At 63.3% G+C, this 57,225-nt stretch carries 50 protein-coding genes (2 of these 50 running past the window's edge); 22 read left to right on the forward strand and 28 right to left on the reverse strand.

Annotated elements, in window-relative coordinates; all coding sequences use genetic code 11:
- Positions 1-112, forward strand: partial view of a cell cycle two-component system response regulator CtrA gene (ctrA, locus tag ATY78_RS24105; protein ID WP_007533606.1) — the end only. The gene continues 590 nt to the left of window position 1, outside the view; the window shows 112 of its 702 coding nt (coding positions 591-702); its start codon lies beyond the left edge, outside the window; the stop codon is at positions 110-112.
- A 217-nt stretch (positions 113-329) separates the two neighbouring features.
- Here the strand turns inward: ctrA and ATY78_RS24110 are convergent, their stop codons facing one another.
- Both ATY78_RS24110 and ATY78_RS24115 read right to left on the reverse strand, forming a co-directional pair.
- The gene (locus ATY78_RS24110; RefSeq protein ID WP_088684811.1) at positions 330-692 is read right to left on the reverse strand and encodes a response regulator; all 363 of its coding nucleotides are present in this window, start codon (positions 690-692) and stop codon (positions 330-332) included.
- A gap of 120 nt (positions 693-812) precedes the next feature.
- On the reverse strand, positions 813-1,460 hold the full coding sequence (locus ATY78_RS24115; RefSeq protein WP_088684812.1) for a histidine phosphotransferase family protein: 648 nt from the start codon (positions 1,458-1,460) through the stop codon (positions 813-815).
- A gap of 194 nt (positions 1,461-1,654) precedes the next feature.
- On the opposite strand from ATY78_RS24115, the gene ATY78_RS24120 reads away from it, so the two are divergent.
- Both ATY78_RS24120 and ATY78_RS24125 read left to right on the forward strand, forming a co-directional pair.
- Positions 1,655-2,242, forward strand: a complete 588-nt coding sequence (locus ATY78_RS24120; protein ID WP_088684813.1) for an EipA family protein — start codon at positions 1,655-1,657, stop codon at positions 2,240-2,242.
- Positions 2,243-2,355: 113 nt separating this feature from the next.
- The gene (locus ATY78_RS24125; RefSeq protein ID WP_088684814.1) at positions 2,356-3,516 is read left to right on the forward strand and encodes a hypothetical protein; all 1,161 of its coding nucleotides are present in this window, start codon (positions 2,356-2,358) and stop codon (positions 3,514-3,516) included.
- Here the strand turns inward: ATY78_RS24125 and ATY78_RS24130 are convergent.
- Positions 3,513-4,337 (reverse strand): RNA methyltransferase, encoded by an 825-nt coding sequence (locus tag ATY78_RS24130; protein ID WP_088684815.1) that lies wholly within the window; start codon positions 4,335-4,337, stop codon positions 3,513-3,515. The two genes, ATY78_RS24125 and ATY78_RS24130, sit on opposite strands and share 4 nt — an antisense overlap.
- A 7-nt stretch (positions 4,338-4,344) precedes the next feature.
- Entirely contained in the window at positions 4,345-4,725 is a 381-nt protein-coding gene (locus ATY78_RS24135; RefSeq protein WP_088684816.1) for a hypothetical protein, read from the reverse strand.
- 41 nt (positions 4,726-4,766) lie between these two features.
- Here ATY78_RS24135 and ATY78_RS24140 point away from each other — a divergent pair, with 41 nt between their 5' ends.
- Both ATY78_RS24140 and rpoH read left to right on the forward strand, forming a co-directional pair.
- A complete protein-coding gene (locus ATY78_RS24140) occupies positions 4,767-5,792 on the forward strand; it encodes an RluA family pseudouridine synthase (RefSeq protein WP_088684817.1) in 1,026 nt (341 codons plus the stop codon).
- A gap of 189 nt (positions 5,793-5,981) precedes the next feature.
- Entirely contained in the window at positions 5,982-6,890 is a 909-nt protein-coding gene (rpoH, locus tag ATY78_RS24145; protein ID WP_088684818.1) for an RNA polymerase sigma factor RpoH, read from the forward strand.
- A gap of 256 nt (positions 6,891-7,146) precedes the next feature.
- Here rpoH and ATY78_RS24150 read toward each other — a convergent pair whose 3' ends face one another.
- A complete protein-coding gene (locus ATY78_RS24150; RefSeq protein ID WP_088684819.1) occupies positions 7,147-9,651 on the reverse strand; it encodes a hypothetical protein in 2,505 nt (834 codons plus the stop codon).
- Positions 9,652-9,711: 60 nt separating this feature from the next.
- Positions 9,712-11,010 carry an adenylosuccinate synthase gene (locus tag ATY78_RS24155; RefSeq protein ID WP_088684820.1) on the reverse strand — a complete coding sequence of 433 codons (1,299 nt, stop codon included), beginning with the start codon at positions 11,008-11,010 and terminating at the stop codon, positions 9,712-9,714.
- A gap of 192 nt (positions 11,011-11,202) precedes the next feature.
- Here ATY78_RS24155 and ATY78_RS24160 point away from each other — a divergent pair, with 192 nt between their 5' ends.
- A complete protein-coding gene (locus ATY78_RS24160) occupies positions 11,203-12,120 on the forward strand; it encodes a DMT family transporter (protein WP_088684821.1) in 918 nt (305 codons plus the stop codon).
- Here the strand turns inward: ATY78_RS24160 and ATY78_RS24165 are convergent.
- The 7 genes from ATY78_RS24165 to ATY78_RS24195 form a co-directional block, all read right to left on the reverse strand.
- Positions 12,117-12,968, reverse strand: coding sequence for a GNAT family N-acetyltransferase (locus ATY78_RS24165; RefSeq protein ID WP_088684822.1), 852 nt, complete (start codon positions 12,966-12,968; stop codon positions 12,117-12,119). The two genes, ATY78_RS24160 and ATY78_RS24165, sit on opposite strands and share 4 nt — an antisense overlap.
- Before the next feature lie 298 nt (positions 12,969-13,266).
- Positions 13,267-15,084 carry a GGDEF domain-containing phosphodiesterase gene (locus ATY78_RS24170; RefSeq protein WP_088684823.1) on the reverse strand — a complete coding sequence of 606 codons (1,818 nt, stop codon included), beginning with the start codon at positions 15,082-15,084 and terminating at the stop codon, positions 13,267-13,269.
- Positions 15,085-15,224: 140 nt separating this feature from the next.
- The gene (locus ATY78_RS24175; RefSeq protein WP_088684824.1) at positions 15,225-17,009 is read right to left on the reverse strand and encodes an IlvD/Edd family dehydratase; all 1,785 of its coding nucleotides are present in this window, start codon (positions 17,007-17,009) and stop codon (positions 15,225-15,227) included.
- On the reverse strand, positions 17,006-17,917 hold the full coding sequence (locus ATY78_RS24180) for an NAD(P)-dependent oxidoreductase (RefSeq protein WP_088684825.1): 912 nt from the start codon (positions 17,915-17,917) through the stop codon (positions 17,006-17,008). The genes ATY78_RS24175 and ATY78_RS24180 overlap by 4 nt, the downstream gene beginning before the upstream one ends.
- Before the next feature lie 167 nt (positions 17,918-18,084).
- Positions 18,085-21,285 carry a multidrug efflux RND transporter permease subunit gene (locus ATY78_RS24185; protein WP_088684826.1) on the reverse strand — a complete coding sequence of 1,067 codons (3,201 nt, stop codon included), beginning with the start codon at positions 21,283-21,285 and terminating at the stop codon, positions 18,085-18,087.
- A 117-nt stretch (positions 21,286-21,402) separates the two neighbouring features.
- On the reverse strand, positions 21,403-22,593 hold the full coding sequence (locus ATY78_RS24190; protein ID WP_088684827.1) for an efflux RND transporter periplasmic adaptor subunit: 1,191 nt from the start codon (positions 22,591-22,593) through the stop codon (positions 21,403-21,405).
- Positions 22,594-22,639: 46 nt separating this feature from the next.
- Positions 22,640-23,455: an alpha/beta hydrolase fold domain-containing protein gene (locus ATY78_RS24195; RefSeq protein WP_088684828.1), complete on the reverse strand. Its 816-nt coding sequence runs from the start codon at positions 23,453-23,455 to the stop codon at positions 22,640-22,642.
- A 168-nt stretch (positions 23,456-23,623) separates the two neighbouring features.
- Here ATY78_RS24195 and ATY78_RS24200 point away from each other — a divergent pair, with 168 nt between their 5' ends.
- Positions 23,624-24,535 (forward strand): LysR family transcriptional regulator, encoded by a 912-nt coding sequence (locus tag ATY78_RS24200; protein WP_088684829.1) that lies wholly within the window; start codon positions 23,624-23,626, stop codon positions 24,533-24,535.
- A 213-nt stretch (positions 24,536-24,748) separates the two neighbouring features.
- Here ATY78_RS24200 and ATY78_RS24205 read toward each other — a convergent pair whose 3' ends face one another.
- Positions 24,749-25,492, reverse strand: coding sequence for an SDR family oxidoreductase (locus ATY78_RS24205; protein ID WP_088684830.1), 744 nt, complete (start codon positions 25,490-25,492; stop codon positions 24,749-24,751).
- 108 nt (positions 25,493-25,600) lie between these two features.
- Between ATY78_RS24205 and ATY78_RS24210 the strand changes: the two genes are divergently transcribed.
- The 3 genes from ATY78_RS24210 to ATY78_RS24220 are packed head-to-tail and all read left to right on the forward strand — an operon-like array spanning position 25,601 to position 27,514.
- On the forward strand, positions 25,601-26,509 hold the full coding sequence (locus ATY78_RS24210; protein ID WP_088684831.1) for a LysR family transcriptional regulator: 909 nt from the start codon (positions 25,601-25,603) through the stop codon (positions 26,507-26,509).
- Positions 26,510-26,532: 23 nt separating this feature from the next.
- Positions 26,533-26,847 carry a hypothetical protein gene (locus tag ATY78_RS24215; RefSeq protein ID WP_088684832.1) on the forward strand — a complete coding sequence of 105 codons (315 nt, stop codon included), beginning with the start codon at positions 26,533-26,535 and terminating at the stop codon, positions 26,845-26,847.
- A 49-nt stretch (positions 26,848-26,896) separates the two neighbouring features.
- Positions 26,897-27,514 carry a DNA-3-methyladenine glycosylase gene (locus tag ATY78_RS24220; protein WP_088684833.1) on the forward strand — a complete coding sequence of 206 codons (618 nt, stop codon included), beginning with the start codon at positions 26,897-26,899 and terminating at the stop codon, positions 27,512-27,514.
- Here the strand turns inward: ATY78_RS24220 and ATY78_RS24225 are convergent, their stop codons facing one another.
- From ATY78_RS24225 to ATY78_RS24235, 3 genes are read right to left on the reverse strand one after another with little or no spacing between them, the layout of a single operon-like run.
- Positions 27,515-29,056: a DHA2 family efflux MFS transporter permease subunit gene (locus ATY78_RS24225; protein WP_088684834.1), complete on the reverse strand. Its 1,542-nt coding sequence runs from the start codon at positions 29,054-29,056 to the stop codon at positions 27,515-27,517.
- A complete protein-coding gene (locus ATY78_RS24230; RefSeq protein WP_088684835.1) occupies positions 29,049-30,272 on the reverse strand; it encodes an HlyD family secretion protein in 1,224 nt (407 codons plus the stop codon). Before ATY78_RS24230 ends, ATY78_RS24225 begins: the two co-directional genes overlap by 8 nt.
- Positions 30,265-30,729: a MarR family transcriptional regulator gene (locus ATY78_RS24235; RefSeq protein ID WP_088684836.1), complete on the reverse strand. Its 465-nt coding sequence runs from the start codon at positions 30,727-30,729 to the stop codon at positions 30,265-30,267. The genes ATY78_RS24230 and ATY78_RS24235 overlap by 8 nt, the downstream gene beginning before the upstream one ends.
- Positions 30,730-30,974: 245 nt before the next feature.
- Here ATY78_RS24235 and ATY78_RS24240 point away from each other — a divergent pair, with 245 nt between their 5' ends.
- The 3 genes from ATY78_RS24240 (at position 30,975) to ATY78_RS24250 (ending at position 37,139) form a co-directional block, all read left to right on the forward strand.
- A complete protein-coding gene (locus tag ATY78_RS24240) occupies positions 30,975-32,519 on the forward strand; it encodes a cation:proton antiporter (RefSeq protein WP_088684896.1) in 1,545 nt (514 codons plus the stop codon).
- 259 nt (positions 32,520-32,778) lie between these two features.
- Complete coding sequence (locus ATY78_RS24245; protein ID WP_088684837.1) at positions 32,779-33,957, forward strand: efflux RND transporter periplasmic adaptor subunit; 1,179 nt, start codon at positions 32,779-32,781, stop codon at positions 33,955-33,957.
- A complete protein-coding gene (locus ATY78_RS24250; RefSeq protein WP_088684838.1) occupies positions 33,954-37,139 on the forward strand; it encodes a multidrug efflux RND transporter permease subunit in 3,186 nt (1,061 codons plus the stop codon). The genes ATY78_RS24245 and ATY78_RS24250 overlap by 4 nt, the downstream gene beginning before the upstream one ends.
- Positions 37,140-37,148: 9 nt before the next feature.
- Here ATY78_RS24250 and ATY78_RS24255 read toward each other — a convergent pair whose 3' ends face one another.
- On the reverse strand, positions 37,149-37,925 hold the full coding sequence (locus tag ATY78_RS24255) for a metallophosphoesterase family protein (RefSeq protein WP_190237515.1): 777 nt from the start codon (positions 37,923-37,925) through the stop codon (positions 37,149-37,151).
- 163 nt (positions 37,926-38,088) lie between these two features.
- Between ATY78_RS24255 and ATY78_RS24260 the strand changes: the two genes are divergently transcribed.
- Complete coding sequence (locus tag ATY78_RS24260) at positions 38,089-39,213, forward strand: acyl-CoA dehydrogenase family protein (RefSeq protein ID WP_088684839.1); 1,125 nt, start codon at positions 38,089-38,091, stop codon at positions 39,211-39,213.
- 44 nt (positions 39,214-39,257) lie between these two features.
- Here ATY78_RS24260 and ATY78_RS24265 read toward each other — a convergent pair whose 3' ends face one another.
- Together ATY78_RS24265 and ATY78_RS24270 are read right to left on the reverse strand one after the other, a co-directional pair.
- The gene (locus ATY78_RS24265; RefSeq protein WP_088684840.1) at positions 39,258-39,722 is read right to left on the reverse strand and encodes an Rrf2 family transcriptional regulator; all 465 of its coding nucleotides are present in this window, start codon (positions 39,720-39,722) and stop codon (positions 39,258-39,260) included.
- A 165-nt stretch (positions 39,723-39,887) separates the two neighbouring features.
- Positions 39,888-40,676 carry an SDR family oxidoreductase gene (locus ATY78_RS24270; protein ID WP_088684841.1) on the reverse strand — a complete coding sequence of 263 codons (789 nt, stop codon included), beginning with the start codon at positions 40,674-40,676 and terminating at the stop codon, positions 39,888-39,890.
- Positions 40,677-40,816: 140 nt separating this feature from the next.
- On the opposite strand from ATY78_RS24270, the gene ATY78_RS24275 reads away from it, so the two are divergent.
- Positions 40,817-41,587, forward strand: coding sequence for a TIM barrel protein (locus ATY78_RS24275; RefSeq protein WP_088684842.1), 771 nt, complete (start codon positions 40,817-40,819; stop codon positions 41,585-41,587).
- On the opposite strand, the gene ATY78_RS24280 is transcribed toward ATY78_RS24275, so the two are convergent.
- Positions 41,584-42,117 carry a hypothetical protein gene (locus ATY78_RS24280; protein ID WP_088684898.1) on the reverse strand — a complete coding sequence of 178 codons (534 nt, stop codon included), beginning with the start codon at positions 42,115-42,117 and terminating at the stop codon, positions 41,584-41,586. The genes ATY78_RS24275 and ATY78_RS24280 overlap by 4 nt on opposite strands.
- Before the next feature lie 89 nt (positions 42,118-42,206).
- Between ATY78_RS24280 and ATY78_RS24285 the strand changes: the two genes are divergently transcribed.
- On the forward strand, positions 42,207-42,680 hold the full coding sequence (locus ATY78_RS24285) for a cupin domain-containing protein (RefSeq protein ID WP_088684843.1): 474 nt from the start codon (positions 42,207-42,209) through the stop codon (positions 42,678-42,680).
- Positions 42,681-42,686: 6 nt separating this feature from the next.
- Here the strand turns inward: ATY78_RS24285 and ATY78_RS24290 are convergent, their stop codons facing one another.
- From ATY78_RS24290 to ATY78_RS24310, 5 genes are all read right to left on the reverse strand, one after another.
- Positions 42,687-43,796 carry a sn-glycerol-3-phosphate import ATP-binding protein UgpC gene (locus tag ATY78_RS24290; protein WP_088684844.1) on the reverse strand — a complete coding sequence of 370 codons (1,110 nt, stop codon included), beginning with the start codon at positions 43,794-43,796 and terminating at the stop codon, positions 42,687-42,689.
- A 12-nt stretch (positions 43,797-43,808) separates the two neighbouring features.
- Positions 43,809-44,723 carry an ABC transporter permease subunit gene (locus ATY78_RS24295; protein ID WP_088684845.1) on the reverse strand — a complete coding sequence of 305 codons (915 nt, stop codon included), beginning with the start codon at positions 44,721-44,723 and terminating at the stop codon, positions 43,809-43,811.
- 10 nt (positions 44,724-44,733) lie between these two features.
- A complete protein-coding gene (locus tag ATY78_RS24300; RefSeq protein ID WP_088684846.1) occupies positions 44,734-45,618 on the reverse strand; it encodes a sugar ABC transporter permease in 885 nt (294 codons plus the stop codon).
- Between the two features lie 127 nt (positions 45,619-45,745).
- Complete coding sequence (locus ATY78_RS24305; RefSeq protein ID WP_088684847.1) at positions 45,746-47,101, reverse strand: extracellular solute-binding protein; 1,356 nt, start codon at positions 47,099-47,101, stop codon at positions 45,746-45,748.
- Between the two features lie 362 nt (positions 47,102-47,463).
- On the reverse strand, positions 47,464-48,669 hold the full coding sequence (locus ATY78_RS24310; protein ID WP_088684848.1) for an ROK family transcriptional regulator: 1,206 nt from the start codon (positions 48,667-48,669) through the stop codon (positions 47,464-47,466).
- Between the two features lie 228 nt (positions 48,670-48,897).
- On the opposite strand from ATY78_RS24310, the gene ATY78_RS24315 reads away from it, so the two are divergent.
- The 6 genes from ATY78_RS24315 to ugpC all read left to right on the forward strand — a co-directional run bounded on the left by ATY78_RS24315 (position 48,898) and on the right by ugpC (position 54,964).
- Positions 48,898-50,136 (forward strand): extracellular solute-binding protein, encoded by a 1,239-nt coding sequence (locus ATY78_RS24315; RefSeq protein WP_088684899.1) that lies wholly within the window; start codon positions 48,898-48,900, stop codon positions 50,134-50,136.
- Positions 50,137-50,209: 73 nt separating this feature from the next.
- Entirely contained in the window at positions 50,210-51,094 is an 885-nt protein-coding gene (locus tag ATY78_RS24320; RefSeq protein ID WP_088684849.1) for a sugar ABC transporter permease, read from the forward strand.
- The gene (locus tag ATY78_RS24325) at positions 51,094-51,939 is read left to right on the forward strand and encodes a carbohydrate ABC transporter permease (protein ID WP_088684850.1); all 846 of its coding nucleotides are present in this window, start codon (positions 51,094-51,096) and stop codon (positions 51,937-51,939) included. The genes ATY78_RS24320 and ATY78_RS24325 overlap by 1 nt, the downstream gene beginning before the upstream one ends.
- Positions 51,936-52,958, forward strand: coding sequence for an SIS domain-containing protein (locus ATY78_RS24330; protein ID WP_088684851.1), 1,023 nt, complete (start codon positions 51,936-51,938; stop codon positions 52,956-52,958). The genes ATY78_RS24325 and ATY78_RS24330 overlap by 4 nt, the downstream gene beginning before the upstream one ends.
- Positions 52,959-53,888, forward strand: coding sequence for a PfkB family carbohydrate kinase (locus ATY78_RS24335; protein WP_088684852.1), 930 nt, complete (start codon positions 52,959-52,961; stop codon positions 53,886-53,888). It begins immediately after the preceding gene.
- Positions 53,885-54,964: a sn-glycerol-3-phosphate ABC transporter ATP-binding protein UgpC gene (gene ugpC / locus ATY78_RS24340; protein ID WP_088684853.1), complete on the forward strand. Its 1,080-nt coding sequence runs from the start codon at positions 53,885-53,887 to the stop codon at positions 54,962-54,964. The genes ATY78_RS24335 and ugpC overlap by 4 nt, the downstream gene beginning before the upstream one ends.
- A gap of 19 nt (positions 54,965-54,983) precedes the next feature.
- Here the strand turns inward: ugpC and ATY78_RS24345 are convergent, their stop codons facing one another.
- Both ATY78_RS24345 and ATY78_RS24350 read right to left on the reverse strand, forming a co-directional pair.
- The gene (locus ATY78_RS24345; RefSeq protein ID WP_088684854.1) at positions 54,984-55,811 is read right to left on the reverse strand and encodes a glycoside hydrolase family 16 protein; all 828 of its coding nucleotides are present in this window, start codon (positions 55,809-55,811) and stop codon (positions 54,984-54,986) included.
- 51 nt (positions 55,812-55,862) lie between these two features.
- Positions 55,863-57,225 carry the 3' portion of a lipopolysaccharide biosynthesis protein gene (locus ATY78_RS24350; RefSeq protein WP_088684855.1) on the reverse strand. It continues 119 nt past the right edge of the window, so the window shows 1,363 of its 1,482 coding nt (coding positions 120-1,482); the start codon falls outside the window, past its right edge; the stop codon is at positions 55,863-55,865.

Here is a 57,225-nt window from a genome sequence, read left to right on the forward strand (position 1 = left end):
GCGCAAGAAGCTCGCCAACGCCGCCGGCGGCGCCAACTACATCGAGACGGTCTGGGGCCGTGGCTACGTTCTTCGCGAGCCCGATGGCACCGAATACGCCGAAACCGCCTGATTTTCCGATCCCCCTTATCGGATGACGAAGATCCCGCCCCTTCCGGCGGGATTTTTCGTTTTCATATGCGCAAATGATCACGCAGACGATTTCACGCCGGGCCGGGCTGATGTTATCTTGTGTCGATCGGGAAATTGAGCGTAGCGCCACGCGAACCGACTGCACCTTCGGCATCGGTTCCCAAAACAAACCAGGGTCGGCAGGAAAAAGCCTGGGCTCAGGCAGCGATCGCGCGGTTTCCGAAAACGGCGGTCAGGATCTTGCGATCGAACGGCTTCAGCAGGAAATCGGTGGCGCCGGCGCGTTTGCCCGCCATCAGCTTCTTCAGATCGGCCTCGATGACGCAGTAATAGATCTTGACCTCTTTGCCGCCGTCCATGGCGCGGATGGCCGCGATGAGTTCGAGCGCGCCTTCCATGCCGGAATCGACGAGCAGATATTCCGGCAGCTCCGTCTGGCAGTGCTGCAGTGCCTCGGCGGCAGTGGAGGCTTCGCTGACGAGAAAGTCGAGTTCGGAGAGAATGCGTTTGCCGACCTTGCGGACGATGTCCGAATTATCGGTGATCATGAACCTTTGCATGGCCGCTCCTTTCCCCCGCATTCGTCGCAGCGAGGGGCCTCTTACAACCTAAGAGAATAGGTCCATCAGGCTAAAGAATCGTTACCAGACGGGCGCCAAGCGCCCTTCGGCGCACCAAAATCAAACCGCGGCAACCACCGCCGTGAACACCAGTTCCTCCGGGCTTGCGCTGTGATCGAGCGTCATTCCGCACTCTTCGGCCAGAAGCACCGTGTAATAAGGCTGGATCGAATGAGCGTCGATCGCCTCTTCGATCGTGCCGGTCGAGATCTCGACGAATTTCGGCGGCAGGCGCATCAGCTTGCCTTTCGCCGTGAGCTTGAACTTGGCGTCGAATTCGGGATTTTCGAGCGTCACCTCGAGCACGCCGCCGCGCGGAATGGAGGAATAGGCGACGAGGAAGAGATTGAGCAGCAGCTTGACGCGGTTCTTGGCGACGATGGCGCGCGGCCCGTTCCAGATCACCTCGGTCTTCTTTTCGGCGATCGCAAAATCCTTGGCGGCCCGCTCGGCCTCGCCGGTATCGATCGAGGCGCCGACGGAGCCGGAGGCGCCGAAAGCAAGGCGTGCGAATTTCAGGCGGACGGAAGCGTTGAGTGCGCTGGTGCGGATCAGATCCATCGCATCGGAATCGGCGCCGCCCTCATCCAAGAGTTCCAGGCCGTTGTTGATCGCGCCGACGGGCGAGATGACGTCGTGGCAAACGCGGCTGCAGAGAAGCGCGGCCAGATCCGGGCCGGACAGGGTAAGATTGGGGTTCTTGGACATCATCGTCTCCTGAGGGGCGGCAAGTTCATCGCGCCCGGTAATATGCTTCTTCGAAATTGCGCGAAGTTTGCGATCGTATTCGGTGCCATAATGACACCATATTTGGTAAACCGATTGTTAAGATCATCGGGGCAAAATGCATCAATCGCCGCGAGCGCTTGCCGCTCACAGCCAAACGACGAACGGATGACACCATGCGCCCTCGATTCCCGCGCCGATTCATCGGCTTCTGCAGGCTGCTTTCGGCCCTCGTCTTCACCTCTCTGATCGTTGCCGGGCCGGCCGCCGCCCAGGACAACAGCAAGTATACGATGCAGGAAATCGTCGATGCCGGCCACTCCTTCTTCGGCTCCGCCAGCGGCGGTCTGGCCAAGGTGGTCGAGAGCGCTTTCCAGAAATACGGCCTGCCGAACGGCTATATTCTCGGACAGGAAGGCGGCGGCGCCTTCATCGCCGGCCTTACCTATGGCGAAGGCCAGCTGAACACCAAGAATGCCGGCGAACATCCGCTCTACTGGCAGGGGCCTTCTCTCGGCATCGATTACGGCGGCCAGGGTTCGCGCGTGATGATGCTGGTCTACGACCTGCCCTCCGTCAACGGCATCTACGCCCGGTTCGGCGGCGTCAGCGGCTCGGCCTATGTGATTGCCGGCTTCGGCATGACGCTGCTTAAAAACAACGACGTGCTCATCGTGCCGATCCGCACCGGCGTCGGCGCCCGCCTCGGCGTCAATGTCGGTTATCTCAAAATCACCAATGCGCCGACCTGGAACCCCTTCTGAGGCGGCAAAACCGCAGGAATCGGCCGCCGCTCGCATCGGCGGCCTTGCCATGCATGCCAGGCCTGCTTAATCATCGCGGCTGACCCTTATCAACCTTAATCGATGGCCGCGCCGTGATCGAATATGCTCTCTTGTTCGGATTGGGCTTCCTGACCGCGGCCTTCCTCGTCTTTCTGGTCTCGCCCGCCGTCCATCGCCGTATCGTCTGGTACACCGAGAACCGGCTGAAGGCGACGATGCCGTTGAGCCCTCAGGAGGTGCGCGCCCAGAAAGATATGGTACGCGCGCTCTATGCCGCCGAGAATGCCCGCACTGCCCAGGACCTTCTGCGTGAGCGCGAGAAATCGCTGTCGCTCCAGTTGCGCCACGACGCACTTGCCGTCGATGCCGGCAGGCTTGCCGCCGAGATCGGCGAATTGCAGGCCCAGATCGGCGAGATGCATGTCGAGGCGGCCGAGCAGCGCTCGCATCTGCGCAAGGACGAGAACTATATCAGCCAGCTGAAGACCAACCTGCATATCGCCGAGCAATCCGTCGCCAACAAGGAGAGCGAGCTGGCGACGATGCGCACGCGCCTGAGCAAGCTCAGCGAACAGGCAGACGGGCTGAGGATCGACCTTGCCGCACGCGAGACCGAGGCGGAAAGCTTGAAATTCCGCGCCAATGCGCTGCGCGACGAACGCGACACGCTACGCCAGGACGTCACCCTGCTGCAGAAGCGCGCGAGGGATGCCGAGCAGAAACTGACGCAGCAGCAGCATATGGTGATCCGCCTGGAGGACAAGACCGCACGCGAGAGCGCTTCCGCCGCGGAGAAGGAAACGCAGCTCGCCCGCCGCCAGCAGGAGATCGTCAAGTTGAAAGATCAGTTGAAGGCCGCCAATGCCGAGATCCGCAAGGTCAACCGGGTGCTGCGCGACGCCGGTCTTGCCAAGATGGCGGCGGAACTGCCGGCGGAATTGACGACCGAGGACGCAGGCGAAACCGCGCTCGACACCGCCGCCGTCACGGCTGAGATGGGCGAGGATGTCCGCATGCGCAGCGCCGCCCTTGCCGAGCGCCTGCAGAAGGCAAAGGCCGTGACCGGACGCGACGGCGCGATCCGCGAGGAAATCGCCTCGATCGCCGCCAACATGGTGGCGCTGACCGCGCTCAACGAAGGCCCCTCCTCACCGATCCGCTCGCTGCTGCAGGATGCCGGCAACAACAACCCGAACGACCGCGTCAGCCTGGCCGACAGGGCGGCCGCCGTCATCGCCAATCCGGTGCGTTAAAGCCGCTCCATGGCGGAAGCCATGGAGAATAGCGCGATCCCCGTCGCCGTCGCCGCGTTGAGGCTGTCGAGCTCGGCTGATTGCGGGATGCGCGCGCTCTGAAAGCGCGCAAGCAGCGCCTCCGGCAGGCCCTCCCCCTCCGTGCCGACGACGAGCGCCATGCGCGCCGAGGCCGGAATGCCGCGGATATCGGTCTTGCCATGCGGCGAAAGCGTCCAGATGGCAAACCCCCTTTCGGCAAGCGCCAGAAGCACATCCAATGCCTTGCCGCCGCGCCGGTGCGGAACGCTCAGCACCGAACCGACCGAGACGCGCAATGCCTTGCGATACAGCGGGTCGCAGGAGGTTTCGTCGAGGAGCACCGCATCCGCCTGGAAGGCGGCCGCATTGCGGAACATCGAGCCGGCATTGTCATGGTTGGAAATGCCGCAGCCTACCAGCACCAGCGCCCGTTCCGGCAGGGCGTCGAAAAGGGCCGCTTCGCCGCGGTCCTCCCGCCGGCCAAGCGCGAGAACGCCGCGATGCAGATGAAAGCCGACGACACCGTCGAGCACGCCAGCCTCGGCGACATAGACCGGCACATCGGCCGGAAACCGTTCCAGGATGGGCTGCACGCCATCGACGCGATTGCGCAGCAGCAGGATCTTCTCGGCCGAGAAGCCGCGGCCTGCCGCATGCGCCTCGGCGAGCATGCGCAGCACGACGGTGCCCTCGGCGATGAAGCGGTTCTCCCGCCCCGTCAGGTCGCGCTCTTTTATATCGCGAAATTCAGCGATGCGCGGATCGTCGGCGCTGTCGATGACGATCGGGTCGGCGGCCATGCCGGCCTCAATTCCCCGCGACGGTGACGTCGGCGACGGTGCGGCCGGTCCTGAGGTCGAAGACGAGCGCCTTCCTCTTGCCCTCGACCGTTTCTCCATAGAACAGGATCTGCCCTGCCGAAAACGAGGTGGACTGCACTTTGAAACCGAGCGGCAGGGACAGGATCGACGTAAGCGGCGCGTCCGAAGGCACGCCGGAGGCGGTGCTGGCCGTCTCCTTCGATTCGCTGCGCGTCGCCTTGTAGACAACCGCACCGAAGACCGCCATAAGGCTCACGAACATGATGGCGCCGGAAACGATCTGCAGGCGGACCATCTTGCGCCGGACATTTTCCATCGCCGGATCAAGGGGCTTCTCTTCCTGGTCGTCTGGCTCGATTGCTGTCATCTGTGCATCCCGTTCTAAAAATACGTCGGAGAAGAAGCGTCTTGAGCGACCCCTTTAAACAAGCCGCCGGCATTAGAAAAGTCCTGACAGCCGATGAAACCGCCGAAGGCCGGCTCGACGCCTGGCTGACGGCGCAGCTCGGCGAGGAATTTTCCCGCAGCCGGATCAAGGCGCTGATCAAGGGCGGCCTGGTTTCCATGCGGGGCCAACCCGTCACCGATCCGCAGCGCAAGGTGCGCGCCGGCGACAGTTTCGAGATCACCCTGCCCGAGCCGGAAGACCCGACGCCGCGGGGCGAGGACATTCCGCTCGATATCCTTCATGAAGATGACGACCTCATCGTCATATCGAAGCCCGCCGGCCTCGTCGTCCATCCCGGAGCGGGCAACTGGACGGGCACGCTGGTCAATGCGCTGATCCACCATTGCGGCAACACGCTTTCCGGGATCGGCGGCGTGCGCCGCCCCGGCATCGTCCACCGCCTCGACAAAGATACGACCGGCGTCATGGTCGTCGCCAAGAACGACATCGCCCACCGGCATCTCTCGCTTCAATTTGCCGATCACGGCCGCACCATGCCGCTGGAGCGGGCCTACCAGGCCGTCGTCTGGGGCCGCCCGCGCGCACTGTCGGGCACGATCGACGCACCGCTCGGCCGCGCCACCGGCGACCGCACCCGCCGCGCCGTCAAGCGCCCCGACAGCCAGGACGCCGATCATGCGATCACGCATTACCAGGTGATCGAGCGCTTCCAGGAGAACCCGGACGCGACCGCCCTCGCCTCATTGGTCGAGTGTCACCTCGAAACCGGCCGGACCCATCAGATCCGTGTGCACATGGCCCATATCGGCCACCCGCTGCTCGGCGATACGGTGTACGGGGCGGGCTTCAAGACCAAGGCCAATGGCCTGCCCGAAGAGATCCGCAAGGTCGTCAGGGGTTTCGACCGTCAGGCGCTGCATGCCTTCATGCTGCAGTTCGAACACCCCCGCACCGGCGACGTCATGCATTTCGAGGTGCCGCTGCCGGATGATATGGTCGAACTGGTCGCGGCGCTGCGCGGATAAAAGGACGTTTTCCCAACGGCGGACGAGCGCTCACAGCTGCGTGAGCGCCACCTTGAACCGCCGTTTTGCCATACTTATCTTTATATGGACTTAGTGCGGGCTTGGAGAAAGCCGCACGTCCCGGTTTGCCTTTCTTGACGCGAGGGCGCGTTTCATCGGGAACCGGAATTCACATTAGGAGGGTGCACTATGGCCCGAAATAACTTGCCGTCCATTACCGCTGGCGAAGCCGGTCTCAATCGTTACCTCGACGAAATCCGCAAATTTCCGATGCTCGAGCCGCAGCAGGAATATATGCTTGCGAAGCGCTACGCCGAGCATGGCGACCGCGATGCCGCCCACAAGCTCGTCACCAGCCATCTCCGCCTCGTCGCGAAGATCGCGATGGGTTATCGCGGCTACGGCCTGCCGATCGGCGAAGTCGTCTCCGAGGGCAATGTCGGCCTGATGCAGGCCGTCAAGAAGTTCGATGCCGAGCGTGGCTTCCGCCTCGCCACCTACGCCATGTGGTGGATCAAGGCCTCGATCCAGGAATATATCCTGCGGTCATGGTCGCTGGTGAAGATGGGCACGACTGCCAACCAGAAGCGCCTGTTCTTCAACCTGCGCCGGCTGAAAGGCCGCATTCAGGCGATCGACGACGGCGACCTGAAGCCCGAGCACGTCTCGGAAATCGCCACCAAGCTGAACGTCTCGGAGGAGGAGGTCATCTCGATGAACCGCCGCCTCTCCGGCGACGCCTCGCTGAACGCGCCGATCAAGGCGGCCGAAGGCGACAGCGGCCAGTGGCAGGATTGGCTTGTCGACGACCATGACAGCCAGGAAGACGTGCTGATCGAACAGGATGAGCTCGACACCCGCCGGCGTATGCTGGCGAAAGCGATGAGCGTGCTGAACGAACGTGAACGCCGCATCTTCGAGGCTCGCCGCCTCGCGGAAGATCCGGTAACGCTGGAAGATCTTTCGGCCGAATTCGACATCAGCCGCGAACGAGTCCGCCAGATCGAGGTCCGCGCCTTCGAAAAAGTCCAGGACGCCGTCCGCAAGGAAGCCCTGGAACGCGCCAAGGCCGTCCGTGTGGTGGAAGCTACCGCCTGATCGACTGAACTTGAGAATTGAAAACGCCACCTTCCGGATGCGGGAGGTGGCGTTTTTGTTTTGTGGCGGGCGATGCCGGCAGGAAGGACGGTGAAGGGCGTGCCGTGCAGCCCCCTCATCCGACCCTGCGGGCCACCGCCCGGGGTCGAGCCGCGGGGCTCGACCCGTCCTTCGGACCCCCGCTGGGGAGAAGAGGGAGCAAGCGGTTAAGTTCGCCTCGACAACAAATGTCTCAAGAAAAACGAGGCATCCGCCATCACTGGCTCGTCGAAACATCCCCTAACGCCGTCCACTCCTTGATCGCCGTATTGAAGGCCTCCGTTCCGGAGTCGCCCTTCTCCATCGTCAGCAGCGCGCGGCGGCCGTTGCGGTAGGTGATCGGGATATCGATCCAGCTGCGGGTCGACATGAGCTCGAGGTTGGCCTTGCGCGCGTCGGGATAATCGTTGAGCGCGATCATGTGGAAATCGTCGGTGATCTTCGCCGGCACCGCGATCAGGGCGTCGCCGCGATCCTGCTCCGTGCGCTTCATCGAAATGCGCTGGACGCTTTCGATGCTGCCGCCTTCAAAATTCGGCGGGACGGAGAAGACGATCTCGACGAGATGGCTTGCCGGCAGCGACGGATCGGAATTGCGCTTGAAGGTGACGAGAGCCGAGAGATTGCGCTCGGGAACGGTGACGTTGCCCTGCACAGTCGCCTCCTGGCGACCGTCCTGGCCGGCCTCGTGCTGCACGCTCCAGACGACCGATCCTTCGATTGCCGTCGGCGAACTCTGGCCGATGCGCTCCTCATAGAGGAACATCTTTTGCGAGGAACCGACGGGTGCCGTCTGCTGCGGCGATGCAGCCGGGCCGTTCGGCGTCAATGTTTCGGCGGGTGCAGCATCGCCTTGGGCGCTCGCCGGAGGCGTATCGGCTGCGGCGACGTTCTGTTCGGCGACCGACTTCCCTTCCGCCGTCGGCGTTCCCGGCACGCTTGCCGGCCCGCTGTCGACCTCGGTGCCGTCGGTCAGCAGCCGCTGGGTAAATTTGGAATTGGCCGCCGATCCGTCATTGTTCAGCGACGCCACCTGCTGGTTCTGCTGCGCCGGCGCCGCGGGAGTATTCTGAGCTTCAGGAGCGGGTGTCGGCTGAGCCGGCGCCGCTGCACCCTGCTGCGGGGGCGTCGAGGATTCCGGTGCCACCGTCGCTTCGTTCCGCGTTGCCTGCGACGGCGCGGAGCTGACGAGCCCGTCGACCATCGCGACCAGCGCTTCCCTGTTCATCCAGCCGGCATAGGCCCCGCCGCCGATCAAGATGAGCGCGAAGATGAGCGTGATCACCGTGCCGATGCCGAAGCGGCGGCGTTTCGGTTCCATGCGGAAGCTCTTGCCCTGCAGCTTGGAGGCGACGAGCTGATCGATATCCATTCCCGAATTGGCATCATCGTCGTCAGCAGCGACCGGGCCGCCGCGATCATAGCCGCGCAGCGCCTTCGCCTCGCGCCATTGCTCGTTCGGCGCGCCGGTGGCCGGCGCGGGCTTTCCGTCGTGCACTTCCGCGAAGATATCGACATCGTCGAAATGCGAGGCAACCGGCGTCTTCTTCTCGGTGCCCGCCTCGATCGGCGGCAGGTCGTCGAAGGCGGCCTTCTCCCAGGAGAAAGCTTCCTTGGCGGCCGGCATGACGGCGGCGGGCGCTATTTTTTCAAGGCTCGATATCACGTCTTCGAAGGCGCGCGCCGAAGCATCGGCTGTGACCGGCGCCGTTTCCGAATATTGCCGGAGCTCCTCTTCGGCCCATTCGGTCTCCGCATCCTTGGGCGCCGGAGCCGGCGTCTCGGCGGCAGGCTCGGTCCAGACGGGATCGAAATGTCCCGCAGCGTCCGCCTGCAGCGGCTCCTCGCGGCTATGCTCGACAAACTCCTGCGGACGATCGAAATCGGCGACAGGCTCCACCAGCCGGTGGGCCGCATGGTCGAGGCCGCCCGTCACCGGCTGGAAGGACTCGATCGGCTCGTAAGCCGCCTCGGCCCGAGGCTCGTCGCTTTCGACAGCGACCGGTTCGGCCGCGATCTCCTCGGCTTCCTCGGGATGCTGCTCGTCACGATGGTATTCGCCGGCCTCCTCGTAGGAATGCTCGACGAGCGGCTCCCGGCGGTCATCTTCGCCCGGCACGTCCTCGGCCACGGCATGATGCGCCTCGGCCGCATGCCATTCCTCGGCCGGCGCCTCCTCCTCATGCGAGGGATGCCAGTATGTTTCGGCGGCAGCAGGCTCCTCTGCCTCCAGAGCAACCTGCGTCTCGGCGGAAGCGGATGCCTCCTCGTAAAGGGGCTCGCCGGCCGGAGCTTCTTCCTCGGGCTCCTGCGGCGCTACGGCTTCCTCGTGATCCGGCTCCTCAACGGCCTCGGCGGCCTGCGGTTCCGCAGAGGCTTCGTAAACCGGTTCTCCGGCAGCGGCCTCCGGCGCGGGCGCCGCTTCGGCTTCGTCGTGAACCGCTTGTTCTTCCGCTTCTTCCGAAGGTTCCGGCTCGGCGACGGCGGCAACCGGCTCGTCGAGCGGCAGCGCCTCGGCGTGTTCGCCTTCCACTTCGCGGATAGCGGCCTCGAGCTTTTCGAGCTGGCGTTGCAGCATGGCTTCCGGCGGGCGCGGCTTCATGTTCTCGAGCTGCCGCTGCACTGCGCCGCGAGCACGTTCGTAGACCTTCACCCGCATCTCGGGGGTATTTTCAGACAGGCCGTCGACGGCCCGCCGAATAACTGCAATAAAATCCGCCATCAGTACTTTCTCAAGAAGTTCGGCACTCTCCCGAACTATCCCCTACAGTGACCCGTGAGCTTAATCCTCAAACGGATCGGTCACAAGTATCGTGTCATCCCGCTCCGGGCTGGTGGAAAGGAGCGCGACCGGCGCCCCGATCAGCTCTTCGACCTGGCGAACATACTTGATCGCCTGTGCCGGAAGATCTGCCCAGCTGCGGGCGCCCACGGTCGATTCCTTCCATCCCTCCAGCGTGATGTAGATCGGTTCGACCCTAGCTTGCGCTGCCTGGCTTGCGGGAAGATGATCAATCTGTTCGCCGTCGAGCATATAACCGACGCAGATCTTCAATTCTTCGAGGCCGTCGAGCACGTCGAGCTTGGTCAGCGCGATGCCGGTGATGCCGTTGGTGGCGATCGACTGGCGCACCAGCGCCGCGTCGAACCAGCCGCAGCGACGCTTGCGCCCGGTTACGGTTCCGAATTCATGGCCTTTTTCGCCGAGGAACTGACCGATCTCGTCCGTGAGCTCGGTCGGGAACGGGCCTTCGCCGACACGCGTCGTATAGGCCTTGGTGATGCCGAGGATATAGCCGAGCGAGCCGGGGCCCATTCCGGAACCTGCGGCGGCCTGGCCGGCCACAGTGTTAGACGAGGTCACGAAGGGATAAGTGCCGTGGTCGATGTCGAGCAGGCTGCCCTGCGCGCCCTCGAACAGGATGCGGGCGCCCTTGCGGCGCTCCTTGTCGAGCAGCAGCCAGACGGTATCGCGGAAGGGCAGCACCCGATCGGCGATCGAAGTCAGCTCCTCCATGATCGCCTGATGGCTGACTTCGGCAACGCCGAGGCCGCGGCGAAGCGCGTTGTGATGCGTCAGAATGCGATCGACCTTGCCGGAAAGGCTTTCGAGATCGGCAAGGTCCATGACGCGGATGGCGCGGCGGCCGACCTTGTCTTCATAGGCCGGGCCGATGCCGCGGCGGGTCGTGCCGATCTTGGTGCCGCTGTTCGAGGCCGCATCCTCGCGCATCGCGTCGAGCTCGCGGTGCAGCGACAGGATGAGCGTCGCATTGTCGGCGATGCGCAGATTGTCGGGCGTAACCGTCACGCCCTGCGCTTCCAGCCGGCCGATCTCGGCGATCAGCGCGTGCGGATCGACGACGACGCCGTTGCCGATCACGGCCATCTTGCCGGGGCGCACGACGCCGGAGGGCAGCAGCGAGAGTTTGTAGCTCGTGCCGTCGATGACGAGCGTATGGCCGGCATTGTGTCCGCCCTGATAGCGCACGACGATATCCGCACGTTCCGAAAGCCAGTCGACAATCTTGCCCTTGCCTTCATCACCCCATTGCGAACCGACCACGACTACATTCGTCATCTAACTCTTCCTGTTACCGGCGCAGAACCGCGCACCTGCTCAAACCCGCGCATCTATAAAGCTTTGTTTTTGGGAAAGCGACCCTGTTGTCACAGCCGATTGGGCTTTTTACGTGACAAATCAGCAGCCGGCAGGCTATTTCCCCTGAGAAAACGCCGCTTGGCGGTCGCAAAAAGACGAGGAAGAAAGCTCTTGCAAGCCACGGCCTATATCTGCCTCGTCATCGCCACCCTCTGCTGGGGCGGCAACTCCGTCGCCGGCAAGCTTGCGGTCGGGCATATCAGCCCGATGATGCTGACCTTCCTGCGCTGGTTCCTCGCCGTCGCACTGATCGCCTCGATTTCGCTGCCGCAGTTGAAAAAGGACTGGCCCGTGGCGAGGAAAAATCTGCCGCTGCTCCTTTGCTACGGCGCCATCGGCTACACACTCTTCAACGCCATGCTCTATTCGGCCGTGCAATATACGACAGCGATCAACGTCGCCATCGAGCAGGCCGGCATTCCGATGCTGATCTTCCTGTTGAATTTCTTCTTTTTCCGCACCGGAATCTCGCTGGCGCAATGTCTCGGCTTCGGTATGACGCTGGTGGGCGTGGCGCTGACGGCCGCCCATGGCGACCTCACGACGCTGCTGCAATTGCAGCTCAATCGCGGTGACGGGCTCATGCTGGTCGCCATCGCTGCCTATTCGCTCTACACCATCCTCCTGCGCTGGAAGCCGCCGGTCGATTGGCGCACCCTGATGGCTTTCCCGGCCTTCGCCGCCATGCTGACCTCGCTGCCGCTGCTTCTTTGGGAGATCAGCCGCGGCGCCGCGCAGTGGCCGGACCAGGCCGGTTGGAGCATCACTCTCTACACGGCGATCTTTCCCTCGCTGCTGGCGCAGATCCTCTACATCAAGGGCGTCGAGGCTATCGGCGCCAACCGCGCCGGCCTCTTCATCAATCTCGTGCCGGTGTTCGGAACGTTGCTCTCCGTCGTACTGATCGGAGAAAGGCTTCAGTCTTTCCACATGGTCGCGCTGATGCTGACGCTCGGCGGCATCGCGATCGCCGAAAAGGGCAGGCCGAAAGCGTCCGCTCCCACCGTGCCCGCGTCGCCTGTGGATTAACCAAGCTCCAGCGTCGTCACCCCGAAGACGTGTTTCAGCGGGATCACCGGGGCCGGTCCGCGATACATCCGCATGGTCTCGAACACCGGCTGAAGGCCCATGGCTTCGGCAAGCGCCGCCGCCTCGCGGTTCTCGGCGGGAATGTCGATGAAGATCGAAGCCCCCTTGGCCTCGGGGATCAGTTCGGCAAGCAGCGCCGCGGCGCTGTCGGCGTCATTGGCAAAGAGCGGGCCGATCTTATAGCCCTCGTAGCAGCGGCGGATCGTGCCGTAGCCGCGGATCTTGTGGCTCTTGCGCACCACCGCCGTCCGGCGCCCCTTGCGGCCGGTGCACCAGGCAGCGAGGAAAGCGTCGCGCGGCTGCGGAAAGATCGCCGAATCGTAGCGCTGCAGCCCTTCGAGGCGTGAATCCAGCACCGGCTGCGCAACGAGCGTCGAGACCGGCAGGGAGGTGGGAACGCCACCGTAGCGAATGGTGGAATAGGCAGGCTCGAAGCCTGCCTTGCGGTAATTTTCCTGCTGTGCGGCAACGCCGTCGAGGCCGATCGTCCGGCCTTCCGCCGTGGCGATCCCCGTCTCCCAGATCGCCTTGCCGTAACCTTTGCCGCGAAAATCCGGATGGACGATGTAGAGGCCGAGAAAGGCGAAACTATCGCCATATTTGACGACCGAAATCGAGCCGACCGGGACTTCACCGATGGAGCCGACGAAAAATCCAGACGGATCGGCTTCGAGGAACGCGAGCGAATCGTCGAGGCCGGGGTTCCAGCCCTCCTGACGCGCCCATTCGAGCACGAGCTCCAGTTCGCCGGGCCGCATCGAACGAACGGCAAATTCCCCCGAATTCATGCGACTTTCCCAGATTTAATGTCCCGCAAGTCCATCCCGGCAACGGCAAAGCAATTGTCAGGCCCCGGCTCCCCGATTGCACCCGCAAATGATGGAGAAGCCGCGCGCTCATGGTCTTGGCGACGCGTATAGTCATCTTTGATGCAATGCAGAAAGCTTCATTTCCGCATTACCATGAAACAGGGGCGTTGCAAGCTCAAGAAAATGACTTGCGCGCCAATTATCTTCCTGCCGGTGGGAGCAAAACGCCGCACCGAAGAGATATCGCCCGCCCGCTTTTAAAAGCTGGGGAAGCATCTCAACCGCCCATCGCGGCCTTTTGCTTTTCGGCACCGCTCGTCATCGACGAAAAAAGCCGGTCCATCTCGGCCGCCGGGGCGGGATAACCGAACGCATAACCCTGCAGGCCTTCGCAACCGAGGTCGGCCAGCACGACGGCATGGGCTTCGGTCTCGATGCCTTCGGCGATCACCTCGACATCGAGCGCCTTGGCGATTTCCACGATCGACCCGACCACGCGGCGCTGCTCGGCGGAGCTGACGACCTCCTTGACGAGCTGACGGTCGATCTTCAGCCGTTTCGGCCGCAGCTTGACGAGACCGATCAGCGAGGCGTGGCCCGATCCGAAATCGTCGATCTCGATGTCGATGCCCATTTGCTTGATATCGTCGATATGCTCGAGCAGCTTCTCGTCGCTGTCGTCGAGGAAAATGGTCTCGATCAGCTCGAAAGCGATGACGCCGCGCGGGATATCGAGTTTCTTCAGCTTGCCGAGCAGCGCCGGATCGGCAAGGCGGGACGCCGAGATATTGACGGCGATGCGTGGAACCGCGACGCCGCGCAGCAGCCAGAACAGCCGGTCTTCGAGAACGCTTTTCAGGATCGCCGCATCGATCTCCGCCGAAAGCCCGTGCTCGTCGGCGACCTTCAGGAATACTCCCGGCGCAAGCACGCCCCTGTCAGGATGCTTCCAGCGGGCCAGCGCCTCGAAGCCGATGACCTCCCGCGTCCGGGCATCGAGCTGCACCTGATAATAGGGAACGATTTCGCCCCGCTCCAGCCCGAGCTTCAGCTCCTCGGCGAGGCGGCGCTTGGAGCGCAGATCCTCCTGCAATTGCCGCGTGAAGAATTCGACGCGGTTGCGTCCGAGCTTTTTGGCCTGGTAGAGCGCCAGGTCGGATTCGGCAAGCAGGTTGCGCGCCCGCCGGTCGCCGCTCCAGGAAACGCCGATCGAGGCGCCGGAGTGCAACATCTGCTCGCCGAAGCGGATCTTCTTCCGCAGCCGCCGCTGGAGGTCTTCGGTGATCGCCTTCAATTCGGCGAGGTCGGTGAAATTGACCAGAACGATGACGAATTCGTCGCCGCCGACACGGGCGACCATGCCGTTGGCGGGAATGGCGGCGGTGATGCGAAGGGCTGCGGCTCTCAGCACCGCGTCGCCCGCCGCATGGCCGTGGCTGTCATTGATCTGCTTGAACTGGTCGAGGTCGAGATGCAGCACGCCAAGCGTCGTGATGCTCCGGTCGGTGGGCAGCTCCGCGAGCCGCTTGTCCAGAAGGCGGCGGTTCGGCAGGCCAGTGAGATAATCGTGATCGGCGACATGCTCGATGCGGGCATTGCTCTCCTCGAGCGCCAGCGCCCTCGCCTCGGCCATCATCTTCTGCCGTTCGAGTTCCGCATTGAGCTGCACGTCGGCAGTGACGTCCCATTCGGCTCCGATGAAAGAGGGCGCGCCCTCCGCGTCGACGTAGAAATGCGCGCGCGAGCGCAGATGGCGGATTTCGCCGCTCCGCAGCACGATCCGGAATTGCGAGTTGTAAGCACCTCGCGCCGCGATCGCCTGGTCGAAGTCGCGTTCGGCCCGCTCGCGATCATCGGGATGGATCGCATTCGACCAGAACCAGGCCGGCACATGCCGGCATGTCTCGCCGGTTTCGTAGAGCCGGTGCATCTGCGCATCCCATAAGATCCCGTCCTTGGCGATGCTGTGCTCCCAGACACCGATCTGGGATGCATCGAGGGCGAGTTCGAGCCGGCGCAGAAGATCCTGAAACTCTTGTTCGGATCGTGTGGCTTTGTTTTCTGGCAACGCGGTCTCAGCCTTGGAAGCTTCCATATTTGCAATATGGTCTCAGGCCGGCATTAAAGAAGCCTTGTCCCAATGCCCGAACTAGTGACTAGGTGAACTGTTCGTTACGACTTCCCCTTTTGGATCAAAGGGGTTGCAGTCCGCCCTTAAAACCGTCGTCCTCCAGATCAGTGGTTGTGCCGTGGCGGAGTCTTGGCGATCTGGCGGAACTCAGCCGCCCCTTCGAGCACCGCGCCGTCCGAAAGCTGCGTGACCGAGCGGCGGTAGATCCGCTGCCACGGCGTCGCATCCGCCGGCACCGGCGGAATGCCGTCGCCCTTGCGCCGCTCGATCTCGGCCTCGTCGACCAGCATGTCGCAGCGCCCCTCATTGAAGTCGATGCGAATGATGTCGCCGGTGCGAAGCCAGGCAAGACCGCCGCCGGCGGCACTTTCCGGCGAGGCGTTGAGGATCGAGGGGCTGTCGGCCGTGCCCGACTGGCGGCCATCGCCGATCGTCGGCAGGCTGCGGATGCCGCGCTTCAGCAGATGATCCGGCGGCTGCATGTTGACGACCTCCGCCGAACCCGGCCAGCCGAGCGGCCCCGCGCCGCGGATGGCGAGAATGGTATTCTCGTCAATGCCGAGTTCAGGATCGTTGATGCGCTTGTGATAATCCTCCGACCCGTCGAAAACCACCGCCCTGCCCTCGAAGATACCTTCCCGCCCGGGCTCCTGGAGGTAGCGGCGGCGGAAATCCTCCGAGACGACACTCATTTTCATGATGGCGAAATCGAAGAGATTACCCTTGAGGACGAGGAAACCGGCCCGCTCCTTCAGCGGTTCGCCGAACGGCCGGATGACCTCGCGGTCGCTGGCCTCGCGCCCTTCGAGGTTTTCGGCCATCGTCCTGCCGGTCACGGTGCGACAGTTGCCGTCGAGCTTTCCGGCCTGCAGCAGCTCCCACATGATCGCCGGCGTGCCGCCGGCGCGGTGATAGCGTTCGCCCAGATAGGCGCCCGCCGGCTGGACATTGGCAAGTAGCGGAATATCGAAGCCGTGCACCTGCCAGTCGTCGGCACGGAGTTCCACGCCGGCGTGCTTGGCCATGGCGGCCAGATGCGGCTGCGCGTTGGTCGAGCCGCCGATCGCCGAATTGGTGCGGATCGCGTTGAGAAAAGCCTCGCGCGTCAGGATATCCGAGGGCTTCAGATCCTCGAAGACGATCTCGACGGCACGCCGCCCGGTGCGATAGGCCATCTGGCCGCGCTCGCGGTAAGCAGCCGGAATGGCGCCGCAGCCGGTCAATGAAAGGCCGAGCGCTTCGGCGAGCGCGTTCATCGTCGAAGCCGTGCCCATCGTATTGCAATGGCCGACCGAAGGTGCGGAATCGAGCGCGGCCTGCAGGAACTCTTCCCGGTCGATCTCGCCTGCCGCATATTTCCGCCGCATCCGCCAGATCACCGTGCCGGAGCCGACCAACTCTCCCTCGTGCCAGCCGTCGAGCATCGGTCCGCCGGAGAGCACGATCGCCGGAATATCGACCGTCGAGGCCGCCATGATCGCCGAAGGCGTGGTCTTGTCGCAGCCGGTCGTCAGCACCACGCCGTCGAGCGGATAGCCGTAGAGGATTTCGACGAGGCCGAGATAGGCAAGGTTGCGGTCGAGGGCCGCCGTCGGGCGCTTGCAGTTTTCGAAGATCGGATGGGTGGGAAATTCGATCGGAATGCCGCCGGCGTCGCGAATGCCGTCACGCACGCGCTTGGCAAGCTCCACATGCACCCTGTTGCAGGGCGTGAGATCGCTGCCGCTTTGGGCAATCCCGATGATCGGCTTGCCGGAGCGCAGTTCCTCCGGCGTGATGCCGTAATTCATGAAGCGCTCGAGATAGAGCGCCGCCATGTCGATGTGATCGGGATTGTCGAACCAGTCCTGTGAACGCAGGCGGCGTTTCCTCGATTGGCTGTCCGTCACCGTTTTCCTCCCGGCCGCCCATTCTTCTCTTCGAGATGGAGAAGCAGGCCGCTGTGATCCTTCTCACCATTGCCGTTGGCGACGAATTCGCCGAATTCGGCGTGGACTGCGGCTGTCAAAGGCAGCGTCAACGACAGGGCCTCTGCCGTTTCCATGGCGGCATTCAGATCTTTCAATTGGTTGGTGGACGAACCGCCGGGCGCAAACTGGCGCTCGACCATGCGCTTGCCATGGAGATCAAGGATGCGGCTTTCGGCAAAACCGCCGCGAATGGCGTCCCGGAAGGCTGCCGGCGAGCCGCCGCCCGCCGCAATCAGCATCATCGCCTCGGCGACGGCGCCGATCGTCACCGCGACGATCTGCTGGTTGGCGAGCTTGGCGAGCTGGCCCGATCCGCTCGGGCCGACACGGGTGACGCGCCCCATCGGCGCAAAGACGTCATGAAGCCCTTCGATCACCGCCTCGTCGCCGCCCGCCATGATCGCGAGCGTACCGGCCTCCGCTCCGACGACGCCGCCGGAGACCGGCGCATCGACATGACCGATGCCGCGTTCGGCAAGCCTCGCCGCGTGGTCGCGGGCAAAATGCGGGGCGATCGAGCTCATGTCGATAACGGTGGCACCGGGGGGCATCGCTTCGGCCGCGCCGCCGTCGAACAGCACCTTCCCCACCGCTTCGGCGTTCGTCAGCATGGTGATGACGACATCGGCGCCCGAAACGGCATCGCCCGGCGTTTGCGCGCGGACCGCGCCGTCCGCCACCAGCACCTCGGCCTTGCCGGGATCGCGATTCCAGACCGTGACGGCAAAGCCCGCGCCGATCAGCCGGCGAGCCATCGGCGCGCCCATCAGGCCTGTGCCGAGAAAGGCGATCTGCCTGCCACCCTGACCTTTACCCGTAGCTGTCATTCAGTCCTCCCAACTGTTGCCCGTCTTTGATAGTCCCCTCGCCCACCGATGCAAATCGTTTTAATCGACGGAACGCATTTTGTCGGATGCTGGAAGCATGCGCAAAACGATACGGGCGAGAACCGAAGTTCCCGCCCGATTTACTCGACAAAGGAAGGTTGATTTCGTTATTCCGCGGCGAGCCGGATGACCTCGGCCTCTTCCTCTTTGTGTTCGTCCGGCTTGTGCTGGACGAGCGGACGGTTGCCCGTCAGCCGCCGCAGCAGCACGTAGAACACCGGCGTCATGAAGATGCCGAAGAGGGTCACGCCGATCATGCCCGAGAAGACCGCGACACCCATGGCCGCGCGCATTTCCGCGCCCGCGCCGGTGGAGACGACGAGCGGCACGACGCCCATGATGAAGGCCATGGAGGTCATCAGGATCGGGCGAAGGCGCAGCCGGCTGGCCTCGACCGCGGCTTCCCGCGGCGTCCGGCCCTCGAACTCCAGTTCGCGGGCGAATTCCACGATGAGGATCGCGTTCTTCGCCGATAGGCCGACAAGGACGACGAGGCCGATCTGGGTGAAGATGTTGTTGTCTCCCCCCGTGAGCCAGACGCCCGTCAGCGCGGCCAGCACGCCCATCGGCACGATCATGATGATCGCCAGCGGCAGCGTCAGGCTTTCATACTGGGCGGCCAGCACCAGGAAGACGAGCAGCAGCGCCAAGGGAAAGACGACGACGCTCGAATTACCGGCCAGGATCTGCTGATAGGTCAGATCCGTCCATTCGAAGTCGATGCCTGCGGGCAGCGTTTCGTTCAGGATCTTCTCGATTGCCGCCTGCGCCTGGCCGGACGAGAAGCCCGGAGCCGGACCGCCATTGATATCGGCGGCGAGGAAGCCGTTATAGCGGTTCGCGCGCTCCGGACCGGTGCTCGGCTCCACCTTCAGGAGGGCCGACAGCGGGATCATCTGGCCGGATGCCGAACGGACCTTCAACTGGCCGATGTCTTCCGGCTGGGCGCGGAACTTCGCATCGGCCTGCACGCGGACGCTGTAGGTGCGGCCGAAGGCGTTGAAGTCGTTCACATAGAGCGAACCGAGATAGATCTGCAGCGTCTGGAAGACGTCGGTGACGGACACTCCGAGCTGCTCGGCCTTGGCGCGGTCGAGATCGGCATAGAGCTGCGGCACGTTGATCTGGAAGCTTGAGAACAGCCCGGCAAGCTCAGGCGTCTGGTAGGCCTTGCCGAGCACCGCCTTGGTCGCCTCGTCGAGCGCCTGGTTGCCCAAGCCCGCGCGATCTTCGATCTGCAGCTTGAAACCGCCCGTCGTGCCGAGACCGTTGACCGGCGGCGGCGGGAACATGGCGATGAAGGCATCCTGGATGGCGCCGAATTTCTGGTTCAGCGCCATGGCGATGGCTCCGCCCGAGAGATCAGGCGTCTTGCGCTCCTCGAAATCCTTCAGCGTCACGAAGACGATGCCGGCATTGGACGAATTGGTGAAGCCGTTGATCGACAGGCCGGGGAAGGCGATCGCATTGGCGACGCCCGGCTGCTTCAAGGCGATGTCGGTCATGCGCTTGATGACATCCTCGGTGCGGTCGAGGCTTGCCGCATCCGGCAGCTGAGCGAAGCCGATCAGATACTGCTTGTCCTGGGAGGGTACGAAGCCGCCGGGAACCGTGGTGAACATGCTGTAGGTCGCGCCGACCAGAGCCAGGTAGACCACCATGACGATGCTCTTGCGCGACACCAGCCCGCCCACGCCCTTGCCATAGGCATTCGAGCCGGCGCCGAAGACGCGGTTGAAGCCGCGGAAGAACCAGCCGAAGATCGCATCCATGAACCGCGTCAGCCAGTCCTTCGGCGCATGGTGGCCCTTCAGGAGAAGGGCTGCGAGCGCCGGAGACAGGGTGAGCGAGTTGAAGGCCGAGATGACGGTCGAGATCGCGATCGTCAGCGCGAACTGGCGATAGAACTGGCCGGACAGGCCGGAGATGAAGGCGAGCGGCACGAAGACCGCGACGAGCACCAGCGCGATCGCGACGATCGGGCCGGACACTTCCTTCATCGCCTTATAGGTGGCCGCCCGCGGCGACAGGCCGTGTTCGATGTTGCGCTCGACGTTTTCGACCACCACGATCGCGTCGTCGACGACGATACCGATCGCCAGCACCAATCCGAACAGGCTGAGCGCGTTGATCGAGAAGCCGAAGACATACATGACCGCGAAGGTGCCGATGATCGAGACCGGGACCGCGATCAGCGGAATGATCGAAGCGCGCCATGTCTGCAGGAACAGGATGACGACGAGGACGACGAGCGCGATGGCTTCGAGCAGCGTGTCGATGACCTTCTCGATCGAAGCACGCACGAACTTCGTCGTATCGTAGACGATCTCGTATTTGACGCCCTGCGGCATGGCGAGCTGCAACTGATCCATCGTGTTGCGGACGTTGTCGGCGATCTCGATCGCGTTCGAGCCGGGCGCCTGAAGCACGGCGACGGCAACGGCCGGCTTGCCGTCGAGCAGCGAGCGCAGCGTATAGTCGGCAGCGCCGAGTTCGATGCGGGCGACGTCGCGAAGGCGGGTGATTTCGCCACTGGCGCCCGTCTTGACGATGATGTTGCCGAATTCTTCGGGCGTGCGCAGGCGGCCCTGGGCATTGACGTTCAGCTGCAGGTCGACGCCCGGCTGGCTCGGCGACGCACCGATGATGCCGGCCGCCGCCTGGACGTTCTGCGAGCTGATCGCATTGCTGATGTCGCTTGCGGCGAGATCGTGCTCGGCGGCCTTCTGCGGGTCGATCCAGACGCGCATCGAATAGTCGCCGGCGCCGAAGACCTGCACCTGGCCGACACCGGGGATACGGGCAAGCCGATCCTTGATGTTCAAGGTCGCGTAATTGCGGAGATAGGTAATGTCGTGACTGTCGCCGTCGGAGACGAGGTTGACGACCATGATGAAGTCGGGCGAACTCTTGACCGTCGTAATACCCAGCGCGCGAACTTCGGCAGGCAGGCGCGGTTCGGCCTGGCTGACGCGGTTCTGCACGAGCTGCTGCGCCTTGTCGGGATCGGTGCCGAGCTTGAAGGTGACGGTCACGTTGAGCACGCCGTCCGACGTCGCCTGGCTGGACATGTAGAGCATGCCCTCGACGCCGTTGATCTGCTCTTCGAGCGGTGTCGCCACCGTTTCGGCGATGACGCTCGGGTTCGCGCCGGGATAGGTGGCGCGCACGACGACCGACGGCGGCACGACTTCGGGATATTCGGAAATCGGCAGCGCGCGCAGGCCGATCAGGCCGGCAACCACGATGAGGACCGAAAGAACGCCGGCAAAAACCGGCCGGTCGACAAAGAATCTGGAGATGTTCATATCAAAGCCCTCTCCGGGGTGAACATGGATGCAAAGTCCCTCTCCGGCGGTTCGAGAACCGCCGGCGGGTCATATCATTTCGGGTATTGGCCCTCTCCTGGGGGAGAAGGCGAAATCCTATTGAGCGGTCGCGACCTTCTCTTCCATCTGCGGAATGACGACGGCGCCCGGACGGATGCGTTGCAGGCCGTTGACGACGATCTTCTCGCCGGCAGTCAGGCCGCTTTCGACCACACGCTGGCCGTCAGCCAGCGTGCCGAGCTGGACCTGCCGGTAGGCCACCTTGTTCTCGCCGTCGACGACGAAGACGAACTTCTTGTCCTGGTCCGTGCCGACGGCGCGGTCACTGATGACGATCTTGTTCTCGGCCTTCGGCTGCCCCATGCGCACGCGCACGAACTGGCCGGGGATCAGGCGTCCGCCCGGATTGTCGAAGACAGCGCGAACGCCGATCGTGCCGCTCGACGCATCGACCTCGTTGTCAATCAGCTGCAGCTTGCCCTTGATCGGCGTGCCCTCGTCGGCGAGCGTGCCGACCTCGACCGGGATCTCTTCGACGGGCGGCAGGGCGCCGTTCGTCTGCGGAAGCTGGGCAAGAGCGCGCGTCACCATCTCTTCGCTGGCGTTGAAGCTTGCATAGATCGGATCGACCGAAACGAGCGTCGTCAGCTCAGGCGAAGCCGAGCCGGCCGCAACCAGGTTGCCTGTCGTCACCTCGATCTTGCCGATGCGGCCGGAAACCGGCGCCCGCACCTGCGTATAATCGAGATTGAGCTGGGCCGACTGCAATGCTGCCTGCGCCGAACGCAGCCCCGCCTGCGCCTCGGCCAGCGCGCTCTGGCGCTGATCGAGATCGCTCTGGGAGATGGTGCGGTTGTCGGAAAGCCTGCGGCCGCGGTCGAGTTCGGTCTGCGCCAGGCTGACCTTGGCTTCGGCCGAAGCGACCTGCCCTTGCGCCTGCGCCACGCTCGCCTGGTAGGGAGCCGGATCGATGGTGAAGAGCAGGTCGCCCTGCTTCACCAGCGCACCCTCACGGAAAGCGACCGAAAGGATGGCGCCCTCGACACGGGGACGGACCTGGACACGATCGACCGCTTCGAGGCGGCCGGAAAAACTCTCCCAGGCCGTCACGTCGCGGGCCGCGACGACGGCAACCGTCACCGGCACGGCAGGAGGCTGCGCGGGCTCGGATGCGGCCGTGGCGGTCGAGCTCATCGGCAGTTCGAAAAACAATGCAGCGCCTGAAACGGACGCAATAAGGCCTATGCCGGCGCCCATGAGGGCCCAGCGCTTGCTTCTGGACGTCATCAGTACTCTCCTTGCGGCCCCAGGCCGCCGAAATATCAGATCTTCTTCAATGCAATTGCGGTTGGACGCTCACGTCCTGAAGGAAACTTCCGAAATGGCGGCTGACGTGCCCCTGCCAGTCGGGCGCTTCCCCGGATTTCCCACCATAAATCGAGGGCCAGCCCGTCCCGGCGGGAAGGACATGCTGGCGCACACCGACGCCGGCCTTTTTCAGGCGGGCACCGTAACCGAGTGTTTCGTCATGCAGAGGATCGTCCTCGGCGGTGAAGATCAGCGCCGGCGCGACACCTGAAAGACGCGAACAGAGGCAAGGCGCCGCGTAAGGGTGGCAGCCGCCGCCGCTTAAGTAATGGCTCCAGCCGTCCGTCCAGCGCTGCCGCATGCCGATCGCTTCGGCCTTGCGGATCGAGGACGTGCCCATGAAGGGATCGAGCAGCGGCGAAATCAGCACCTGGCCGTCGAGCGCATCCGGCATCTGGTCGCGCGCCTTGAGCGCCACGCCGGCGGCGACATTGCCGCCTGCCTCTTCGCCGGCGACGAAGAGCAGCGACTTGCGGTCGCCGAGACCGGCAGCACGTTTGTTGGCGAGATAGGTGAAAACGGAAAAGGAAACTTCCAGCGCCTTCGGAAACAAATTGCCGGACAGGCTGCTGTAATCGACGGCGGCGACGATCGCGCCTGCCTTGGCAAGGCTCATCGCCACCGGCCGATCGACGTTCGTTTCGCTGTCGAGAAATGCGCCGCCATGCAGGTAAAGCACGATCGGCGGGCCCTTGCCGTAATCGGCGCCCTGGTAGACACGCGCGGAAACGGGGCCGATGGCCACCTTGTCCAGCATCATGTCTTTCCATTCCACCGTCATCGGTTCCGGTCTTTCTTTTGCATCTCGGCCTCGGCGCAAAGCGCCTACCGCTTGCATTTCATGAAAAAAAGATATTGTTATTCAGAACAGGGAATAAGAAGCGATATCGCGATTACACTGTTCCAATTCTCGAATAATGTTGCAACGCAAACTGCGGACTTGAAACCGATGGATCAACTTTCGGCAATGCGCGTCTTCATCCGCGTCGTCGAGACGGGCAATTTCACCCGCGCCGCCGACATGCTCGCCATGCCCAAGGCGACCGTGACCAACCTCATCCAGGGCCTGGAAGCGCATCTGCGCACCAAGCTTCTGAACCGCACCACCCGCCGGGTCATGGTGACCACGGACGGCGCTCTTTATTACGAGCGCGCCGCCCAGATCATCTCCGAGCTGGAAGAGCTCGACGGCAGCCTCTCCAATTCGCAAAGCCTGCCGAGCGGGCGGCTGCGCGTCGAAATGAGCGGCGCCTTCGCCGATGCGATCGTCGTTCCCGCACTGTGCGATTTCTATCAGCGCTATCCCGATATCCGCCTGGACCTCGGCGTCAGCGACCGCACGGTCGATTACCTCGTGGAAAACGTCGACTGCGCGCTGCGCGCGGGCACGCCGGCCGACCAGTCGCTGATCGCGCGGCGCGTTTCCGAGATCGAGCTGATCACCTGCGCCGCGCCGCTCTACATTCAAAAATTCGGCATGCCCGAACGGCCGGAGGATCTGGAGGCGACACACTTCTCCGTCAATTATTTCCGCGCCCAGAACAACCGGACGCTGCCCTTCGAATTCCGCAGGGACAATGAGATGGTGGAGACGACCCCGCGCTACATCGCTTCCGTCAACGACAGCCGCACCTATCTGACGGCGGCGCTGACGGGGCTCGGCGTTGCGCAGATTCCGACCTTCATGGCGCGCGAGCCGATGGCGCGAGGCGAACTCGTCCGCGTGCTGCCGGAATGGCGCCGTGATCCGGTGCCGCTCTACGTGGTCTATCCGCCGAACCGCCACCTCAGCAACAAGGTCCGCGTCTTCGTCGACTGGCTGGTGAAGCTCCTGGTCGAGGCGCGGCTGAACGACTATTGAGGCTAAACAGATACGGCCCGGAAGGCAGGGGAAACCTTCGACGGGCCGCAATGCTGGAGGTTCGCAAGAGAGCGGGGGAACTTCACTCTTTCACGATAAGCTATTTATAGACACTCTACACAAAATTGTAAGAGGAAAATTCTGCACGCATCGTTCAAATAGCTGCGATGACGGGCGGACCTCAGGCAAAGATGGTCCGAAGCACCCGCTTCGTCAGATCATGCCGCCATTGGCGCGCAGCGTCTGGCCGTTGATCCAGCCTCCATCAGGGCCGGCAAGGAAGGCGACCGCAGAAGCAATGTCATCGGGCGCTCCAAGGCGCTCCAGCGGGTTCATCTTCGCCATCCGGGCGACGAGCTCCTCCGACTTGCCGTTGAGGAAGAGATCGGTGGCGACAGGGCCGGGCGCGACGGCATTGACGGTGATGTTGCGGCCGCGCATCTCCTTGGCCATGATCGCCGTCAGCGTTTCCACAGCGGCCTTTGTGGCGGCATAGACGCCGTAGGTTTCGAGCTTCAGCCCCACGACCGAAGTCGAGAAATTGACGATCCGGCCCCCGTCGCGTAGGCGCCTGGCGGCTTCGCGCAGCGTATTGAAGGTGCCCTTGAGATTGACGGCGATCTGGCGGTCGAAATGCGCATCGTCGGCTTCGGCAAGCGAGGAAAGCATCATGATGCCGGCATTGTTGACGAGGACGTCGATGCCGCCGAAGGCGGTTTCCGCCGCATCGAACATGCGGCGGACGGCTTCGGCATCGCTGACATCGGCCCTGGCCGTCAACGCTTTGCCGCCGGCATGCTCGATCTCCCGAGCCAGTTCCTCGGCCTGAGCCGCACTGCCGGAATAATTGACGACGACGGTAAAGCCGTCCTTGGCGAGCCGCCGGGCGACTTGGGCGCCGATCCCGCGGGAAGCGCCGGTGACCAGTGCGACCTTGCCGTTTTCATTGGAAACCATGGTTCTTCTCCTTCACCTCGTTTTCGATGAGGAGAAGATGCGCCTTTTCCTCCAGCGGATAATCATGCATCATCCGCCATCACTATCCGGAAATCACAAACAAAAAATATGGACAGATTCGATGCCATGCGGGTCTTTTGCCGCGTCGTGGAACGGCGCAGCTTCACCCTTGCCGCCGAAGATACCGGCCTGCCGCGCTCGACCGTCACCGACGCCATCAAGCAGTTGGAAGCCCGCCTCGGCGTGCGTCTGCTCCAGCGCACCACGCGCCATGTCAGCCCGACGCTTGACGGCGAGGCCTATTATCAGCGCTGCCTGTCGATCCTCGCCGACATCGAGGATGCCGAGGGCGCTTTTGCCGGTGCCAGACCGAAGGGCCTGCTGCGTGTCGACGTGCACGGCACCCTCGCCCGCCATTTCGTGCTGCCGAGCCTGCCGTCCTTTCTTCAAACCTATCCCGAAATCGAATTCTACATGAGCGAGGGCGACCGGCTGGTCGATCTGGTGCGAGAAGGCATCGATTGCGTGTTGCGCGTTGGCGCGCCCGAGGATAGCGACATGACCATCAGGCGCGTCGCCATGCTCGACGAGATCACACTCGCCTCTCCTGCCTATGTCGTCGCCCACGGCCTGCCGCAGCATCCCGACCGGCTTGCCGGCCATCGCATGGTCGGCTTCCACTCCAGCGGCACCGGCAGGCTGCTGCCGCTGGAATTCATCGTCGACGGCGCGGTGCGTGAGATCGCCATTCCCGCCACCATCGCCGTCAACGCCGCTGAAAGCTATGTTTCGGCAGCGAAAATGGGCCTCGGCCTGATCCAGATCCCGCGCTATCACGCCGAAAGAGATCTCGCCGAGGGAACGCTGATCCACGTGCTTGAGGATTTCCCGCCGACCCCGACCCCGGTCTCCCTGCTCTATCCCCGCAACCGCCAGCTTTCGCCGCGCGTGCGCGTCTTCATCGACTGGCTCGTAAAGGTCTTCGCTCGACAAAATCCGGAAAACGCGCTTTCCTAATATAAGCGCTTGAGGGAACGGCCATGGCACTCAACGATATCACCGTCTACCAGACGGAAGACGGCTTCGTCGTCGAATTCGGCGGCGAAGGCGAAGACAGCATTGCCGTGACGCTGCGAAGCACGCCCGAGCTGACCGCCGAAAATGCCGTCGCCCGCGCCAAGGCCCTGCTTGCGGCGGCGACCGAACCGGCCCACGGCGACGGCGCGCGGAGCAAGGACCCTGCTCTTCTCGAAGAGGAACTGGAGGAGGGCCTGGAAGATTCCTTCCCCGCGAGCGACCCGGTCTCGGTCACATCATCCTCGATCCCGATGCGCGATCCGAACGCAGGCCGATGATGCAGGCCTGATGCATGAAACGGTTTCGGGATGACGCCGGCGGCGGCGAATGGTATCTGCCACGGCCATGACCGAAGGTGGAATGACAAAGGGCGCGATCGGCGCCGGCGCGCTTGCCGGTGAAAGCCTCAAGGCGTTTTTCGAGCGCGACGCGATCACTGTCGCCCGCGATCTGCTCGGCTGCCATCTGACAGTCGATGGCGCCGGCGGCCGTATCACCGAGACGGAAGCCTATTTCCCCGATGACGAGGCTTCGCATAGTTTTCGCGGGCCCACGAAGCGCAACGGCGCCATGTTCGGCCGGCCCGGCAACGTCTACATCTACCGCATCTACGGCATGTACTGGTGCCTGAATTTCGTCTGCCATCCGGGCTCGGCCGTGCTGATCCGCGCGCTCGAGCCGGAAACGGGAATTCCTGCCATGGCGGAGCGGCGCGGCACCGATATGCTGACCGCGCTCTGCAGCGGTCCCGGCAAGCTCTGCCAGGCGCTCGGCATCGATATCGAAATCAACGACCGGCTGCTCGATCGCGCACCTTACACGCTCACGCCCTCCGCACCGGTGCCTGTCGTCTCGGGAAAACGCATCGGCATCACGAGAAATGCCGAAGCACCATGGCGCTTCGGCATTCAGGGATCGAGATATCTCAGCAAGCCTTTCCGCTGATCATTCCATCACGGCGCTGTGGTCGACGGCGGGCGCTGCCTTCGGCTTGCGCAGCAGCAGCGCCAGCGGAATGACCGCGAGCGACATCAGCATCAAGAGCTTGAAATCGTCCATATAGGCGATGATCGTCGCTTGCAGGGTGATCATCTCGTTGAGCGAAGCACGGCCGGCAGCCGTCAGGGGGCTCACCCCTTGCGCCGCGACCGCATTGAAGGCGTGGTTGAACGGCGTCACATAGGCCGCGATCGATTCATGATTGCTCTGCGTGTTCTCGACGATCAGTGCCGAAACGATCGAGATGCCGACCGCCGAGCCGATGTTTCGCGACAGATTGTAGAGGCCGGTGCCGTCGCCGCGCATATGGGCGGGCAGCGTGGCAAACGCGATCGTCGTCAGCGGCACGAAGAGAAAGCCGAGGCCGGCGCCCTGGATGAAACCGACCGAGACGATCGTCCATTGCGAAACATCGGGCGTCCAGCTCGTCATGTCGTACATCGCCCAGGCGGTCAGGCCGAGGCCGAGCACCAGCAGCAAGCGCGTATCGACCTTGCCGATCAGCCGCCCGACGATGAACATACAGAGCATGGTGCCGAGCCCGCGCGGCCCCATGACGATACCGGCGGTGATGACGGGATAGCCCATCAGCGTCTGCAGATAGGGGGTCATCAGCGCCAGCGAGGCGAGGTAGGTGACGCCGACCACGAAGATGAAGATCATGCTGACGGTGAAGTTCTGGTCGAGAAACAGCTTCGGATTGACGAAGGATTTCTCAGCCGTCAGCGTGTGCACCAGCAGCAGATAGAATGCGGCGGCGCAGACGATCGCTTCGAGCATGATCTCACCCGAGGAGAACCAGTCGAGCTGCTCGCCGCGGTCGAGGAAGAGCTGCAGCGCGGCGATGAACAGGCTCATCATCCCGAAGCCGAACCAGTCCAGCTTGGCGAGCAGATCCCGCTTGGTCTCGGTGACGAAGACGACAATGCCCATGAAGGCGAGCGCGCCGATCGGCACGTTGATGTAGAACACCCAGCGCCAGCTGATATTGTCGGTCAGCCAGCCGCCGATGACGGGGCCGAGGACCGGCCCGACCATGACCGAGACGCCGAAAAGCGCCATGGCCGAGCCGCGTTCCTCGACCGTATAGATGTCGAGGAGGATGCCCTGGGAAAGCGGCACCAGCGATGCGCCGAACAGGCCCTGCAGCAGGCGGAAGGCGACGATCTGGTTGAGCGATTGCGCAAGGCCGCAGAGAACGGAAGCCGCCACGAAGCCGGCGATAGCGACGAGCAGCACGCGCTTGCGGCCGAATTTGGCGGCGAGGAAACCGGAGGGCGGCGTCATGATCGCCGCCGCGACGATATAGGATGTCAGCACCCAGTTGATCTGGTCGGCCGACGCCGACACGCTGCCCTGGATATAGGGCAGCGCCACGTTGGCGATCGTCGTGTCCAAAGCCTGCATGATGACGGCGAGGATGACGCAGGCCGTGATCGCGCCGCGATTGGCGACCGGGGGCGCCGGAGATGCCGGAGCGTTACTCATGGTCCTTGCCCTGAGGCCGGCCCAGAAGCTTGTTGACGAAGTCGGGCAGACCTCTGATATGGCCGGTATCGACATCGACGACCGTGCTCATGCCGACGCGCAGCGGCGGCTTGCCTGCCGCATCTTCGATGCTGACACGCATCGGAATGCGCTGCACGACCTTCACCCAATTGCCGGTGGTATTCTGCGCCGGCAGCAGCGAGAAGCTGGAGCCGGATGCCGGGCTGATGCTCTCGACCTTGCCCTTCCATGTCACGCCGGGATAGGTGTCGACGTAGATTTCGGCGGCCTGCCCAGGCTTGACGTAAGTCAGCTCGGTTTCCTTCGGGCTGGCGGCAATCCACAGATGGTCGGTGGCGACAAGCGAGAAGGCCTGCTGCGAAGCCTGCAGGTAGGAGCCGACCTGCAGCGCGTTGACATTGGTGACGATGCCGTCGAACGGCGCCTTGACGACGCTGTGGTCGAATTCGCGCTGGGCGTTGTCGACCTGCGATTTGGCCTGCAGGTAGAGCGGGTTTTCCTCGACCGGCTGGTCGGCGCTGCCGCCAAGCTGGGCGAGCGTCGTTGCCGCTTCCGCCTTGGCGACGGCAACCTTCTGCTGAGCGGCCTCGAGATTGTGCTTGGCCTCGTCATAGGCGGACTGCGTCGCGCTGCCGTTGTTGACGAGGGCCTGCTGCCGGTCGAACTGATCCTGGTAATAGGGCAGATCGGCCTCAGCCTGGGTGATCTCGGCGAGCGACTGCTGATAGCTCGCCTTGAGGTTCATGATCTGGTTGCGCTGCGCGCCGAGCTGCGCCTTGGCGCCGTCGAGCGCGATCCTGAAGGAATCGGCTTTCAGGCTGAAGAGCACCTGCCCCGCCTTGACCGCCTCGTTCTCATGCACGTCTATCCGCTCGACGATACCAGAGACATCGGTGGTGACGCCGACCATGTCGGCCTGGATATAGGCGTTGTCGGTCGACATCACCTGGCCGCCATTGACGTAATAGTAACCGCCGACGACCAGCGCCACCGGCAACAGGGCGAAAAGGACAGGGCGCGTGAGACTGCGCCGGCGGCGGACCTTGTTGCCGCCAGGCGCAGCCACGGCGGCAGCCGGCGCTGAATTGGATGAAGGCGCTTCGGCTACCGTTTCCTGCTGTTTGACTTCGTTTTCTTCGGCAGATGTCTTGGCATTGGCGTCGGCAACGACGCGGAGGGAGGGTTGATCAGCCATCGTTCATCTCATTGTCTTCGACCGGTGTTCGGCAAGCCTGCACCAGGTTCGTCTTCATTACGGAGAGGATTTGGTAAAGCTGCTCGCGCTGTTCGGCTGAAACACCCGCCAGCGCCTCCGCGCGGGTGGTGTCGCCGAGTTCGCGCATTTCTGCGAGCAGCGGATGCGCCTCGTCGCGCATGTAGAGCAGCCAGACGCGCCGGTCGGTCGGGTGCTGGCGGCGTTCGATCAGCCCGCGCTCGGCGAGCTTGTCGAGGATGCGCACCAGCGTGATCGGCTCGATTTCGAGGATTTCCGCAAGGCCGCTCTGGTGGATGCCTTCATTGTTCGAGAGATAGGCAAGCGTCTGCCATTGCGACCGGGTCAGCCCGAGACACTTCGCGCGTTGCTCGAACCGCTTGCGCAGCAGCCGTGCGACGTCGTGGAGAAGGAAACCGAGTGTGGGCGTGGCGTTCATGGAAACCTTTGCCGGCTATTTATAAGCATACTTATGATATGGATAAATATATTCGGCATGTGCGCTGCACAAGAGCGCCGGCGGCAGATTCCGCAACCGCGGCCAAAATGCCGCAGCCGCCGCAAGGAAAGCCAAGCCATCTTCCTGCTTTCGCCGGCGGCAAGGCGCTGGCCAGTGGCCGCGGAGCACCTTCGGCCCTAATTCCGAAGGAGATTGCCTCCGCGGGAGGTGCGCAGGAGGGCTCGATGGCATTCTTCGAAAGCATGCTGACGCTGCTCCTGGTGGCGATCGTCTTCCTGCAATTCTCCAGGAAATTCCGAGTCCCCTATCCCACCATGCTGGCGATCGCCGGCATCATCGTCGCTGCCGTGCCATGGGCGCCCGAGGTCGCCATCGATCCGCAGCTGGCGCTGGCGCTGTTGATCGCGCCCGTTCTCTTCGATGCCGCCTATGATCTGCCGCCACGGACATTGAGACGCAACTGGCTGCCGCTCGTCTCGCTCGCCGCCATCGCCGTGATCCTGACGGCGGTGGCCGTCGCCGTCGTCGGCGTGACGATGGCCGGCCTGCCGCTTGCCGCGGCCATAGCGCTGGGCGCCATCGTCGCGCCGCCGGATGCGGCAGCGGCGACCGCCATGCTCGACCGCTTCGACCTGCCGCGCCAGACTTATGTGATCCTGAAAGGTGAGAGCCTTTTGAACGACGCGGTCGCGCTCTTGATCTTCAGCGCGGCGGTGACGGCCGCTTCGAGCCCTGCCTTTTTCAGCGGCGCCCTGGCGCAGCTAGCACTTGCGGCGCCGGGCGGCCTCATCCTCGGTTATCTCCTCGGCCGCCTCTACATGGTCGTCGGCGTAAAGCTCGCCGGCACGCTCGGCGGCACCCTGCTTGAATTCGTCGCCACCTTCGGCACATGGATCATCGCCGAGCGGCTGCATCTTTCGGCCATTCTGGCCATCGTCGTTTACGCCATGGTGATCGCCCGCTACATGCCCGAGCGCCAGACCGCCCGCCATCGCATCCATTCCTATTCGGTCTGGGAGGCCGCGGTCTTCCTGCTCAACGTGCTCGCCTTCCTGCTGATGGGCCTGCAGGTCCGCCAGATCGTCCTCGGGCTCGACCCCGGCCGGCTGAACTACGCAATCACCTTGGCGACCGCGGTCTTCGTCACCGTCATCGTCGTGCGTCTCGCCTGGGTGCTCCTCTACAACCGCGCCATCACCTTTCTCGCCGCGCGCGGGTGGACGAGACAAACCGTTCCCACCTTCGCGACGAGCCTGCTTGCCGGCTGGTGCGGCATGCGCGGCCTCGTCACGCTGGCGACCGCGCTCGCCCTGCCGATCGACTTCCGCGATCGCGACATCATCCTGCTCAGCGCGCTTGCCGTCGTCCTCGGCACGCTCATTCTCCAGGGCCTGACGCTCGGGCCGCTGATCCGCGTCCTGAAATTCACCCCCGACACCTCCTTGAACCGCGATCTCGCTCAAGCCCGCGTCGCGTTGATCGATGCGGCGCTTGCCGAACTCGCCGGCGGCGAGGACAAATCCACCCGCATCCTGCGCGACGTCTATACCTCCGAGCGCGAGATCGCCGCCGACGGAAAACACCCGCGCGAGGTCAGCAGGCTCGACAAGCAGCGCCGCAACGTCATCGCCGCCAAGCGCCGCAAACTGGCGACGATGCGCCGCGCCGGCGAGATCGACGACGATGTCTTCCACATGCTGGAACAGGAACTCGACTGGGCCGAACTCGCCGTCCTGCCGCCGGGCCGCGACGAGATCATCGAGAGCTGATGCTCTCCCAAGGCGTTTCACGGATTCCAATCCGCGGGCAATTGGCATTTGCTATTTTTCGCCGCTGCCGTTTATATCCAGTTCCATAGCGTTACGATTTTTCCGATTTGCATTGCATGCCGGCCTTCCTTTCCAGAACTGGACGCCGGGGGAAATCACGGAGGCAAAGGCCTTCGTTCAAAGCAGCAAGACAAGAACAACATCACTTCATCTTAGGTTCGGCGGCAGTCGATCGGCCGTCGCGATTGGAGGGACCGGTATGACTTACGCGCTTCGACGGATATTGGTGCTCGGCTGCATCGCCACGTTCATGCCTCTGGCCGCAATGGCCCAGGGCGCGCCGTCCGCCCCTCCTCCCGTCACCGTCGCAAAACCGGTGGTGCGCGATGTCGTCGACAATGACGAATTCATCGGCCGTTTCCAGCCGGTCGACGAAGTCTCCGTCCGCTCGCGCGTCGGCGGATACCTACAGGAAGTTCACTTCGAGGACGGCGCGCTGGTCAAACAGGGCGACCTGCTCTTCGTCATCGACCAGCGGCCGTTCATCACCGCGCTCAACCAGGCGAAGGCCACGCTCGAAGCATCGCAGTCCACCCTCGTCTTCGCCGATGCGCAGTACAAGCGCGCCCAGTCGCTGGCTTCGAGCGGCAGCCAATCCGCACAGACGCTGGACGATCGCCGCCGTGAATTCGATTCCGCCCAGGCCAATGTCCGCGGCGCTCAGGCCGCCGCCGATCGCGCCGCTCTCGACCTCGAATATACCGAGATCAAGGCGCCGCTCAGCGGCCGTATCGACCGCCGCCTGCTTTCGACCGGCAATCTCGTGCAGGCCGACCAGACGGTGCTCACCACGATCGTCTCCCTCGATCCGATCGATTTCTATTTCGACGTCGACGAGCGCCGCCTGCTGAATTTCGCCGACACCGCGCGCAAGCAGGGCAAGGACCTGCAGCTTGGCGGCGGCGGCGTCGACGTATCCGTCACCATCTCCGATCCCACGGCCAAACCTTTCATGGGGAAACTCGATTTCGCCGAGAACCGGGTCGACAATGAGAGCGGCACCATCCGCATCCGCGCCCGCCTTGCAAATCCCGATCTCGTCCTGCAGCCGGGCCTGTTCGGCCGTGTGCAGGTCGCAGCCTCCAATACCTACAAGGCCATACTCGTCCCGGACGAGGCGATCGGCTCGGACCAGAACGAACGCGTCGTTTATGTCGTCGACGCGCAAGGCAAGGTTTCGACCAAGCCGGTGCGGCCCGGACCCCGGCTCTACGGCTATCGCGTCATCCGTGAAGGCCTCGACGGCAGCGAAACGATCATCGTCAACGGCCTGATGCGGGCGCGGCCGGGCTCGACCATCACGCCTCAGATGAGCGAACTGCCGCAGGAGCGGCAGGACACGCCGCCGGAAGCCGCAAACGCGGAGAGCGGACAATGAGATTCGCCCATTTCTTCGTGGACCGGCCGATCTTTGCGGCCGTCATCTCGATCCTCTTTCTCGTCGTCGGCGGCATCGCCTATACGCAGCTGCCGGTCTCCCAATATCCGGAGATTGCGCCGCCCACCATCGTCGTGCGCACCTCCTATCCAGGCGCCGACCCGCAGACCATCGCCGACACCGTTTCGACCCCGCTCGAACAGCAGATCAACGGCGTCGAAGACATGCTGTACATGTCGTCCTATTCCAGCGCCGACGGCGCCATGTCGCTGACGATCACCTTCAAGCTCGGCACCGATCTCGACAAGGTGCAGGTACTGGTCCAGAACCGCGTTTCCATCGCCCTTCCCCGTCTTCCCGAGGAGGTTCAGCGGCTCGGCGTGACCACGGACAAGAGCTCGCCCGACCTGATGATGGTAGTGCACCTCCTGTCGCCGTCGCACCGTTATGACCAGCTTTACGTCTCGAACTATGCCCGCAACCGCATCCGCGACGTGCTCGTGCGCCTCGATGGCGTCGGCGACGTGCAGATCTTCGGCGAACGGCAGTATTCGATGCGCATCTGGCTGGATCCGGAAAAACTCTCCGCCTACGGCATGACCTCGGATGACGTCGTCTCCGCCCTGAGAGACCAGAATGTCCAGGTATCGGGCGGCAAGATCGGCGCGCCGCCCGTGACCGGCAGGAACGCCTTCGAATATACGGTGCGAACGGACGGGCGCTTCTCCGATGTGCGCGAATTCCGCTATGTCATCGTGAAATCGACGGGAGCGGGCCGGCTCGTACAGTTGCAGGATGTCGCCCGCATCGAGCTCGGCGCGCAGGACTACGTCACCAACAGCTATCTCAACAACGACCCTGCGGTCGCTCTCGGCATTTTCGCCCGGCCGGGAACCAACGCTCTCGATACGGCCCATCAGGTCCAGACGCTGATGAAGGATATCTCCCAGAATTTCCCGGAGGGCCTGGAATATCGCATCGTCTACGACACGACCGAATTCATCTCGGATTCGATCGATGAGGTCTACAGAACCATCGCCGAAGCGGCCATCCTGGTGGCGATCGTCGTTCTCGTCTTCCTGCAATCCTGGCGGACCGCGATCATCCCGATCGTCGCCATCCCCGTCTCGCTGATCGGCACCTTCGCCGTTCTGCTCGCCTTCGGCTTTTCGCTCAACATGCTCACACTCTTCGGCCTCGTGCTCGCCATCGGCATCGTCGTCGACGACGCGATCGTGGTGGTGGAAAACGTCGAGCGCAATCTGGCGCGCGGCATGACGCCGAAGCAGGCATCGCACGTGACGATGGACGAAGTCGGCACCGCCGTGGTGGCGATCTCGCTGGTGCTGATCGCGGTCTTCGTGCCGACGGCCTTCATCCCCGGCATATCGGGCCAGTTCTACAGGCAGTTTGCCGTGACGATCTCCGTCACGACAGCGATATCGGCATTGAACTCCCTGACGCTTTCGCCGGCGCTTGCGGGCATATTGCTGAAAGCCCATGATCACGAGACCAAGCGCAAGAGCATCGCCTCACGCCTGGGATCAGGTCTCGCAAACGGCTTCAACCGCGGCTTCGACCGGATGAGCTCGGGCTATTCCTGGGTTGTCCGGCACCTTGTCAGAAGCTGGGTGGGCCTGACCTGCTCCATGCTCGCCTTCGCCGCCCTTCTCGGCGCGACCTGGTACATGAGCACCAGGGTTCCCTCGGGTTTCATCCCGACCATGGACCAGGGTTACGCGATCGTCGTGGTGCAGCTTCCCGACGGCGCCTCGCTTGCCCGGACCGATGCCGTCGTCAAACAGGTCGGCGACATCGCCCGGACCGTGCCCGGCGTCGGCAATGCCGTGCAGTTTGCCGGTTTCAGCGGAGCGACGTTCACCAATGCCTCGAATGCGGGCGTCGTCTTCGTTCCGTTCAAATCCTTCGCCGAACGCGAGGAAGGCGGAGAAAACGCCAACAAGATCATCGGTGAGCTCTTCGGCAAGCTGCAGAGCATCCAGGAAGCCTTCATCATCGCCATCCCACCGCCATCCGTGCGCGGTGTGGGCAATTCCGGCGGCTTCAAGATGCAGATTTCCGACCTCGAAAATCCCGACATGACGCGCGTGCTGGGCCTTGCCCGCCAGATGATGGGGGCCGCCGCGACGACCGAAGGGCTGACCGGCGTCTTTACGACATTCTCCGACGCCAGCCCGCAATATTTCCTCTCGATCGACCGCGACAAGGCGCGCTTCCTGAACGTGCCGATCCCCAATATCTTCAATGCGCTTTCGATCAATCTCGGCGTCGCCTACGTGAACGATTTCAACGCGTTCGGCCGCGTTTACCAGGTTCGCGCCCAGGCCGACCGGCAATACCGCATGGATAGGGAAGATATTCTCGCCCTGAAGGTACGCTCGGCCACCGGCGCACTGGTGCCTCTCGGCACCCTGATGGATATTCAGGATTCCAGCGGCCCGGCGCTCGTGCAGCGCTACAACATGTATGTCTCGGTGCCGCTTCAGGGCAATCCGACGCCCGGCACCTCGACGGGCGATGCCCTGAAGAAGATGGAGGAACTGGCGGCCAAGATCCTTCCGCCCGGGACGACCTTCGAATGGACGGAACTCGCCTATCAGGAGACCCATACCGGCAACACCGCCGTCTACATCTTCGCCCTCTCCGTCATTTTCGTCTTCCTGGCGCTGGCGGCCCAATATGAAAGCTGGGTTCTGCCGCTCGCGATCATTCTCATCGTCCCGCTCGCCGTGCTCGCCGCACTGATCGGCGTCTCGCTGAGAGGAATGGACAACAACGTCCTGACGCAGATCGGTCTGATCGTCCTGATCGGCTTGGCGGCCAAGAACGCCATTCTGATCGTCGAATTCGCCAGGCAGGCGGAAGAGGAAGGCAAGTCGCCGGTGGAGGCCGCCATCGAGGCGAGCCACCTTCGCCTGCGCCCGATCCTGATGACGGCATTCGCCTTCATCTTCGGCGTTCTGCCGCTTGCCATCGCCACCGGCCCCGGCGCCGAGATGCGCCAGTCGCTCGGCACCGCCGTCTTTTCGGGCATGCTCGGCGTGACGATCTTCGGCCTGTTCCTGACGCCGGTCTTCTACGTCGTGCTGCGCGGCTGGCGCCGCCGCCGACCGGCCGAAACGCCGGCCGAGGCCGTTCCAGCAGAGAGGGAAACGGTTTGAAACGACAGGTCAGGTGGAAAACAGATGCACCTGGCCCTGCCAGAAACGGGCGGCGGTGAGCTTGCCGCTGCGATAGGCGCGCGTATCGAGATTGAGCCGCCTCCGCCGGATATCGGGCTCGTCGTTCGGCGTATGGCCGTGGACGACGAGCTTCGGCAGGGGCACCCTGCTTTCCAGAAAACGGTGGCGGATGAGGACCAGGTCCTCGTCCGTTTGCGCGGCAAGCGGCAGCGCAGGATCGATGCCGGCGTGCACGAAGACCGCATGGGGCGTGTCCAGCATCACGGGCATCGCCCGCATGAAATCGATATGCGTGCGCGGCAGCGAATGACGGATGAAAGCGTCGAGCTTCGCGCCGGACGGGAAGATCAGCGGCAGATGCTCCGGATCGAGGCCATAGGACTTGAGCAGTTCCGCCGAGCCCATCCGCATCCAGTCGTCAAAGGAAGCCCAGCCGTCGATATAGTCGAGCATGGCGATTTCATGATTGCCGACAAGGCAGATGCGCTCGAAACCATCGGGCAGCGGGTCCATCAAATGGCTGATGACTTGCGCCGATTCCGGACCGCGGTCGATATAATCGCCGAGCATCACGATCAGCTTGCGCCCCGGCAGCCGCGCGCCATCGCTCAGGATCGCCTCCTCGGCTTTCACGAGCAGATCGTACCGGCCGTGAACATCGCCGATCGCATAGGTCGGGATATCGGCGATTTCAAGCGTCGGACGCGGTCTCGGCTGGCGCCCCATTTTCCAAACCTCGCTGTCGCGGGCGAGAGAGTCGCTCATCATGTGTCTCGATCAGATTGTCCCTAGTTGGCCCTAAGTAGAGCAGAGGACAAGCCGATCAAGTTGGTAAGAAAATTCAAAGCTTTCGGGTTTCGTAGAAAAACCGGCCTTATCATTCGAGGAGCAATCCCTCACTCCTGTAGCCATCGAGGAAGAGTGACCGATGGGAACGGTATCGCAGTTTCAAGATAGCCTCAGGCCTCCCGCGCATCGCATCGAAAGCGAAGAAGAGGCGATATCGACGGCCCGCGATCTCGCCGCCGCATTCCGGCGTCAGGCGAGCGAACGTGACATCAACCGCATCCTGCCGCATGCCGAATTCGACGCGCTGTCGGCGTCGGGGCTGACGGCAATCACCGTTCCGCCCGAATATGAAGGGCTCGACGTGTCGAACGCCCTGCTCGCCGAGATCGTGGCGATCATCGCCGAGGGCGACGCCTCGATCGGCGAGGGGCTGGAAAACCATTTCTGCGTGCTGGAGACGCTGCGCATCCAGGCCTCGGAGGATCTGAAGGCATCGCTGTTTGCCCGCGCGCTGCTCGGCGACCGCTTCGCCGCCGCAACTATCGCCGAGGGCGCCGAACTATCGGCCGAAGGGCCGGGTTATCACCTCAGCGGGCGCACACGGCAGGCGCCCGGCATCCTCTTCGCCGATTGGATCGCCGCTGCCGCCACCGCCCCGCCCAGCCGCCCGGTCACGCTCTACCTCGCATGCGCCCACGAAGGCATCCAGGTTGTCGACGATTGGGACGGCTTCGGCCAGCGCACGAACGGATCGGCGACAGCGATCGTCGGCCAGTTCCACGTCAATGCCGATACGATCGCGCCTGCCCCCTCCTTCGAATATTCGACCGGCGTCTCGCTCGCCCTGCTGCTCAAGGCCGGCGTGAGCCTCGGCATCGCGCGCGCCGCATGGACGGACCTGTTGAACACGATCGGCGACCGCACCACCGTCCTCGCACGGCTCGGCGAACACGCCATGCGCATCGAAACGACGGCGGCAGCCCTGGAACGGGCCGGCCGCAAACTCGACATCGCTCAGGTCAATCCTGTGGAAGCCGCGATGGCGGACGCGCACTTCTCCACGTCGGCGGCCGCGATCGCCGCTGGCGAAACGGCGCTCGCCACTGCAAACGCGCTGTTCGAACTTGCCGGGCAAACATCGGCCGGCATCGGGCTCAATCTCGACCGCCATTGGCGCAACGCCCGCATCCACGCGCTGTCGCTGCCGAGAGATAGACTGCTACGCGCGGCCGGCGACTCTGTCACGAAGCCCGACGAGGCTTGACGTCATCCGGCACTGCGCCGCGGTTTTGGGTGGAAATCAGCAGATCAGCTGGCGGCGGAGATCGGAAATTCTTCCTTCTCGGCTTCGATGCGGCCGCCGTCGGAAACGAATTGTTCGAGGCTCATATTGTCGAGAATGGCGGCGATCGCGTCCCGGACATCGGTCATCGAGCGCCGCACCTGACAGGTTTCCGGATCGGCGCAGTCGTCGCAGGCCTCGAAAGCCGTGCGGCTGGCGCAGCGGATCGGCGCCAACGGCCCGTCCAATGTGCGGATGACGTGACCGATGCGGATTTCCGAGGCCGGCCGCGACAGGGAATAGCCCCCGCCCGGTCCCTTCTTCGAGCGCAGGATGCCGACATTGCGCAGTTCGAGCAGGATCGTATCGAGGAACTTCTTCGGGATATTGTTGCGTGACGCGATGTCGTTGATGAAGGCGGTTTCTCCCGGCGCCAGCCGCGCCAGATCGACCAGCGCCTTCAGCCCGTATTTTCCCTTTTTCGTCAGCATCGTCGTCGCCTTGTGGAAATCGCAGTATTCACCCTGCCCAATAGCAGGCAAATAGCGCCAAACGCGTGAACATACAATAAAATAGCTATTATTTATAGCTTATATTGGCAACGTCCACAGGCCGAACCCGCAACTCTACAAAGAACCGGCTGCCGTCAACCACGCTCAGATCGTCTTCAGCATGCCGCCGTCGACGAAATAGGTCGAGCCGATGCAGTAGCTCGCACGCTCCGAACTCAGGAAGACGAAGACGTTTGCCAGTTCCTCGGGCGTGCCGAAACGTTTGGAAGCGGCGTGTTCGTTGGCGACGCTCTGCAGGTAGCCTTCCCAGTTGCCGCCGCTTTCGGCCGTCAGCTGCTTGGCGGTCTTGATCCAGTCGGGCGTCAGGATCAGCCCGGCATTGACGCAGTTGACGCGGATATTGTCCTGGATGAGTTCGGTCGAAAGCGTCTTCGAAAACATCATCAATGCCGATTTGCTGACATTGTAGATCGGTTCGTACCACAGCGGCTGGACGGCGCAAATGGAGGCATTGTGCAGGATCACTCCACCGCCGCGTTTCTTCATCTGCGGCGCGATGCCGCGCGCAAGCCTGACGGCGGCCATCACATGCAGGTCCCAATAGGCCTGCCACTTCTCGTCCGGCGCCTCCATGACGGTCTCGTTCGATCCGGTGCCGGCGTTGTTGATGAGGATATCGGCGCCGCCCTTTTCGGCAGCCGCCGCAATGATCGCCTCCGTTCCCGCAGCCGTCGCGACGTCGGCAACGACGGCGGTGGCGCTGACGCCGAATTTCTCGGCAATGCGGGCGGCCTCCGCCTCCAGACGATCGCCGCCGCGCGCAGCCAGCACGAGATCCGCGCCCTCAGCCGCCAGCCCCTCGGCGATCGCCAGCCCGATGCCGACAGACGCGCCCGTTATGACGGCGATCTTTCCCTTCAATCCCAGATCCATGTCTTCCTCCCGAAGCGGCCAGCGACCCTGACCATATAGGACGAGTGTTTCGCCAATGAATCCGGGCGTCAAGCATCCAAACGCCTCTTGCGGCAGGCTCCGTTCTGTCGCAGCCTGCATCCGCACCGGGAGGAATTTTCATGCGACGTTATTCAGCCTGCATCGAATGGCTGTTTGCCGAAGGTGGCGACAGCTTTCCCGACCGCATCCGCCGCGCCCATGCCGGCGGCCTGACGGCGGCCGAATTCTGGCGCTGGACCGACAAGGATCTGGATGCGATCGAGGCGGCGCTGAAGGAAACCGGTGTCGTCGTCACCAGCCTCGTCGCCGAGCCGATGATCGCGCTGACCGATGCCACCAACCGGCAGACCTGGCTGGCGGGCCTTGCCGAATCCGTCACTGTTGCCAAGCGTCTCGGCGCGCCGGTGTTGATCGCCCAGGCCGGCGACGATCTCCCCGGCCGCAGCCGTGAAGAACAGCGCCGGGCGCTCACCGAAACACTGAAAGCAGCCGCCGATATCTTGAAAGGCAGCGGTGTGCGGCTCGGCGTCGAGCCGCTCAACATCCGCATCGACCATGTCGGCTATTTCCTCGATTCGACCCGCGAAGGCCTCGACATCGTCGACGACGTCGCCCACCCCGAGATCGGCATCGTCTACGACATTTACCATTCCGCCGTGATGGACGAACGCACCGAAGACGTGCTGGACGGCCGTCTCGACCGTGTTTTCCACGTCCATGTCGCCGATCACCCCGGCCGCAACGAACCGGGCTCCGGCGGCATCGACCTCGCCCATCGACTCAACTGGATCTTCGCCAACGGCTATGACGGCGCCGTCGGCCTGGAATACCGACCGACCACATCCGGCGCGGACGCGGTCAGGGCCGCGATTGCCTCGCTCGGCGGCTAAGCTGAGCCGGCTTCCGCGAAGGCTTCGAGCTCCGGGTCGAATTCGACCTCGACGACGTTGTTGAAAACGGCGGTCGCCAGCATGATGCCGGCAAAGGCAACGAGATCGACGAGCGCCTTGGTCTCGTAGCGCTCTTTCAGCTCCGCCCAGAGCTCGGCCGGAACGGCGTTGGAATCGGCGACAACAGCCCTGCCGAAGGCGGCGAGCAGCGCTTCCGCCTGGGAAAGCTCCAGCGCGTCGGGATTAAAACCCTTGTTGATCAAGGCACGGCGAAAGAAGGTGACGGCGATCTTCGATTTCGCCGCCTTCGAGATCGCAAGCGAGAAGATCCAGATCTCCCGGTCGCTGATGACCGGATCGAGTTCGGCCCGCAGCGTGAACCATTCGGCGTAGATGCGATGGGCGACCGGCGAATGCAGCAGCGTCCGCTTCATGTTGGTCATGCGCCCGCGCAGCCTGATTTCCTCGTCATGCGCGGCCCGAACCTCTGGCGAAGCGGTATCGTAATCGATCTGCGGGAGATGGCTCATTGGCTGCTCTTTCTGATGCCTGAGGTAAATCCGCTTGGCCATCGTGCGGCTCCCGCCTAGATTGATCAAATCCAAGGTGGAGGCAAGGCATGAGCGGCGACCACGAGCATTCTCACATCGACTGGCGCGAACACGGCGTCAAGGTCATTCCCGGCAATTCGCTCGATCCGAACACCGCACAGACACCGGGCATGAACCGCGCCACCGCAATCAACCATGCGCGCGCCGGCGCCGAGAAGATCTGGGCCGGCACGGTGACGATCCATGCCAATGCCAAGACCGGCGCCCACCATCACGGCGATCTCGAAAGCATCATCTACGTCGTCAAGGGCAAGGCCCGCATGCGCTGGGGCGAGCATCTGGAATATACGGCCGAGGCCGGCCCCGGCGATTTCATCTACGTCCCGCCCTTCGTGCCGCACCAGGAGATCAATGCCAGCCGCGACGAGACGCTGGAATGCGTGCTCGTCCGCTCAGGCCAGGAATCGGTCGTCGTCAACCTGGATATCGAACCGGTCGAGAAACCGGAAGACGTCCCCTGGATCGATCCCATCCACCGCTGACGCCGCTCAGGCGTGAACGGCACCGGCGCTGTTCATGGCGGGGTTCTCGATGATCCGACCGGTGTCGGCGGCATAGAGGTGGATCGCATTGTGATCGATCGCGATGCCGATCGGATCACCCGATTTCACCGTCACCGCCTCGGTCAGCGCCACGGCAAAGGGCAGCCCGTCGAAATCGGCGTGAACGACGCGGCTTGCGCCGAGCTCTTCGATGAAATCGGCCGTTGCCACCAATGCGCCGGGCGCATCCGGCGCGACCAGCCGGGCAGCCTCGGCGCGCATGCCGAGCACGACGCGTTTGCCCTTCAGCGGTGCGGCGCGTTCGCGCGGGAGCGCAATTTTGCGGGTCTGGTCGTAGACGAAGACGCCTTCATCGTTGATCGTGCCTTCGAGCAGGTTCATCGCCGGCGTGCCGACGAAACCGGCGACGAAGCGCGAGACCGGATGATGATAGACCTCTTCCGGCGTGCCGACCTGCTCCACCCTGCCGCCGTTCATCACCACCAGCCGGTCGGCCAGCGTCATCGCCTCCGTCTGGTCATGCGTGACGAAGATCGAGGTGGCGCCGAGGCGCCGGTGGAGACGGCGGATTTCGGCGCGCATGGCGATGCGCAGCTTGGCATCGAGGTTCGACAGCGGCTCGTCGAAGAGGAACACCTTCGGCTCGCGGATCATCGCGCGCCCCATGGCGACGCGCTGACGCTGGCCGCCGGAAAGAGCGGCGGGGCGGCGGTCGAGGAAAGGTTCGAGGCTGAGCGCCTTGGCGACTTCGGCGATGCGCCGATTGCGCTCCGCCTTCGCGACGCCCGCGACCTTCAAGGCGTAGCCGATATTCTCGGCGACCGTCATATGCGGATAGAGCGCGTAGTTCTGGAACACCATGGCGCAGCCGCGCTCGCGCGGCTCCAGCTTGTTGACGACGCGGCCATCTATGGCGATTTCGCCGCCGCTGATTTCCTCCAGGCCGGCGATCATGCGCAGCAGCGTGGACTTGCCGCAGCCGGAGGGGCCGAGGATGACGATGAATTCGCCGGACTGGATCTCCAGATCGACGCCATGAACGACGGGATGTTTGCCGTAGCTCTTCTTCACATCACGGATTGAGATCGGTGCCACAGGACTGTTCCTTCACTTCTCGGTGGAGATGAGGCCACGCACGAACCAGCGCTGCATCAGGATGACGAGCACCAGCGGCGGCGACATGATGATAAGTGTGCCTGCCATGGCGACGTTCCAGTCGGGCAGGCCGAATTCGGACGGGATGAGGGTCTTGAGCTGCGTCACCGCAATGCCGAAATTCGGATCGGTGGTGACGAGCAGCGGCCAGAGATACTGGTTCCAGGCCCAGACGAACATGATGGTGAAGAGCGCGATCATGTTGGAGCGCGACAGCGGCAGCAATATATCGATGAAGAAGCGGACGGCGCCGGCGCCGTCCATCTTCGTGGCCTCGGCGAGTTCGTCGGGAACGGTCAGGTAGAACTGGCGGTAGAGGAAGGTGCCGGTCGCGGTGGCGACGAGCGGCGCCACGAGGCCGGTATAGGAATTCAGCAGGCCCCATTCGAGCTTGATCTGGATGCCGGACACCCAGGCGACGAGCGCGGTAATTCCCGTGATATCGAGGATCGCCTGGAACGGCGCCAGTGCATTGGCAGCAATCGAATAGGTCGGCACGATGCGGACTTCGAGCGGCAGCATCAGGGTGATGAAGATGATCCAGAAGATCAGATACCGGCCGCGGAAGCGGAAATAGACGATCGAGAAGGCGGCCATCGCGGAAAGGATGACCTTGCCGGCGGCGACCGACGTGGCGAAGATGATGCTGTGAAGCAGCTTGTTGCCGAGATCGGCGCGCACCCAGGCTTCATGCGCGTTTTCCCAGAAATGCGAGCTCGGCATCAGCGGCAACGGCACGCGATTGACCGTCTCCAGATCGAGCGTCGATGCGATGATGACGATGGCGAAAGGCAGAAGCGCGATCACCATGCCGAGCGCCAGGAGCGTGTAGCAGACGAAATTGAATATCGGCGTGCGTTCGATCATGTCCGCGACCTCACTTGTAATGCACGCGCCGCTCGATGAAGCGGAACTGGAAAATGGTGAGAAGGACGACGAGCGCCATGAGGATGATCGACTGGGCGGCGGCGCCGGAATAATCGAGCCCCCTGAAGCCGTCGAAATAGATCTTGTAGACCATGAGTTCCGTCGCGCGGGCCGGGCCGCCCTGCGTCATGACGTCGACGATACCGAAAGAATCCTGGAAGCTTTCGGTGATGTTGATGACCAGCAGGAAAAACAAGGTCGGCGTCAAGAGCGGCAGCTGGAGGTCCCACATGCGGCGCAGCGGCCCCGATCCATCCATGGCGGCCGCTTCGATCAGCGAGCGGGGGATGCCCTGGAGAGCGGAGAGGAAGAAGATGAAGTTATAGCCGATATATTTCCAGGAAAAGGCGACGATGACGGCGATCATCGCGTCCTTGCCGTCAAGCGCCGGGTTCCAGAGGCCCGGCCAGACCTGATTGATGACGGAGAGAAGGCCGGCCTCCGGCGCCAGGATGAAGCGGAAGGCGAGACCGAGAGCGGGAGCGGCGATCGCGTAAGGCCAGATGAAGACCGACCGGTAGATTTTGTGGCCGCGCAGTTCACGATCCGTCAAAAGCGCCAGGATGAGCGCCAGCCCCATGGCAATGATCGTCGAGCTGAAGCCGAAGACCATGCTGCGGGTAATCGATTCCCAATAGATCGGGTCGCTGAGCAGCAGCTTGAAATTGTCGAAGCCGACCCAGGCGTTGCCGCCGCCCCATGGCTGCTCGAGCGTGAAAGCCCAATAAAGCGCCTGCGCGCTCGGCCAATAGAAGAAGACGAAGATCAGCAACAGCATCGGGAATGCGAAGAGCAGGCCGATCGTCGTCGAGGAGAAAGTGACGCGCTTTTCCATGGGTGGTCGTTTTCGCCCAGATTTGCTTTAGGCGCGGGCAACAGCTTTGCATCCGCGACCGATGAGAGAGCTTACAAAGACACACCCGGCGCGCGCAAGGCGGCCGGGTGCGGCTGATATCGGACGATCAGGGAAGCTGAACGTTCTTGTAGGTCTGCTGAAAGCGGCGCAGGAGCTGGTTGCCGCGATCGGCAGCCGAGTCGAGTGAAGCCTGGACGTCGGCATTGTTGACGAAGATCGCCTGCAGGCCGTTGGCGATCTCGGTGCGGACCTGCAGCAGGCCGCCGAGACGAATGCCCTTGGCGGCAGCGTCGCCGGCCGGGGAAATGGTCAGGCTCTGAATGGCGAGTTCACGGCCAGCATAGGGAGCCTTGTCGTAGAAGCCCTGCTTCTTCAGATATTCGAAGCCGGAGTTGCGGACCGGGATATAGCCGGTGACGGTCGACCAGGTGAGAGCTTCTTCCGGCTTTGCGATGAAGTTGAAGAAGGCAGCAGCGGCCTTGTATTCGGCGTCGGAATGGCCCTGCAGAACCCAGAGCGAAGCGCCGCCGACATAAGAGCTGTGACGGGTTGCATCACCGTAGGTCGGGAGCATGGCAACGCCCCAGTTCATGCCCTGCTTGGCGGTGCGGCCGATATTGCCGTGGTCGCCGACCGAGGTCAGGATGACCTGGCAGTCGCCGGCGGCGAAGGCTTCGACGAAGGTCTGGCCGACGGCCTTGTTCTTGATGACGGCGAGCTTGTTGTCGTACCAGGACTTGAGGTCCTTGATGTAGCTGACGAGAAGCGGGTTCTTGTTGAATACCAGCTCGGCGTCGAGGCCTTCGAAACCGTTCTTCTTCGTGGCGATCGGTTCGCCGTTTACGGCTTCGAACTGCTCGACATACTGCCAGATTTCGTTGCTGGAAATGTCGAAGGCGAGCGGGCATGCATAACCGGCGTCCTTCAGAGCCTTGAAGTCTTCACCCGCTTCCTTCCAGGTCGCCGGAGCATGATCCTTGCCGATCTTGGCGAAAGCATCCTTGTTCCAGTAGAGCAGAGCGGTCGAGGAGTTGAAGGGGAAGGAATACATCTCGCCCTTCGACGTGGCGTAGTAGCCTGATATACCCGAGAAGTAGTCGTTCCAGTCGACGGTGTAGCCCATGTCGGCCATCAGCTTGTTGGCCGGGTAGTAGGCGCCGGAGAGCATGATGTCGAGCGTGCCGGCGTCGGAAACCTGCGCGATGGTCGGCTGCTTGCCGGCGCGGAAGGCGGCAATCGTGTTCTGCAGGGAAGCGTCGTAGCTGCCCTGGCTGGTGCAGACGACTTCGTAATCGGCCTGCGACTGGTTGAAGCGATCGCACTGTTCCTGGACACGCTTTGCGATGTCACCGGAATTGCCGAACCAGAAGTCAATCTTGGTCTTTTCGGCGGCGGCAGCGGGGCCAGCAAGAAACGCTGTAGCGAGAAGGGCGCCGACGGCGCCGAGAAGCTTGGCTTGCATGAGAACCTCGAACGTAAAAGGGACGCGCAGTTTTAGCGCACGCCCATTTAGCTCGTTCAAATTGCCCCTGCCAATGAATATTACATGACATGAAATGTTCGAATTCTAGTTGTCACAAAAACGACATACAATCGTTATTCGCGAAGACGGAAAAAATATTTAGAGAATATTTGCAAAGCCTCTAAATATATTGAAAAATCTATGCATTTATATTCGAATAACCGTCATTTCCGGGAGTGTGCAATATTTAATTATATTACAGGGAAACACCTCTATTCGCGCAGTCCGAGACAAGGAAACTTGCAAAAACATTCGGATTTTTGCCTTTGCACTGCTGTGCAACGTCCGGTTTCAGCCCAAAATCAGAGGGAATCCTTCAAAATGGCCGCAAACCGCGGATCGAATGCACGGCTGATCGGCCCGGCGGCCGCTCCGAGCGCCACCGACCAGGGATCGGCCATGCCGGGCTGCAGGCGCGGCAGCGTCCGGCCGCGCCTTTCGGCGATCGAAGGCAGCAGCGGGCCGATCGCCGCAATCAACCTCTTTACCAGTGCTTCCGGCGCGCTGCCGCAGAGGATCACCGTCTGCGGATCGAAGACCGTTTCGATCAGATGGATGCTCCAGCGCAGATCCGCCGCCGCCGCCTCGATCCAGGCCTCGATGCTCGGATCGCCGCTGGAGGCGAGATCGTTGATGCGCGCATGGAGATCGGGATCGGCCGGATCGGCCGACAGGTGCTGGTAGAGCGAGGCGAGCGAGGCGCGGTGTTCGAGCGGCGTCGTTTTGCCGTCGGCAAAGAGCAGCGCCATGCCGATCTCGCCGGCATTGCCGTTGGCGCCGCGATAGAGCTCGCCATGCAGGATGAGGCCGGCGCCGATGCCGTAGCCGACGAAAAGGCAGACGGCATGGTCGAGGCCGTGGGCGGCTCCCACCATGCGCTCGGCGGTCGCCGCCGCCGCGGCATCGTTCTGCAGGCCGACATCGAGCCCGGTGCCGGCGCTCAGCGTTTCCAGCAGCGGAAACTTCTGCCAGGCCTCCATCATCCAGGGATCGTCGCCGCTGCCATCCACACCGAAAGGACCAGGCATCGCGGCGCCGAGGCCGACCAGACGTTTTTCCGACTGCTGGACAATCCCGGCAAGCCTGGAACGCACGCCGGCGACGAGATCGAGAATGACCTTGGCTCCCGTCGACGGCCCCCCTCTGGGCAGACCGGCTTCTGCGCGCACGAGAACGCTGCCGACGAGATCGACGGCGACCGCCCGCGTCACATGCCGGTCGATCTGCAGGCCGATCGCGAAAGCCCCTTCGGGCACCAGGCCATAGGGTGTCGAGGGCTGGCCCCTGCCCTTGCGCACCGCCTCCTGCGAACTGACGAGGCCGTCGCGCTCGAGCTCCTCGATGATATTCGACACCGTCTGCTTGGTCAGCCGCGTCGCGCGCGCCAGATCGGCGCGCGAGAGCGCACCGTTGATCCTCAGGGCATCGATCATCACGCGCCTGTTATGGGCGCTGGTGCCTTCGTGGTTGGTGCCGCTCTTGGCCCGGATCGGCCTGACATCATTCATGTGCAATTGCCTCTTGACTCCAATAGAATGTTGGCGAAGTAATAAGTCAAGACATTTGACTTAATAAGGGACCGGAGAGTTCCAGGGAACGCGGGAAGCCGTACAGGGCCTCCAGCGACGCTCCGAGATGACAAGCCGGCACGTTTTTTTTCACGCGTGCCTTCTCGAAAACCGATGGCGGCAAAACCGCCCTCGGCCATGCGTAAATTTCAAAAACTGGAGGCTGCAATGCTGAAATCTTTTAACAAGACGCTTTTGGGTGCGGCCTTGATCGGCGCATCCTTTGCCCCGCATGCTTTCGCCGAAACGACGCTGAACGCGCTCTTCATGGCGCAGGCCGCCTACAGCGAGGCCGACGTGCGCGCCATGACCGACGCCTTCGCCAAGGCGAACCCCGATATCAAGGTCAATCTCGAATTCGTTCCCTATGAAGGCCTGCACGACAAGACGGTGCTGGCGCAGGGTTCCGGCGGCGGTTACGACGTCGTCCTCTTCGACGTCATCTGGCCGGCCGAATACGCCACCAACAAGGTGCTGGTCGACGTCTCCTCCCGCATCACCGACGAGATGAAGAAGGGCGTGCTGCCGGGCGCCTGGACCACAGTGCAGTATGACGGCAAATATTACGGCATGCCGTGGATCCTCGACACCAAATACCTGTTCTACAACAAGGAGATCCTGGAGAAGGCCGGCATCAAGGCCCCGCCGAAGACCTGGGACGAGCTGGCCGAACAGGCAAAGACGATCAAGGACAAGGGCCTGCTCGCCACCCCGATCGCCTGGAGCTGGTCGCAGGCCGAAGCCGCCGTCTGCGACTACACCACGCTCGTCAGCGCCTATGGCGGCGATTTCCTGAAGGACGGCAAGCCCGCCTTCCAGGCCGGCGGCGGCCTCGACGCGCTGAAATACATGGTCGCGAGCTACGCATCGGGCCTGACCAACCCGAACTCCAAGGAATTCCTGGAAGAAGACGTCCGCAAGGTCTTCCAGAACGGCGATGCGGCCTTCGCGCTGAACTGGACCTACATGTACAACATGGCCAACGACCCGAAAGACAGCAAGGTCGCGGGCAAGGTCGGCGTCGTGCCGGCGCCTGGGGTGGCCGGCAAGAGCGAGGCTTCGGCCGTCAATGGGTCGATGGGCCTCGGCATCACCTCGGCAAGCCAGCATCCCGACGAGGCCTGGAAGTACATTACCTTCATGACCTCGCAGGCCACGCAGAACGCCTATGCCAAGCTCAGCCTGCCGATCTGGGCATCCTCCTATGAGGACCCCACTGTCACCAAGGGCCAGGAAGAGCTGATCTCCGCCGCCAAGGTCGGCCTCGCCGCCATGTATCCGCGCCCGACGACGCCGAAATATCAGGAACTGTCGACCGCGCTGCAACAGGCGATCCAGGAATCCCTGCTCGGCCAGTCCTCTCCCGAGGACGCGCTGAAGTCGGCCGCCGAAAACAGCGGCCTCTGAGACCGGCATGAAACCCCGGGCGGCGCCCTTCGTCGCCCGGCCTCCTCTCTTATGAATGAAAAGGGTCGCCTCGATGTCGGGCACTTGGCTGACAACCCGCGCGTGGCTTTTGATGCTGCCGCTTCTCGTGGTCATGATCTCGGTGATCGGCTGGCCTCTGGTCGATACCGTCGGCCTCTCCTTCACCGATGCCAAGCTCGTCGGCACCGAGGGCAGCTTCGTCGGCATCGACAATTACGTGAAGATGCTCTCCGGCTCGAATTTCCAGCGCACGCTCATCACCACCGCATGGTTCGCGATCGTCTCGGTCGCCGCCGAAATGGTGATCGGCGTCCTGGCCGCCCTGCTGCTGAACCAGCAATTTCGCGGCCGCACCGCGCTGCGCGCCTTGATGATCCTGCCCTGGGCGCTGCCGACCGTCGTCAACGCCACGCTCTGGCGGCTGATCTACAATCCGGAATACGGCGCGCTGAACGCCGCGTTGACCCAGCTCGGCCTGCTCGACGCCTATCGTTCCTGGCTCGGCGAACCGGGCACGGCGCTCGCCGCTCTCATCGTCGCCGACTGCTGGAAGAATTTTCCCTTAGTGGCGCTGATCGCGCTCGCCGCACTCCAGGCCGTGCCGCGCGACATCACCGCCGCCTCGCTCGTCGACGGCGCCGGTCCTTTTGCCCGCTTCCGCTTCGTCATCCTGCCCTATCTCGCCGGTCCGCTGATGGTGGCGCTGGTGCTGCGCACGATCGAAGCCTTCAAGGTGTTCGACATCATCTGGGTCATGACCCGTGGCGGGCCGGCGAACAGCACCCGCACGCTCTCGATCCTGGTCTATCAGGAAGCCTTCTCCTTCCAGCGCGCGGGCTCGGGCGCATCGCTCGCCCTGATCGTCACGCTGCTGGTGACGCTGCTCGCCGCCGGCTACGCCACGCTCGTGCGCAAGACCGCCGGGAGTGCCGCCTGATGGAACGCCGGAGCCCGCTCTTCTCAGCCTTCATTCACCTCTCGGCGCTGCTGCTCGCCGCGGTCATCCTGGCGCCGATCCTGTGGCTCTTCGTCATGAGCATTGCGCCGGCCGCAGATCTTGCCGCCAAGCCGCTGCGCTGGTGGCCGCAGGCCGTCGATTTCTCGCGATACCAGATGCTGCTGTCGACGCTCGAAAACAGCGCCGGCGCCGCCTTCACCTCGTCGCTGCGCAACAGCATCGAGGTGGCGGGCATGGCGACGATCGCCGCCATCGCGCTCGCCATTCCCGCCGGCTGGGCCGTGTCGCGCACGCCTTCCGTCGGCTGGTCGCTGTCGATGGTGATCGCCACCTACATGCTGCCGCCGGTGGCGCTTGCTGTGCCCCTCTATATGGGCCTCTCCCATCTCGGCATGCTGAACAACGTCTTCGGCCTCGCCCTCGTCTATCTGACGATCCTCGCGCCCTTCACCACCTGGCTGATGAAATCCGGCTTCGATTCCATCCCGCGCGAGATCGAGTCCGCCGCGATGATCGACGGCGCCGGCCTGTTCCAGACGCTCCGGATCATCACGCTGCCGCTCGCCGCCCCCGTGGTCGCGACCTCGAGCCTCTTCGCATTCCTGCTTGCCTGGGATGAATTCTTCTATGCGCTGCTCTTCACCTCGGACCAGCGCGCCAAGACGCTGACCGTCGCCATTGCCGATCTCGCCGGCGGCCGCGTTTCCGATTACGGATTGATCGCCACGGCAGGCGTGCTCGCCGCCCTGCCCCCGGTGCTAATCGGTCTCGTCATGCAACGCGCCCTGATTTCGGGGCTCACCAGCGGCGGCGTCAAGGGATGAACATGACAACAGAAAGAACCCGGCCCGCCGGGCTTGCGGCGATCGACCGCGAAATGGCCCGCCAGCACGCCGATGCGATCGCCTCCTATGAATCGGCCGGGCCGACGGCGGCGAGGGCCGCCGCCTCGCTTGAGAAAACCGGCCGGCTGCTCCTGATCGGCATGGGCGGTTCGCATGCCGTCAACCGCGCCGTCGAGCCGCTCTACCGCGCGCTCGGCATCGATGCCATCGCCCTGCCGCTCTCCGAACAGCTCGGCCAGCCTCTGCCGGTCGCCGGCAGGACGATCTTCGTCACCTCGCAATCCGGCGAAAGCGCCGAAGTCCTGCGCTGGTTCAACGAGACCGGCGGCACGGAGGACACCTTCGGCCTGACGCTCGAAAGCAGCTCCTTCCTGGCAAGAACCGCCCCCTCGCTGGTCGGCAGCGGCGGCACCGAACTCGCCTTTGCCGCCACCCGCAGCCTGACGGTGACCTTCGCCCTGCACCTGGCAATCCTTTCCGCCCTCGGCGAAGATCCCATAGCCGCGCTTGCCGCCCTCGGGGCTCCTGAAGAGCATGACATCACAGCCGCGCTCGCGGCACTCGAAAACGTCGCGACCGTCGTCACCTCGGGCCGCCGCCTGCAGGGTGTCGCCGAGGCTCTGGCGCTCGGATTGACGGAGCTGTCGCGCCGCCCCTGCTTTTCGCTCGAAGGCGGTCAGCTGCGCCATGGCCCGATGGAGATGCTCGGGCCTGAGATCGGCGTCGTGCTGTTTCGCGGCCAGGACGAGACGGCCGGCCTCGTTACCATCATGGCGAATTCCGCCGTTGAAACCGGCGCCCCGGTCGTCCTGTTCGATGCGTCCGGGCAGGAACCGGTCGCTGGCGCGGTGACGATCCGTTTTGCCCCGGCAACCGGCCTTGCCGTGATCTTCGCCATGCTGCCGGTCGCCCAGCGGCTGATGATCGCCTTTGCCGATGCGCGCGTCGAGAATGCCGGAACACCGGTCCGTTCAACCAAGATTACCCGGAGCGAATGAATGCGGCCGCTTGCAGTCATCGGAAACGTCAACGTCGACCTGATCCTCGGACCGGCTGCCCCCTGGCCGAAAGCCGGGACGGAGATCATCGTCGACCATGACGAACTCAGGGTCGGCGGCTCCGCCGGCAATAGCGCGCTCGCCTGGCAGGCGCTCGGCATCGAATTCGAGATCGCCGCCAATATCGGCAGCGACCAGTTCGGCCGCTGGCTCGCCGAAGCCTTCGGCCACCGCTCCGAGAATTGGCCGGTACGCCCCGAGAGAACGACGCTCTCCGTCGGCATCACCCATCCCGACGGCGAACGCACCTTTTTCACGACGACCGGCCATCTGCCACGCTTCAGCCTCGCGGATGTCTTCGCCGTCCTCGACGGCGAAAGGCTCCGCGGCGGCTACGCGCTTCTCTGCGGCGCATTCCTGACCGACGATCTGGCAAAGGAATATGACGCCTTCTTCGACTGGGCCGACAGCCATGGCATCACCGTCGCGCTCGACACCGGCTGGCCGCTCGACGGCTGGACGGACGAGAATTGCGCGGCGACACGCGCCTGGCTTTCGCGCAGCCGCATCGCGCTGCTGAACGAGGTCGAGACGACCACCCTTGCCGGCGTCGCCGACCCGATCGAGGCTGCCCGTGAAATCCGGTCGCATATGCCGGAAGGCGCAATCGTCGTCGTCAAACGCGGCCCGGACGGCGCCGTCGCGATCGGGCCGGACGGCGTCCCGGTGTCGGTGGCCGCACCCGTCGTCAAAGTCGTCGATACGATCGGCGCCGGCGATGTCTTCAACGCCGCCTTCCTCGCCGCGCTCGCGGACGGCAAGCCTCTGGCCGCCTGCCTCGCGTCAGGAACCGAGGTCGCCTCGCGCGCCATCTCCACCCTTCCCCGCAGCTACGGCGCCCCGTCATCGCTTCAGGAGCCCGTGCGATGAGCGCGCTCGATATCCAGAACATCCGCAAGACCTATGGCGAGGTCGAGACGCTGAAAGGCATCGACATCTCCTTGGAAAGCGGAGAATTCCTCGTGCTGCTCGGCTCGTCGGGCTGCGGCAAGTCCACATTGCTCAACATCATCGCCGGCCTTGCAGAGGCGACGAGCGGCGATATCAGCATCGCAGGGCGTTCGGTACTCGGTGTGCATCCGAAGGACCGCGACATCGCCATGGTCTTTCAATCCTATGCGCTCTATCCCAATCTGACAGTGCACCGGAACATCGGCTTCGGCCTGGAAATGCGGAAAGTTCCGGCGCCCGAGCGCGACAAAGCGGTGCGCGATGCGGCCAAGCTCCTGCAGATCGAAAATCTCCTCGATCGTAAGCCGAGCCAGCTTTCCGGCGGCCAGCGCCAGCGCGTCGCGATCGGCCGCGCGCTGGTGCGCAAGCCGGAAGTGTTCCTCTTCGACGAGCCGCTCTCCAATCTCGACGCCAAACTGCGCATGGAAATGCGCACCGAGATCAAGCGGCTGCACCAGATGCTGAAGACAACGGTGGTCTATGTCACCCATGACCAGATCGAGGCGATGACGCTTGCAAGCCGCATTGCCGTCATGCGCGACGGCCGCATCGAACAACTCGGAACACCGGAGGAGATCTACAATCACCCGGCAACGCTCTATGTCGCCACCTTCGTCGGCGCGCCGCCGATGAACCTGCTGAAAGCGACGGTGCGCGATGGACGGCTGGCGCTTTCAGGCGCCGATGCCGGCCTGCCCCTGCCCGCCCGCTTCCGCGAAGCGGCCGGCAATGGCCGCGACCTGATCCTCGGCATCCGTCCGGAGGCGCTCCGCCTGGACGGCGCCGGCCCTTCGATCGAGGCCACCCTTGAGGTCGCGGAGCTGACCGGCCCGGAACTCGTCGTCACCGCCTTGACGGGAAACCAACGCCTGATGGCCTGCCTGCCGCCGCGCACGCCGATCCGTGACGGCGAGACACTCACCCTCTTCTTCGACGAGGAGGCGATGCACCTCTTCGATCCGCAAACCGGTCTCAGCTGCCTGCGCGAGCGATAGGGCGAAACGGATCGCTCCTTCAATTCGCCGCGTCGGCGGGCTTCCGCTTGTAGACGTGGATATAATCGACGAGCAGGATGGAAGGGTTCGGCGTTTCGTCGATCGGCCAGCCCGAGCCGAGCGCCAGGTTCACCAGCGGATAGAACGGCATGTGGAACTCCTCCGGCGTATCGAAGCTCCAGAGATACTGGCGATCCAGATAGAAGGTCGTCTTGTCGGCCTGAATATCGACGCCGTAGGTATGATACTCGCTGTTCAAAATTCCATCCTGGACGGTTTTCCAATAGCCGCCATTGGAATTCTCACCGCCATGGGCCTGGCGCCAGATATGAAAGCCCATGGAGAATTCGTAGGGCGCGCGTCCGTAATATTCCAGGACGTCGATCTCTGCGGTGTATTTCGACCGGTCGAGCCCGATGAGCCAGAAGGCCGGCCAGACACCCTTGCCCGGCGGCAGCTTCATCCGCGCTTCGAAATAGCCGAACTGCTGCGAGAACCCTTCGCCCTTCGGGTTGACAGCCGAGAGCAGGCCCGAACGCCAGGTTCCGTCCTCTCCCTTGCGGGCTTCGATCTTCAGGACGCCCTGATCGGTGGTAAACGGGAAGCCGGGAGCCGGGTCTGTGAATCGGGCGTCGCCGAAATCGCCGTTCCAGGGCGTATGGGCGATCCAGCGGGAGCTTCTCTCTCCCCATGCCGAGACATCGAGGCTGTCGAAATTCTCCTCGAACGTCAGCTGATAGGCATTCATGTTGATCGGCTCCTGGGCCACGCTCGGCTGGCCGGGCAAAGCCGCCAGGCCAAGAACTGCGAGCAGACCCAAAGTCCTAGAAGATATCCCGTAACGCATTCCGTTTCTCCGAAAACGCCAAACCAAATCGCTGGGCTGCACCTGTCTCCATCATGAGGCGAGAACCCCGTTTCGCCGCGGCATCAGCCTTTGAACGACGATGGTCTCGATACCGTCGGGCCTTCCCAGGATCTGCCACAGCAGCAGGGCAAAGGCCCAGAAAATCGCAGCCGCCGCCGCGCCGCAAACCGCCAGCCCGGCGATCAGATTGAAGCCGACAGGCATGACGGCGAGCATCGGCTCCACCCAGAGCAGGAAAGCGATCATCGGCAAGCTCGCGGCCAGCGGCCGGCAAAAGGCGTTCAGCTGCGCGGCAAAACTCGCACCGATCAGCCGCCGTGTGATGACGAGCGACGCGGCATAGGCGACGAGCATGGCGATGATCCGGGCGCCGAGCGCACCCTCCACCTGGAAATAGGCGATGCCCAGGATAGTGACCGGCACCCTGACGGCGAACTCGGCAAACATCCTGAGAGCAAGCGAACGGGTATTATCCAGAACCATCGCCAATGCCGGCATGATGTTCGTGGGAAGGCCGAGCAGGCTGACGAGGCACAGCCATTGCAGGATCGGCGCGGCGGATGCCCATTTCTCGCCGACGAGGACGCGTACGGTCGGCTCGGCGAGCATGGCGAGCGCGATGAGAACGGGTGCTGCGACGAAGGTGATCGCATTCGTTGCCTTCAGATAGGCAACGACCAGATTGCGGCGGTCTTCGACGGTGGAGAATGCCGCCATCAGCGGGCGCAGCAACGGCCCGACGAAGGTCTGATACGGAATCCCGGCAATATTGTCGGCGACGCTGAAGGCGCCGAACGTCGACAGGCCGGTAAAACGCGGCAGCAGCAGCCGGTCCAGCTGCCAGTTGATGGAATTCAGCACCTGCGACACGGTGTTCCAGCTGATCATGTCCTGGAAATGTTTCCATTCCGAAAGGCTGAACGCCGGCCGCATCGGCGCAAAGACATAAGAGGTGATCATCGCCGCGGTCGGTCCCGCCACCGCGCCGGCGGCCAGCCCCCAATAACTGCCTGTCGTCACCGCCACACCGACGCCGAACAGCAATGTCGATCCCTTGGCGATGAGATCGAGCGCGAATTCGCGCTTGAAATCGAAACGCTGCATGAAGAGCACCATGCGCGGACTGATCATGCTGCGCATGGCAGGCGCGATCGAGAGAACGGCGACGAGGGCAAAGAGCCGGGAATCGCCGTAAATCACCGCCATCGGCCAGGAGATGAGGATCATCAGCAGGCTGATGGCCGCCCCTCGAAGCAGGCTGAGGGTGAAGGCGGTGGTAAACATCTCCTTGGAAGGCGACGGCTGACGCATCAGAGCCTGTGTTAACGGCAGATCCAGAATCGTTTCGACGATGACGAGAACAGAGGTTGCGATGGCGACAAGGCCGAAATCC

It is taken from the genome of Rhizobium sp. R635, assembly GCF_002211285.1.
GTDB lineage: Bacteria > Pseudomonadota > Alphaproteobacteria > Rhizobiales > Rhizobiaceae > Rhizobium.

Bases quoted from the DNA above. Each gene is read 5' to 3' on its own strand.
- ATY78_RS24155 (WP_088684820.1), bottom strand. From the start codon at position 11,010: ATGACGAATGTAGTCGTGGTCGGTTCGCAATGGGGTGATGAAGGCAAG.
- ATY78_RS24220 (WP_088684833.1), top strand. From the start codon at position 26,897: ATGGTATCTGCCACGGCCATGACCGAAGGTGGAATGACAAAGGGCGCG.
- ATY78_RS24300 (WP_088684846.1), bottom strand. From the start codon at position 45,618: ATGGAAAAGCGCGTCACTTTCTCCTCGACGACGATCGGCCTGCTCTTC.
- rpoH (WP_088684818.1), top strand. From the start codon at position 5,982: ATGGCCCGAAATAACTTGCCGTCCATTACCGCTGGCGAAGCCGGTCTC.
- ATY78_RS24180 (WP_088684825.1), bottom strand. From the start codon at position 17,917: ATGACAGCTACGGGTAAAGGTCAGGGTGGCAGGCAGATCGCCTTTCTC.
- ATY78_RS24195 (WP_088684828.1), bottom strand. From the start codon at position 23,455: ATGACGGTGGAATGGAAAGACATGATGCTGGACAAGGTGGCCATCGGC.
- ugpC (WP_088684853.1), top strand. From the start codon at position 53,885: ATGAGCGCGCTCGATATCCAGAACATCCGCAAGACCTATGGCGAGGTC.
- ATY78_RS24210 (WP_088684831.1), top strand. From the start codon at position 25,601: ATGGACAGATTCGATGCCATGCGGGTCTTTTGCCGCGTCGTGGAACGG.
- ATY78_RS24315 (WP_088684899.1), top strand. From the start codon at position 48,898: ATGCTGAAATCTTTTAACAAGACGCTTTTGGGTGCGGCCTTGATCGGC.
- ATY78_RS24135 (WP_088684816.1), bottom strand. From the start codon at position 4,725: ATGACAGCAATCGAGCCAGACGACCAGGAAGAGAAGCCCCTTGATCCG.
- ATY78_RS24335 (WP_088684852.1), top strand. From the start codon at position 52,959: ATGCGGCCGCTTGCAGTCATCGGAAACGTCAACGTCGACCTGATCCTC.
- ATY78_RS24230 (WP_088684835.1), bottom strand. From the start codon at position 30,272: ATGGCTGATCAACCCTCCCTCCGCGTCGTTGCCGACGCCAATGCCAAG.
- ATY78_RS24310 (WP_088684848.1), bottom strand. From the start codon at position 48,669: ATGAATGATGTCAGGCCGATCCGGGCCAAGAGCGGCACCAACCACGAA.
- ATY78_RS24265 (WP_088684840.1), bottom strand. From the start codon at position 39,722: ATGCTGACGAAAAAGGGAAAATACGGGCTGAAGGCGCTGGTCGATCTG.
- ATY78_RS24185 (WP_088684826.1), bottom strand. From the start codon at position 21,285: ATGAACATCTCCAGATTCTTTGTCGACCGGCCGGTTTTTGCCGGCGTT.
- ATY78_RS24215 (WP_088684832.1), top strand. From the start codon at position 26,533: ATGGCACTCAACGATATCACCGTCTACCAGACGGAAGACGGCTTCGTC.
- ATY78_RS24345 (WP_088684854.1), bottom strand. From the start codon at position 55,811: ATGCGTTACGGGATATCTTCTAGGACTTTGGGTCTGCTCGCAGTTCTT.
- ATY78_RS24240 (WP_088684896.1), top strand. From the start codon at position 30,975: ATGGCATTCTTCGAAAGCATGCTGACGCTGCTCCTGGTGGCGATCGTC.
- ATY78_RS24280 (WP_088684898.1), bottom strand. From the start codon at position 42,117: ATGAGCCATCTCCCGCAGATCGATTACGATACCGCTTCGCCAGAGGTT.
- ATY78_RS24330 (WP_088684851.1), top strand. From the start codon at position 51,936: ATGAACATGACAACAGAAAGAACCCGGCCCGCCGGGCTTGCGGCGATC.
- ATY78_RS24225 (WP_088684834.1), bottom strand. From the start codon at position 29,056: ATGAGTAACGCTCCGGCATCTCCGGCGCCCCCGGTCGCCAATCGCGGC.
- ATY78_RS24200 (WP_088684829.1), top strand. From the start codon at position 23,624: ATGGATCAACTTTCGGCAATGCGCGTCTTCATCCGCGTCGTCGAGACG.
- ATY78_RS24305 (WP_088684847.1), bottom strand. From the start codon at position 47,101: ATGCAAGCCAAGCTTCTCGGCGCCGTCGGCGCCCTTCTCGCTACAGCG.
- ATY78_RS24285 (WP_088684843.1), top strand. From the start codon at position 42,207: ATGAGCGGCGACCACGAGCATTCTCACATCGACTGGCGCGAACACGGC.
- ATY78_RS24295 (WP_088684845.1), bottom strand. From the start codon at position 44,723: ATGATCGAACGCACGCCGATATTCAATTTCGTCTGCTACACGCTCCTG.
- ATY78_RS24120 (WP_088684813.1), top strand. From the start codon at position 1,655: ATGCGCCCTCGATTCCCGCGCCGATTCATCGGCTTCTGCAGGCTGCTT.
- ATY78_RS24245 (WP_088684837.1), top strand. From the start codon at position 32,779: ATGACTTACGCGCTTCGACGGATATTGGTGCTCGGCTGCATCGCCACG.
- ATY78_RS24115 (WP_088684812.1), bottom strand. From the start codon at position 1,460: ATGTCCAAGAACCCCAATCTTACCCTGTCCGGCCCGGATCTGGCCGCG.
- ATY78_RS24270 (WP_088684841.1), bottom strand. From the start codon at position 40,676: ATGGATCTGGGATTGAAGGGAAAGATCGCCGTCATAACGGGCGCGTCT.
- ATY78_RS24150 (WP_088684819.1), bottom strand. From the start codon at position 9,651: ATGGCGGATTTTATTGCAGTTATTCGGCGGGCCGTCGACGGCCTGTCT.
- ATY78_RS24205 (WP_088684830.1), bottom strand. From the start codon at position 25,492: ATGGTTTCCAATGAAAACGGCAAGGTCGCACTGGTCACCGGCGCTTCC.
- ATY78_RS24320 (WP_088684849.1), top strand. From the start codon at position 50,210: ATGTCGGGCACTTGGCTGACAACCCGCGCGTGGCTTTTGATGCTGCCG.
- ATY78_RS24260 (WP_088684839.1), top strand. From the start codon at position 38,089: ATGGGAACGGTATCGCAGTTTCAAGATAGCCTCAGGCCTCCCGCGCAT.
- ATY78_RS24255 (WP_190237515.1), bottom strand. From the start codon at position 37,925: ATGAGCGACTCTCTCGCCCGCGACAGCGAGGTTTGGAAAATGGGGCGC.
- ATY78_RS24190 (WP_088684827.1), bottom strand. From the start codon at position 22,593: ATGACGTCCAGAAGCAAGCGCTGGGCCCTCATGGGCGCCGGCATAGGC.
- ATY78_RS24130 (WP_088684815.1), bottom strand. From the start codon at position 4,337: ATGGCCGCCGACCCGATCGTCATCGACAGCGCCGACGATCCGCGCATC.
- ATY78_RS24325 (WP_088684850.1), top strand. From the start codon at position 51,094: ATGGAACGCCGGAGCCCGCTCTTCTCAGCCTTCATTCACCTCTCGGCG.
- ATY78_RS24250 (WP_088684838.1), top strand. From the start codon at position 33,954: ATGAGATTCGCCCATTTCTTCGTGGACCGGCCGATCTTTGCGGCCGTC.
- ATY78_RS24275 (WP_088684842.1), top strand. From the start codon at position 40,817: ATGCGACGTTATTCAGCCTGCATCGAATGGCTGTTTGCCGAAGGTGGC.
- ATY78_RS24110 (WP_088684811.1), bottom strand. From the start codon at position 692: ATGCAAAGGTTCATGATCACCGATAATTCGGACATCGTCCGCAAGGTC.
- ATY78_RS24235 (WP_088684836.1), bottom strand. From the start codon at position 30,729: ATGAACGCCACGCCCACACTCGGTTTCCTTCTCCACGACGTCGCACGG.
- ATY78_RS24165 (WP_088684822.1), bottom strand. From the start codon at position 12,968: ATGAATTCGGGGGAATTTGCCGTTCGTTCGATGCGGCCCGGCGAACTG.
- ATY78_RS24170 (WP_088684823.1), bottom strand. From the start codon at position 15,084: ATGGAAGCTTCCAAGGCTGAGACCGCGTTGCCAGAAAACAAAGCCACA.